Below are 40,567 nucleotides of genomic sequence, written 5' to 3' on the forward strand. Positions count from 1 at the left end.
ACGCGGTAGGCGTCTTCCACGCCCAGGCGCTTGGGTGCCGAGAACAGCTGGATGGTCACGCCATCGCCCCAGCCCTTGCGGATTTCCGACTGCACTTTCAGCAGGGTGTTCTTGCCCGCGCCGTGGGTCAGCTTGTCGGCTTTGGTCAGCAGAATATGCATGGGCATATGGCTGGCCTTGGCCCAGTCGAGCATCATTTTGTCGAAGTCGGTCATCGGGTGGCGCACGTCCATCATCAGGATCACGCCGCGCAGGCACTCACGGCTGCCCAGGTAGGCTTCCAGGTGTTTTTGCCAGTGTTGCTTGAGCGGGATCGGCACTTTTGCATAACCGTAGCCCGGCAGGTCGACCAAACGCCGTTCATCGTCCAGACTGAAGAAATTCAGCAGTTGGGTGCGCCCGGGGGTTTTCGAGGTGCGCGCCAGGCTGGCATGGGTCAGGGTGTTGAGGGCGCTGGATTTGCCGGCATTGGAGCGGCCGGCAAAAGCCACCTCGTAACCCTGGTCGTCCGGGCATTGTTCGACCTTGGCAGCGCTGAGGGCGAATGTGGCTTTCTGGCAGAGGCCGAGGATGGGGTTCTTGACTTGCATGGGATATCCGATGTGGGTGTTGCCTGACTCTGAAGGCCCGAGCCTGGCAAGCGGTGTCGTTTCCGTTTGGATGGCGGAAGTATATAATGCCCCAGTTTTTGTGTGCTCATTCTCCCAGCGAAGGAGAACGGGCATGGGGTGTCGAACAATAGCTCGCGCATCAGAACGCAGCGCGGCCCCCAACCCTGAAGGTCGTTCCGCATGGCGAAATGGCTGCTTGCTGTCGGTATGTTCCTGCCGGTTTTCAGCGCACAGGCTACACAGGATCCCGAGGTGTTGTACAACCGCACGTGTGCGGCCTGTCACACCGGGCAGTTGCCACAGGCACCCAGACAGGGTGACCGGGCAGCATGGGAGCCAAGGCTGGCGCAAGGCATGGATGTACTGGTGAAGCACGTGACCCAGGGTTTCAAGGCTATGCCGCCGCGTGGATTGTGCATGGACTGCAGTGCCGAGGACTACCGTTTGGTCATCCTTTGGATGAGCGGCAGTCCCGATACATAACATTTCACCCTTAGCCGTGTTGGATTAGCTGATGAACAAACTAGTCGTGAGTCTGCTGTTGACCCTGGGTGTCGCAGGTGCGGCCACTGCTGCGCAAACTGTCAAGGGCGATGCCGCCGCCGGTCAGGCCAAGACGGCCGTCTGTGGCGCCTGCCACAACCCCGACGGCAATAGCCTGGCACCGAACTTCCCTAAACTGGCCGGCCAAGGCCAGCGTTACCTTGAAAAACAACTGCACGATATCAAGTCGGGCAAGCGCACGGTGCTGGAGATGACCGGCATGCTGGCCGCGTTCAACGACCAGGACCTTGCCGACATCGCCGCCTATTTCTCCAGCCAGAAAGGCAGCGTGGGTGCCGCCGATCCCAAGCTGGTCGAACGTGGCCGTGCGCTGTTCAATGGCGGCGACCTGGAGAAAGGCATGCCTGCCTGCACCGGTTGCCACTCCCCCAACGGCGCAGGTATTGCTTTGGCCGGCTTCCCGCACCTGAGCGGCCAGCACTCGCAGTACGTGACCAAGCAGCTCACGGACTTCCGCGAAGGCAACCGCACCAACGATGGTGATGCCATGACCATGCGCACCATTGCCGGCAAGCTGAGCAACCACGACATCGAGGCGTTGGCCAGCTACATCCAGGGCCTGCATTAACTTTCGGTTAATGTTGTAGGCCAATGATGAAAGGGCGGCCGGGCCGCCCTTTTTTCAGTCCGCAGCCGTTACACTACAGAACTCGATCCCTTCCCGGCCTGTCTCAGTGCAGGTAGGGTCGTGGCGACCTATGACTGCTCAGGAGTAAAGCATGCGTAAACTGATTCTCAGCGCCGCGCTGGTCGCTGCCAGCGTATTTGGTATGACTGCCGTCCAGGCCGCCGAGCCTGTTGCTGGCAAGGAATACTTCGAGCTGAGCAACCCTGTTCAGGTTTCCGTGCCTGGCAAGATCGAAGTGGTCGAGCTGTTCTGGTACGGCTGCCCACATTGCTACCACTTCGAGCCGGTCATCAACCCCTGGGTTGAAAAACTGCCACAGGATGTCAACTTCAAGCGCGTACCGGCCATGTTTGGCGGCCCATGGGACGCTCATGGCCAGATGTTCCTGACCCTCGAAGCCATGGGCGTCGAGCACAAGGTGCACGCCGCGGTGTTCGACGCCATCCAGAACCAGAAAAAGCGCCTGACCGACCCGCAGGACATGGCTGACTTCCTCGCCACCCAAGGTGTGGACAAGGACAAGTTCCTGGCCACCTTCAACTCGTTCGCCATCAAGGGCCAGGTCAACCAGGCCAAGGAACTGGCGAAGAAGTATGAAATCACCGGCGTACCGAGCATGGTCGTCAACGGCAAGTACCGCTTCGACCTGGGTACCGCAGGCGGGCCGAAAGAGGTGCTGGACGTCGCCGACCAACTGATCGCCAAGGAGCGCGCCGCCAAGTAGGCGGCGTAACCCATGCCCCGCTTCAGAACCACGCGTGGCATTGGCCTGCACCAGCCGCAGGTCAACGAGCATCACCTGCAGGCCTCCGGCCTGCCCGAGGATGGTCGACTGCGGCTGCTCAGTTTCAACATTCAGGTCGGCATCAGCACCGAGCGCTACCGGCATTACCTGACCCGCAGCTGGCAGCACTTGCTGCCGCACAACGGGCGTGCCGGCAACCTGCAGAAGATTGGTGAATTGCTGGCCGACTTCGACCTGGTGGCCTTGCAGGAAGCCGACGGTGGCAGCATGCGCTCGGGCTACGTCAACCAGGTCGAACACCTTGCCCAACTGGGGGCCTTCCCTTATTGGTATCAGCAGCTCAACCGCAACTTTGGGCGTTTTGCCCAGCACAGCAATGGCGTTCTCAGCCGGCTGAAGCCGCAACTGCTCGAAGATCACCCGTTGCCCGGCCCGGCCGGCCGTGGGGCGATCCTGGTGCGTTTTGGTGAAGGTGAAGACGCCCTGATCGTGGTGATGATGCACTTGGCGCTAGGAGCCAAGACCCGCGCCCTGCAACTGGGTTACATCCGCGAGCTGATTGGCCGTTACCGCCACCAGGTGCTGATGGGCGACATGAATACCCATGCCGCCGACCTGCTGGAGCACTCGCCGTTGCGCGATCTGGGCCTGATTGCCCCGCAAGTCGAGGCAACCTTCCCCAGCTGGCGTCCGCAGCGTTGCCTGGACCATATCCTGCTCAGCCCAAGCCTCACGCTGGAGCGTGTCGAGGTGTTGGCGCGGCCAATTTCCGACCACCTTCCCGTTGCTGTCGAGATTCGATTGCCTGATGCATTGACTGTGGATACGCTGCCGGCCTTGAGCTAATTGCCATCACCGTTTGCGGACCCCGGCATGACTGAAGACGCTGAGCGCTGGAAAGAAAAATACCTTAAAAGCATCGAGCAGCAAGAAAAGCTCGAACGCCGCTGGGACGCCCGTCTCGACCTGCTGCGTCGTGGTCTGGTGCGCAGCACCCTGGCTGCCGAAGGCAGTGACAAGGTGGTGGACGCGTGCATGAAGGAGATGCGCGAGGTTATTCGCAGCGACAACATGGATGCTGGCCTCGCCGGGTTGATTCCGCGCCTGGAAAAAGCGGTGCTGGACTCCGAACAGCGCCGGGAAACCCGCATGAATCAGGTCAGCGATGCGTTGGCCGCGCTGGTCGGCCAGCTGCAAGGCTTACCGCTGCCCAGCGATATCTCGCGGCCGTTGAAAAAGCTGGCAAAAAAACTCGATGGTGGGGTTGCCCAGTCCCGCGATCTGCCGCCGCTGTTGGGCGAGCTGAGCGGCCTGCAGGGGCTTGCACTGTCGGCCCTTGGCAAACAGGCGGACGAAGCCCGGCCCGGCTTTTTGCAACGGTTGTTTGGCAGCCGTGAGGACGACCCACAAGGCGAGCCTGTGCCGGTGCCGGTGCCTGTAGCTGAGGCGCCCCAGGCTGTACAGGCCAGTACCGAAGCCCCGCAGCGTGACGATGTGGATGCGCTGCAACCGCTTTCCGCTTCGGCCGCCGAAGCGATCGGGTTGCCCGAACCGGATCGGGAGGTGTCTGGCCCGGCGCTGATTGAAACAATTGAAACATCAGCCGCCCAGCTGCCGCAGGATGATGCGCCCGACCTGGGGGCTGACGTCAGCGAACCTCTGGCAGAAGCACAGCCGGCACCCACGCTCGAAGAAACCTTCGGCGAAGACGGCCCCTATGCCCTGCCCTACGCGGTTGAACCGCCGTACAGCCAGGTTGCGGCGCACATCGAAAAGACCCTGATCGGCCTGCTCGATGACCTGAGCCTGCCCGAACGGCACAAGGCTCAGGCGCTGGAAATGCGCGAGCGAGTTGCCCGTGGCCTGAACTGGTACGAGCTGATCCCGGTGCTGGATGACCTTGCCGTGCTCATGCTGGCGATCACTGACAGTGGCCAGCACGAATTCGAAACTTATCTGCAACAGCTCAATGAGCGCCTGGAAGGGTTCCAGAGCCACCTGCACGAGGCCAGCGCCGGCCACGCCGACAACAGCTTTGCCGCTCGCGAGCTGGATACCCAGTTGCGTGAGCATGTCGATGGGTTGCAAACCAGTGTGCAGGGCGCCGCTGACGTCGATAGCCTCAAGCACATCCTGGAAAACCGCCTGGAAGGCCTGCTGGTCACCATGGACGAGCACAAGCACGAACGGGATCGCCGCGAGCAAGAGCTGGCGGGGCGCCTGCAAGGCCTGTCCGAGCGGGTGGCAAACATGGAGCACGAAGCGCTCGGTTACCGCGAGCACCTGGAAGAGCAGCGCCAGAAAGCCCTGCTTGACCCCCTGACCGGCCTGCCCAACCGCGCGGCCTGGAGTGAGCGGGTAGAGCGCGAAATGGTCGAATGGCAAGAGAACGGCGGCCATCTGGCCATGGCTATCCTCGACCTGGATCACTTCAAACGCATCAACGACAGTTATGGGCACCTGGCGGGTGACAAGGTACTGAAGATTGTTGCGGACCAGTTACGCAAGCGCCTGCAGGGTCGTGACTTCATCGCCCGTTTCGGTGGTGAGGAATTCGTCCTGCTGCTCCCTCAGAGGTCGCCGGCTGCCGCTGCCCAAGTGGCGGAAGTCATGCGGGCCACGGTGGAAGCCTGCCCGTTCCACTTCAAGGGCGAGCGGGTGGTCATTACCACCTCCATCGGCCTGGCTGCTTTTCGCTCCGGGGAGCGCGCCGACCAGGTACTCAAGCGCGCCGATGCGGCGCTGTACCGGGCCAAGGAGCAGGGCCGCAACCTGGTCGAACAGGGCTAGCCTGCAAACACTGACCCACGGTAAGCGCGGCCATGGGGAGCACGTTATACTGTAGCGCTGATTCGCTGAGGCCACTGACGTGCTTTCTACGCTAAAAAAAACGCTGATCCCCTTTCTGCTGTTGTCTATCGCCGGTTGCTCGACGGGCCTGCGCATTGACCGCAGCCACCCCTCGGCCAACCAGGACAACCGCATCCAGTTCGTTGTCCTGCATTACACCAATGCTTCGCTGGAGCGCTCCCTGGCGTTGCTTACCCATGGTGAGGTCAGCAGCCATTACCTGATCGGCGACGGCCCGGCGACGGTGTATCAACTGGTGGATGAGAACCGCCGTGCCTGGCATGCCGGTGACAGCCAGTGGCAGGGGCGCACCTGGCTGAACTCCTCGTCCATTGGGATCGAGATCGTCAATCCGGGGTTTACCGACACACCGAACGGCCGGGTCTGGCACCCTTACAGCGAAGCGCAGGTGCAATCGCTGATCGCGCTGCTCAAGGACATTGTCAAACGCAACAACATCGAGCCGCGGCACATCATCGGCCACAGCGATATTGCCCCGTTGCGCAAGCTGGACCCGGGGCCGCTGTTCCCGTGGAAGCGCCTGGCTGATGCCGGGCTGGGTATCTGGCCGGATGCCAACGCTGTGGCGCGGCAGCAGGCCTACTTCAGCGTCAACCCGCCAGGCATTGGCTGGTACCAGCAGGAGCTGGTGCGGTTTGGCTATCAAATCGAGCAGACCGGGGTGCTGGATGTGGCCACCCGGCATGTGATTGCCGCGTTCCAGATGCGCTTCCGCCCTCAGCGCTTCGACGGCATGCCGGATGCGCAGACGGCAGCGATGCTGCAGGTGCTTAACCGCATGCGCTGAGCCCTGCAGGAGCGGCCTTGTGTCGCGAACGGGCCCCAAAGCGGCCCCGGTGACCAGGCAAAAGCTGAGATCCCGGGGGCTTTGCAGCCCGTTCGCGACAAGGCCGCTCCTGCAAAGGCCTGCGTAAACTGCGGATAAGCGCCAAACGGTGAGGGTGATTCTCGATTCAGTTGCTATACCTTAGTTATCAACTGGATGCCTTTGATGTCAGCCATCATCACCCTGCTGCGCCAAATTTTTTACCGTCCCTGGATGCTGGCCTCCTTGGCAGCGCTGGCCAGCGCCGCCCTGTTGCTCTCTGCCAGCATTGGCATTGCCCTGCAACAGATGAAGCAAAGCGAGAGCGAGCAGATGAACGCCCAGGGCGAGCGATTTCTCGACCGCCTCGAACAAGTGTTTGGCCAGTTGCGTGAAGGGGTCGACCTGTTGCAGGCGCAGCCCTTGCGTGGCTGCAGCCCGGCGATGCTGGCGGCGTTGCAACAAGTGGGCCTGAGCTCGCGGTTCATTTATGAAGCGGCTTATGTGGACGGTGATGTCGCCTGCTCCAACCGTGGCGATGAGCGGGCGTTCGAACCTCTGCGGGCACCCGACATTCAGGGGCCGACCTACAGCTACTGGTTGAACACCACCACCGAACCCAACGAGAACCTGGCTGCACTCATGCTGGGCCGGGGCAAGTTCGTGGTCTCCACCTCGCGCGGGCACCTGACCGACGTGGTCGATCTGCCCCCGGGCGGCAGCCTGGTGGTGGTGCTGGACAACGGTGCCCGGGCCATTCCGGTACTCGGCCCGCCCCAGGTATGGCCACCGCCCTCCGCATGGTCGAACGGCCACAAGTCATTGCTGGAACTCAGTGATCGGCTGATCTACCGAATGCCGACCAAGTCGCCGGATTACCAGCTGGTGCTGATAGCCCCGAGGGCGAGCCTGCCGCTGAGGATGAACGGCATGCTCTGGTTGCTGTTCCCCGGTAGCGTGCTGGCGGCCTGCTGCATCGGTTGGCTGGTACTCCAGTTGATCCTGCAACGACGGTCGATGAGCTCGGAGTTGCAGAATGCCTTGCGCCGTGGCGAGCTGCAGGTGCTCTATCAGCCAATCATCGAGCTCGACAGCCGGCGTTGCGTGGGTGCCGAGGCGCTGGTGCGCTGGCGTCGACCGGACGGCACCCTGACCAGCCCGGACTTGTTTATTCCGCTGGCGGAGAACACCGGGCAGATTCGCCAGATCACCGATTTTGTCCTGCAACGGGTGCTTGAACAGCTTGGACAGCTACTGCGCTCGCACCCCAAACTGTACATATCGATAAACCTGGCGGCATGCGATGTGATGGTGCCGCGTATTGGTCGGGTGGCGGCCCGCCTGTTGGCCTTGCATCGAGTGGCGCCCAGCCAGATTGCCTTTGAGGTGACCGAGCGTGGCCTGATCGATGTGGTGGTAGCCCGTGACAACCTGCAGGCGCTGCGCGCCGTGGGGCATCAGGTGCTGATCGACGATTTTGGTACGGGTTATTGCAGCCTGGCCTACCTGCAGACCTTGCCGGTGGACTGCCTGAAAATCGACAAGGCGTTCATCGATGCCCTGGGCCATGATGCCGCCAGCAGCGGCGTTGCCCCCCATATCATCCGCATGGCCCATGACCTGCACCTGCGGGTGATCGCCGAAGGGATCGAGTTCGAGGACCAGGCGGTGCTGCTGAACAGCGAGGGGGTCAACTATGGCCAGGGCTGGCTGTTTGCCCGGCCTCTGAACGCCCGGCAATTTGCCGAGCTGGTGACCCGCGGGCACCTCCCGCGGCGGGTATAGGCGCGTTACCGCATTCAGACCGGCAACGCCATGTAGAACTGGGTCCCCTGCCCCGGTCGGGAAAATACACCCATGCGACCGCCGTGCAGCTGGACGATCTCCTTGCACAATGCCAGCCCCAGCCCAGCGCCGCCTTTCTTGCGACCTACCTGCACGAAGGGTTCGAAGATGCGCCCCTGCTGCCCATAGGCGATGCCCTCGCCGTTGTCCTCGACACTGATGATGACCCGTTCCGCATGCCGCCGGGCATGCAGGCGGATACGCCCGCCGTTGGCAGTATGGCGGACGGCGTTGTGCAGCAGGTTGTCCAGCACGCGGTCCAGCTGGGCGGCATCGGCCTGGATGCGCGGCAGCGGCGCTTCCAGTTCCATGGTCAATTCGATCTGCTTGTGCGCTGCCTGCTCCGCAAACCGCAGTCGCGCCCGCTCAAGCAGCTCGTCGAGGGAGCATGGGGCCAGGTCCAGCTTCTGCAGCCCGCTCTGGTAGCGCGAGAAGTTCAGCAGGTCGTTGATCAGCTGGGTCAGGCGCTGCATTTCTTCGCCGATGGTTTCCAACAGGTCGTTCTCGCGCGCCTCGGGCGGGAATTTTACCCGCTCGCGCAACAGGCCGAAGGCCATGTGCATGCCAGTCACCGGGGTACGCAGTTCGTGGGAGGCGCGCAGCACGAACTCGCTGCGCACCCGCTCGAAGGCCCTTTGCTCGGTCACATCGTGCAGCACCATCACCGCACCCAGGATTGGCCCCTGCGGGTGGCTGACCGGGGTCAGGCTGTAGGTGAGCAGGCGTGATTCTTCATCAACCTCCATGTTCAAATCGTCAGGTGGGCGGTCGAGGTTGCCCCCGCGTAGCACCTGGCGCAGCTGTTGCTCAAGCTCGGGGCGCTGCAAGGCTTCTGCGAGGCTGCTGCCGACGCGGCTGTCGTTCCAGCCCAGCTGGCGCTGCGCTACCGGGTTGAGGTGCTCGAGGCGGCCTTGGCGGTCGATGATCAGCAGACCGTCGTCAATGCTGTCGAGCACGGCCTGTAGACGTTGCTGACCAGCCAGCAGTTCGTCAACGTTGGTGGCCTGGTGCTTGCGCAAGGCATCGGCCATCAGGCCAAAGCGACGGGTCAGCTGGTTGAGCTCGGACGCCTGAGTGACCGGCAAGGTGACGTCGAAATTGCCTTTGCCCAGCTGGTCGGCCGCCTTGGCCAAGGCTTCGATCGGCTGGCCGAAACGCCGGGCGATGTTGTGCGCGGTGATAAAGCCCAGTACCAGCACCACCAGGCCCATCAGGCCCAGTACACCGCTGACCAGCAAGGCTCGGTCACGGGTGCGTTCCTCGCTACGGGTAATCAGGTCCAATGCCTGCCTGTGGGAATCGATCAGGTCGCTGCGGACCTGGTTGAATGCGGCCCCCAACGGCTGATCGAGACCCATGCTGCGAGCGGGTGCGGCGCTGTCGCGATAGGCCTGGAGGAAGGCCTGGTAATTGCTGCTGGCCTTGCTGAAACCGGTGCGTTCACCGCCTTGCTCCAGCCCTTGATTGAGCAGGGCCTGGAAGTTTTCCTGTAGCAGCCGCAGGCTTTCCGGGGCGGTGTCTTCATCCAGGATCAGGGTCAGCTGTTCGCCCAGGTTCTGGCGCAACTTCAGGCCCACTTCCAGGGCATGGGTGGTTTCACGCACCAGCTGCTGTTGCACTGTGGCCATCTGCAGCACGCTGACCAGGCCCAGCAGGAGCCCTAGCAATGCCACGGTCACCAGCGCCGAGATGCTGAGGAAAAGCCGCGTGCGCAGCTTCATGGGTGGCCACTTCATAGGTTGTACTGCTTGCGCTTGCGGTACAGGGTTGAAGCATCGATGCCCAAGGTCTTGGCGGCTTGGTCCAGGGTGTCGCTGGCGGCCAGCACGGCGCCGATATGGGCGCGCTCCAGCTCATCCAGGCTCAGGGCGGCGCCCACGCGCGGGGCATTGCTGGCGGGTTGTTCGCCCATGCCCAGATGGCTGATTTCCACGCGTTCCTGCGGGCAAATGATGCTGGCCCGTTCCACCACGTTGCGCAGTTCACGAATGTTGCCAGGCCATCGGTAGTTGAGCAGGGCCGAGCGTGCCTCGTCACTGAACCCGCGAGCGGGGCGGGAGTATTCCTTGACGAAGCGGGCAAGGAAGCGGTCCGCCAGGGTGAGGATGTCCTCACTGCGCTCGCGCAGCGGTGGCAGGTGCAGTGTGATGACGTTCAGGCGGTACAGCAGGTCTTCACGGAAGCGGCTTTCGCGCACCATCTCTTCGAGGTTCAGGTTGGTAGCGGCCAGAATACGCACATCTGCACGTCGGGTGACCGGGTCGCCTACGCGTTCGTATTCCTTGTCCTGGATGAAGCGCAGCAGTTTGGGCTGCAAGGTCAGCGGGAAATCGCCGATCTCGTCGAGGAACAGCGTGCCACCATCTGCCTGGCTGACCCGCCCCAAGGTGCTTTCGCTCGCGCCGGTGAAGGCGCCACGGGTATGGCCGAACAGCTCGCTTTCCATCAGCTCGGCGTTAAGCGACGGGCAGTTGATGGTCACGCAGGCTTTGCGTGCACGCTTGCTCCAGCCATGGATCGCCCGTGCCAGCTCGCCCTTACCGGTGCCGGACTCGCCCAGGATGAGGATGTTGGCGTCGGTGGTGGCGACCTGGCGGGCGGTTTCAAGCACCGCCATCATGGCCGGGCTATGGGAGTCGAGGCCGTCCTTGGGTTTGCGGACTTCACCTTCCAGGGCTTCCAGGCGCGCTGAAAGCTGGCGCACCTCCAGTTGCTTGGCCGTGGCCAGGCGCAACTGGTCGGGGCTGCACGGTTTGACCAGGTAGTCGGCAGCGCCGGCCTGAATCGCGTCTACCGCAGTGTCGATCGCCGAGTGCGCGGTAACGATCACCACGCGCATCCACGGGGCCTGGATACGCATCTGCGCCAGCACATCGAGGCCGTTGTCTTCACCGAGGCGTAAATCGAGGAAGCACAGGTCGAATACCTGTCGCTGCAGCAAGGTTTCGGCCTGGGCGGCGCTGTTGGCCGTGGCCACGCTGTATCCCTCGTCTTCCAGGCAGTAGCGGAAGGTGCGCAGGATCGCGGACTCGTCATCCACCAGCAGAATGCGGCCTTGGTTGTCCTGGGCTGATTCCATTTCCTGTGCTCCTTAGGGATAGATCTTTATTTAGTGTGGGAAAAATCGGGCAAGTTGCATGGTCAATTCTGAAGGATTCTGTCCTTTGCATGCTAGCCAACGGCCAAACGATACGTAAAAACCGCTATTTGCCAATGATTTACTTAGAGGCACGCACTGGCACATTGGTTGCGATGTTTTTCAGATTTTGCCTACGAAGGAGGAACAGCCATGCCCTTTTCCCTGCGTACTGCCGTTTTGGCAGCCACCCTGCTGCCAATTTTCACCCCGGCCGTGGCCGACCCGGTGCAGGACGCGCGCCTGGAAGGTGCCCTGCAAACCGCCCTGACACTGAACCGCATGCTCGACCCATTCCGTATAAAGGTTGAAGTGGACGGCAAGCAGGCGCGGCTTTCCGGTGAGGTGGAGAGCGAGGTCGAGCGGCAGCTGGCCGAAGATGTGGCCCGGGCCACCCGGGGCATCGAACACGTTGAGAACCAGTTGCAGGTCAATGCCCAACTGGTCGAGCGCCCGCTGGAGCAGCGTGCCTATGCCCAGCGCCTGGAGGACGCCACCCTGGCGGCGGTGATCCGCGCCCGGCTGTTGTGGAGCCGCACCACCGAAAAAGCACCTATAGAAGTACAGAGCAGCGACGGCGTGGTGACGTTGCGCGGCAGGGTCGACAGTGCCGAAGCCAAGGAGCTGGCAGGCGTGGTGGCGCGTACCACCGACGGCGTGCACTTGGTCAATAACCTGATCAGCCTCGATACCGCCGCCATGGCCAAGGCGCGGGAAACGCCGGTGGGGGCGCCAACCGGGCCGAAGCCCAGTGACAGCTGGATCATCGACAAGATCCAGAGCAGCTACCGCTTCAGCCGCAACCTCGATGGCCTGAACCTGAAGGTGGCCAGCGAATCGGGGATGGTCAGGCTGTCGGGTGAGGTGGTCAGCGCTGAGCAGAAAACCATCGCCGTGGAGATCGCCCGGCAGATCATCGGCGTACGCGGGGTAGATGCCGACCTGCTCAAGGTGGCGACCAAGGTTGAGGGATGATCGTGCAATTCGCACGACCCTGCAGGCGACATCGTGCAGGATACGTCCTCGCGGTTCACTTGATGATTATGTAAGTGATTGATTTATAAGCATTTTAATTAAATCAAAAGGCTGGCATGCAGGCTGCAATTACCTGTTCAGGTTTGAACAAAAATTACAGCAGGAGGAGCCGGCATGAACCGCCAATCCGTCAACCGCTCACAGATCGCCGCACTGCCTTTGCGCCAGATGCTCACGCTTGGCATGGCGCTGCTGCTGACCTTGGCTGCTGGCCTCTTCTATTACAGCTGGCAGACAGCGCGTCTGGCTGACCAGGTGGCAGCTCAAACTGCCCTGTTGACGCAAATTCAGGCAACCCGTGCCAACACCCTGGTCCAGGCGGCTGACCGCCTGCCAGCGGGCCAGGCCACTGCCTCACCGGCCACCCTGGAAAATGTCGTACCCCGGGACCGCTGGGTTTTCTGACCTGCCGACCCGATCGATTCCGCAAAAAGAAAGGAGAACTACCATGCTGAGCTGGGCTATCACTTTCCTCATCATCGCCATTGTCGCTGCCGTACTGGGCTTCGGTGGTATAGCGGGCGCTGCGACGGGTATCGCCAAGATCCTGTTCATTGTCTTCCTGGTGTTGTTCGTAGCCTCCTTCTTCTTTGGACGTGGACGAGGTTGAAGATGAGCAGGAAGCTTTGTTCGGCCCTTGCCGCCGCCCTGTTGCTGGGCGGCAGCGCGGCGGCCATGGCGGCCAATGACGGCCAGGTCCGGGTCGACCAGTTGCTCGGCTCGGACCCGGAGTATCGGGATACCTGGCAGGACACGATCAAGGGCGAGGAACGACTGCCCGATTGGGTAGTCAATCTGACCGGTAGTGCCCAGCAGCAGATGTCTGCCGTTACCGAAGACGGCGACAAATACTTGGTCGGCCCCCTGTGTGAAAAACAGGACAACTGCACCTACAAGCGGCTGATCGTGGCCTTCAGCTGGGACAAGGATGATGCCTACGGGATGCTCGTGGAGGTACCCGAGGGTTTGCCCAGCGACAAATCGCCCACTCGCCATGCGCAGTACCGCTGGCTGGGCAAACCCGATGACGGCATGAAGGCGATGCTGCAGGAGCAGCTCAAACGTGACCCTAACTGGTACTGAGCATTTTTTTGCCGGTATTGCGGTGAAAGGGTATCGACTGTCACGTAATAGAAGCTGAACCTTTCTATAGTTCAGCCTTCTATGATGCGCCGCCCCGAGGAGGGGCAGCACATGACCAAGGGGCCGGGCTGTTCTGGTTGCTAGAGAACCGGAGTGGCCTAGGGGTACAGGGAGTGCCTCCAGCAATGGGCCGGGTCAGGAAAGGCGGAATCGGAAGTATCAGGTCGGCGGTGTCACAGGGACACCTTGCAGACCTGACTTCCGAGGAGCCATGTAGGAAACGTCCCTCCCCTTGCGCGTTTTTTCCCTCAAGACACATTTTGTCTCGACCGTACATCAACTTTTTTTCGACCTCGATGGCGCTTCTTCAAGTGTCATTTCCGCCATTCGGATTGTCGAACAGGCCATCTTTCATGTGCTTTGCATACCGTCAAATCTGCCGAAATATGGCGGTTTGGACTTGTTCGGGATTCCGAACGTTATAAATCAAGCACTTGCCGACGCTCTGTTTTAGTGCAAATCGATATGCGTAAACGGCATGGGGTATGCGTTTCCGGCATTAGATTTCCCCCTTTGCCATCGCAATAGTTGCCGCCTTTTTCGCTGGCACGAGCGCCCTGTCGCTCGCCTGCGCTGTCCTTACATGAAGTCGCCGGAAGGAAGATTTGCTGCCCGTGACCTGGCCTATGGCTTTGTCACGGGCGTTTTCGTCCGGTGCCATGACCACTAGAACAAAGGGTAAAGACATGAAGAAGGCAAAACTGAGCCTCGCCTGGCAGATCGTCATCGGTCTGGTCCTGGGCGTTGCAATCGGCGCGCTGCTGAACCACTTCAGCGCGGAAAAGGCATGGTGGATCAGCAACGTTCTCCAGCCCGCCGGTGACATCTTCATTCGCCTGATCAAGATGATCGTCGTCCCGATCGTGATCTCGTCGCTGATCGTGGGTATCGCCGGGGTTGGCGACGCGAAGAAACTGGGCAGTATCGGCCTGAAGACCATCATCTACTTCGAAGTGGTGACCACCATCGCCATCGTCGTGGGTCTGGTGCTGGCCAACCTGTTCCACCCGGGCGCCGGCATCGACATGAGCACCCTGGGTACCGTGGACATCTCCAAGTACCAGGCCACTGCGGCTGAGGTGCAGCATGAGCACGCGTTCATCGAAACCCTGCTCAACCTGATTCCGTCGAACATCTTCGCAGCGCTGATGCGTGGCGAAATGCTGCCGATCATCTTCTTCTCGGTAATGTTCGGCCTGGGCCTTTCTAGCCTGCAGGCAGAACTGCGTGACCCGCTGGTACGCACCTTCCAGGCTGTATCGGAAACCATGTTCAAGGTCACCCACATGATCATGAACTACGCCCCGATCGGCGTGTTCGCCCTGATCGCCGTGACCGTGGCCAACTTCGGCTTCAGCTCGCTGCTGCCGCTGGCCAAGCTGGTGCTGCTGGTGTACTTCGCCATCGCCTTCTTCGCCTTCATGGTGCTGGGCCTGGTAGCCCGCGTGTTCGGCTTCTCGGTGATCAAGATCATGCGCATCATGAAAGATGAGCTGATCCTGGCCTACTCCACCTCCAGCTCCGAAACCGTGCTGCCGCGTGTGATCGAGAAGATGGAGAAGTACGGCGCACCGAAGTCGATCTGTTCGTTCGTGGTACCGACCGGCTACTCCTTCAACCTTGACGGTTCGACCCTGTACCAGAGCATTGCGGCCATCTTTATTGCCCAGCTGTACGGTATCGACCTGTCGTGGAGCCAGCAGCTGCTGCTGGTGCTGACCCTGATGGTCACCTCCAAAGGTATCGCCGGCGTGCCGGGCGTATCGTTCGTGGTCCTGCTGGCCACCCTGGGCAGCGTAGGCATCCCGCTGGAAGGCTTGGCCTTCATCGCAGGTGTCGACCGCATCATGGACATGGCCCGTACTGCACTGAACGTGGTGGGCAACGCCTTGGCTGCACTGGTCATCGCGCGCTGGGAAGGCATGTACGACGCGGCCAAAGGCGAGCAGTACTACGCCTCGCTGATGGCCGACAAAAAGGAAGCTGTAGTCGCTGGCGAAACCGCCAAGCGCTGAGCCTTACCGCTGTTTGATAAAGAGCCCCGACCTGTCGGGGCTTTTTGTTGTCTGTGAGATCTTGGGCCGCGTTGCGGCCCTATCGCGACGCAAGGCCGCTCCCACAAGGGCGGGCGTTCACCGATCTTTGTGGGAGCGGCCTTGTGTCGCGATACGAGGGCGCAGCCCTCGCCTGCGATCGCCAGTCAGGGGCTGCGATACGCTATCATTCGGGCATTTTTCAGGGGGTACACGCGGATGCTCAACGGCCTTTGGCTTGGCTTTTTCCTGGTGGCGGCGGTGTCCGCCCTGGCCCAATGGCTGGTAGGCGGGAACGCTGGCATCTTCGCGGCAATGGTCGAAAGCATCTTCGCCATGGCCAAGCTGTCGGTCGAGGTGATGGTGCTGCTGTTCGGCACACTGACCCTGTGGCTGGGCTTTCTGAAGATCGCCGAGAAGGCCGGTATCGTCGAATGGCTGGCCAAGGTGCTGGGCCCGCTGTTTGCCCGCCTGATGCCGGAGGTGCCGCCCGGCCACCCGGCTCTTGGCCTGATAACCATGAACTTCGCCGCCAACGGTCTGGGCCTGGACAACGCCGCCACGCCGATTGGGCTCAAGGCCATGCGCGCGCTGCAGGAGCTGAACCCCAGCAGCACCACCGCGAGTAACGCGCAGATCCTGTTCCTGGTGCTCAACGCCTCGTCGCTGACGCTGCTGCCAGTCACTATCTTCATGTACCGGGCCCAGCAGGGCGCGCCAGACCCGACCATGGTGTTTCTGCCCATCCTGCTGGCGACCAGCGTCTCGACCCTGGTCGGCCTGCTGTCGGTGGCAGTGATGCAGCGTTTGCGCCTGTGGGACCCGGTGGTACTTGCCTACTTCATCCCCGGCGCCTTGCTGCTGGGAGGGTTCATGGCCTTTCTCGGCACTTTGTCGGCGGCCGCGCTGGCCAGCCTGTCGTCTATCCTGGGCAACCTCACGCTGTTTGGCGTGATCATGCTGTTCCTGGTGATAGGTGCCCTGAAGCGGGTGAAGGTGTATGAAGCCTTTGTCGAAGGCGCGAAGGAAGGCTTCGATGTGGCCAAGAACCTGCTGCCCTACCTGGTGGCGATGCTGGTGGCGGTGGGTGTGCTGCGCGCCTCTGGTGCCCTGGAGCTGGCCCTGGACGGTATCCGTCATGCGGTGAACTGGATGGGCCTGGACACCCGCTTTGTCGAGGGCTTGCCCACCGCGCTAGTCAAGCCGTTCTCTGGCAGCGCAGCACGGGCCATGCTGATCGAGACCATGCAGACCCAAGGCGTGGACAGTTTCCCGGCCTTGGTGGCGGCAACGGTTCAGGGCAGCACCGAAACCACCTTCTACGTACTGGCCGTGTACTTTGGCGCCGTGGGCATCCAGCGCGTGCGCCATGCGGTAGGCTGCGCACTGCTGGCCGAGTTGTCCGGGGTGATCGCGGCGATCTTCGTCTGCTACTGGTTCTTCGCCTGAACCTTCAACTGATCCTGGTTGGCCTGGGCAATCGTCCAGTTCACCACCTGCCTCACCAGCTGGTCGCTGGCCTGACCAAAGCCGGCGACCACCGCTGACACCTGTTTGTCGGCAAGGGGCTGGCGAATCTCGAAGCGCTTGCTGGCCAGGATGCGCTGGTTGCGCCCCTGAACCAGACGGGCATCGTAGCGGATCACCACTTCCACCGCCCCGCCCGGGCGGTATTCACTCTGAAACGCCTGCAACTCGCCAGCCAGCTCGTAGTCGGCCTGCAGGTTGCTGTCGTCGGCACTCAAGCGCTGCACCTGGCCGTCACGCTGGAAACCATCGAGCAGGCGGTTGCGCAGCAGTACCGGGGCCGCATCGCTCCAGCGCGCGCCCTTGTAACTGCTGACCACATCGCCTTGGGGAATGACGGCAATGCGCGGGCCAGCCAACACCTCACTGGCCAGCGGTTTGTTCAGACGCAATGACCAGTCCAGCGGCGCCGCTGTGCGGCTGGGCTGGTTCACCGGCAGGCGGTAGAGGTCGACGGGCTCGGTCTGGGGCAGGATCGAGCAGGCACTGGCCAGGCTCAGCGAGGCCGCCAGGGCCAGCAGGCGCAACGACGGTTTCATGGCTGGAACTCCTTGTTGTTGTCGCGGCCGAGCAGGTAGCCGCTCGGGTCGGCCTCCAGTTGCCGGGAAATGCCTTTGAGCGCGTTGAGGGTTTCGCGCAGCTCGCGAATGGCTGGGGTTAGCTGGTTCAGGCCTTGTGCGCCGTCGCCGAGGGCCTCGCTGTTGTTCTTGAGCAGGTTGTTGATGGTTGCCGTACTTTCAGCCAGTGACTGCATGGCCTGCTCGGCGCTGCCGATCGCCTGTTTGCCTTGGCTGCCGAGCAGGCCGTTGGCGTTGTGCATCAGCGCCTGGGTTTCGGCCAGGGTCGCGCTGGCCTGCTTGCCCACCTGCACCAGCTGTTCGATGGCCTCGGCGATGCCACCGTGCTGCCCGGCAAAGGCGCCGGTGGTCTTGTCGAGGTTGGCCAGGGTGTTGCTGAGGTGGCCGATGTTGTCTTCCGAGAACATCTGGTTGGCGTTGTGCAGCAGCAGGTTGACGTTGGTGACGAGATCGCTGCTGTCATTGAGCAGGCGCGAGATCGGCGACGGCGAGGCAATGATCACTGGCAGCTTGCCGTCCTTGCCCTTCAGTTCAGGGCTGTGCGGAGTGCCGCCGCTCAGCTGGATGAACGAGTTGCCTGTCACGCCGGCCAGGGTCAGCTTGGCCTGGGTGTCTTCTTTCACTGGGGTGTCGCCGCTCAGGCGCACCCGGGCCAGTACCCGACGCGGGTCCTTCGGGTCCAGCCGCAGGGTAGATACATCACCCACCTTGATACCGTTGTACTGCACCGGGCTGCCGCGCGACAGGCCGGAAACGGCTTCGTTGAACACCACTTCGTAATCCTTGAAGGCGTCATCGACACTGGACTTGGTCAGCCATAGGCCGAACAGCATGGCACCAGCCACCACCAGGACGGTGACCAGGCCGATAAGGACATGATGGGCTCGGGTTTCCATTGCTCAGCGCTCCTGCCTGGCACGGGTGGCAGCCTGCTCGGCTGCGCGCCCGCGTGGGCCGTGAAAGTATTCTTGAATCCAGGCGTCGTTGGTCTGCTCGACCTCGGCCAGCGGGCCGGCCACCAGGACCTTTTTTTGCGACAGCACCGCGATGCGGTCGGTAATGGTGTACAGGGTGTCGAGGTCGTGGGTGATGAGGAACACCGACAGGCCCAGCGCATCACGCAGCGTCAGGATCAGCTGGTCGAATGCGGCGGCGCCGATCGGGTCCAGGCCGGCGGTGGGCTCGTCAAGGAACAGGATGTCCGGGTCCAGTGCCAAGGCGCGAGCCAGCGCTGCACGCTTGATCATGCCCCCTGACAGCGAGGACGGGTACTTGTCGGCGGCCGAGATTGGCAACCCGGCCAAGGCCAGCTTGACGCCGGCCAGGTGCTCGGCATCGGCGCGGGACAGCCCGGCGTGTTCGATCAACGGCAAGGCCACGTTTTCGGTGACGGTCAGCGAAGAGAACAGTGCGCCCTTCTGGAACAGCACGCCGAAGCGCCGTTCGACCAGTGAGCGCTGTTCTTCGCGCAGGCCCGCAAGGTCCTGGCCGAACACCTTGATCAGCCCTTCATTGGGCCGGCGCAGGCCAATGATGCTGCGCAGCAGTACCGACTTGCCGCTGCCCGAACCACCGACCACGGCCAGGATTTCGCCACGGTAAAGGTCCAGGTCGAGGTTTTCATGCACAACCTGGCGGCCGAAACGGTTGCAGATGCCGCGGGCTTCGATCACTTTTTCCCGAGCATTCACCAGCCCATCTCCATGAAGAACAGGGCGGCCACGGCGTCCAGGACGATGACCACAAAAATCGACTGCACCACCGCAGAGGTGGTGTGTGCGCCCACCGATTCGGCGCTGCCGCTGACCTTGAAGCCTTCGAGGCAGCCGATGGCGGCGATCAGGAAGGCGAAGAACGGCGCCTTGGCCAAGCCCACCAGGAAGTGCTGCACGCCTATATCGGTTTGCAGCAGCGAGAGGAACATCGCCGGCGAGATGCCCAGCGACAGGGCGCATACCACTGCACCGCCGACAATGCCGCAGATCATCGCGATGAAGGTGAGCAAGGGCAGTGAAATCAGCAGTGCCAGTACCCGTGGCACCACCAGCAGCTCCATCGGGTTCAGGCCCAGGGTACGGATGGCGTCGATTTCCTCGTTGGCCTTCATCGAGCCGATCTGCGCGGTGAAAGCGCTGGCGGTGCGGCCGGCCATGAGGATGGCGGTCAGCAGCACGGCGAACTCGCGCAGGAACGAGAACGCCACCAGGTCCACGGTGAAAATGGTCGCGCCGAATGCGGCCAGTACCGTGGCACCGAGGAAGGCCACCACCGCGCCCACCAGGAAGGTCAGCAAGGCGACGATGGGGGCCGCGTCCAGCCCGGTCTGTTCGATATGTGCCACAACCGGCGTGAGGCGCCAGCGGTGCGGTGTCAGGGCGCGGCGTAGCAGGGTCTCGAGGATGACACCGATGAAACCGAGCAACTGCATGGAGTCTTGCCACAGTGTGCCGACGGCACGGCCGATGCGTTCCAGCAGCATCAGCAGGACGTTGCGCTCGGGCTCCTTGACCGGGATGCAGTAGTCCTGGACCGAGCAGTAGACGTTCCTGAGCAGTGCGCGGCTGGCTTCGGGCAGGTCCTCGGCACAGTGTGACAGGCGTTCTGAGCCGAGCAGCTCGGCCAGCAGCGAGGCCCCGGCGGTGTCCAGGCGGCCCAGCTGGCTGAGGTCGGCGACGGTGTCAGCAGTGTAGTGCGCGCGTAGCTGCTCGCTCTCGCGCCTGAGGCTGGCGTAGTGCGCCAGTGTCCAGTCACCGGTTATGCGCAGGCAGGCCGGTTGGCTGCTGGCATCCAGGGTGGCGCTGGGTGGGGTCATAGGCTCCATGCAATTGACTCGGCGCTAAGGCTTAAGGGCTGATCATAGCGCAGCCGGCATGGGCTGTTAGGTGATTATGTGCTGTGTGTTGATGCCCCGGGGGCGCATAGCGCCCCTTTCATTTACTGCGCTGGCGTGTCGTCGACCACCTTGAAACGCAGTACGCCAATCACCTGGCCATCTTCGGTCAGCACCCTCACCTGCCACTTGCCCACCGGGTTTGGCGGGAAGTTCTGCTTGTGGGTCCAGGCCCGGTAGCCTTCCTTGCGCCCGCCATGGATGTCCAGGGCGATGCGGTCCACCTCTTTGCCGTCCTTTTGCCACACATGGTAGATCCGCTCGTTCAGGCCGCGTGGTGCGTTGATGGCGGTGTAGGCGTACAGGCCGCTGCTGCGTATGCGGCTGGCGGCAATTTCGTCCAGCGACTCGCCGGGCTGGCGGTTCAGCACTTCGGTACTCACCGCCACCTCGGTCATCCACAGGGTTGCTGGCGGTACCCAGGAGCGCAGCAGCCAGCCCCCGGCACCGACCGACAGGGTGACCAGCACCAGCGCCACGGCGCGGCGCCAGTTGTTGATCGGGAAGCTGCTGGCCAGGCTGGGGAAAGACAGCGCCATGGCCGCGATCAGGGCCAGCTTGAAACTCTGCGCGGTGGTCAGGTGCAGGATGATCGGCAGCGCGGTCAGCAGGGCGGCGAACAGCGTCAGGGTATGCAGCGCCAGGAACAGCCAGCGCCGTGGTGCCAGCCATTTGTAGTACAGCGGATCGATGATCGAAATCAGGCCTGCGGCACCGAGCAAACCGGTGAACACCAGCTGGCCGCTGTTCCAGGTGGTGGTGATGAAGAAGAACGGCAGCACGAAGAACAGCGTTTCCTGGTGGATCATCTGCGTCGCGTAGCGCAACAGCGGCTGCGGGATTTCGCGGTTGAAAGTACGCGCGAACAAGCCGGTGAGGGTGTTTTCCAGCATCAGCCAGACCCAACTGACCAGCATGAGCACGGCAACCCAGCTGGCCAGGCCGGCTTGCCTGTCGACCAGGATGAAGCTGCCTATACCGGAGAGAAAACCGCCGAGCGCGATGATGCCGGGGTAGCGTTTGAGCAGTTCGATGATGCGCTGGACGATATGGGGAATTTGGGGCATTAGGGGCTACAACAGAAAGGATGAGTTGGCTGTCCGGGCCCCTTCGCGGGCATGCCCGCTCCCACAGGGTTTGCCACTTGTGCAGTCCCTGTGGGAGCGGGCGTGCCCGCGAAGGAGGCGGTACTGGCAAAAGGATACCGCCGATTCACCGCTGCCGTGTAGCACCACTCGGCCGTTCAGGCCCATGCCGCCGCCAGCGCAGCAACCCTGCTGCCAGGACCACCCCCACAAGCAAGGCGATCAAGCCGTAAAGCTCGTCATAGCCAAGCAACGGCTTCTCGATGCGCACATAGCCATCTTCCTTGAGCAGTTCTTTCAGCGCCTCGTTGGCCTGTTCAAGGCTGACCTGGCGCAACTTGCGCACCGGGTTCGCAAAACGCCCGTCGGTATAGTCGTTCAGCGCTCCCCAGTAGTAGTCGGCCAGGGCACTGTTGCCCTGGGTGCTCCAGCTTTCCTTGGCCACGCTGGCGTCCTTGATGCGGGCGAAGGTGTCCGGGTCGAGGCCTTCCTTGCGAAGGTGTTCGAACAGGGCCTGCATCACCTTCACTGCCTTGTCGATGTCATCGCGCTCCAGGTCGGCGTTGAGGCTGAGCAGGCCGGTGTCGCCAAAGCTCTCACGCTGCACCGTGGGTCCGTAGGACAGCCCGTTGCGCAGGCGCAGCTGGTCGTACAGCGCCCAGTCCAGGTAGCGTGACAGCAGGTCGAGGGTGGCCTGGTGGTCGTTGTCCAGCACCGGTTCGATGAACAGCCAGTGCAGCTTGACGCCATCGCCCAGCCAGCCGCGGGTCAGGTCGCGACGCTGCTCCGCCTGTTGGTTGATGCTTTCAAGGTTGCGGCGCTCTTCCGGTTCAGTGGCGGGTAGCTCGCCAAAGGTGCGCTCTAGATAGGCCGGTAAGAGGCGGTCAAGGCCACCGACCATGATCAGGGTCATGTTGTTGGCGGCGTACCAGCGATCACGCAAGGCTTGCACCTGCTCCAGGGTCATGTCGTCGATATTGGAGCGCTCCGGGCATTTCAGGCCCAGCTCGGTGGCCAGCTGGTCGCTGGCAGGGTGGCCGATGTCCTGGCGGTCGAGCCAGCGCTGCAGGTGGCCATAATGGCCGCCATCTTCGCGCTCGATGATGCGCTTGGCAGTGGTCAGGGCTTTGGCGTCGATGCGGGTTTCGCGGATAACCGCCAGCAGCAGGTCGAGGACCTTGCGCTGGTTGCGCGCCGGGGCTTCGATGACAAAGGTGGTGTCGGCGCTGCTGGTGTAGGCGTTCCACTCGCCACCCAGCGCTTGCAGGCGCTCTTCCAGGCCGCCCTCGCCCGTTTCGTCAATGCCGCTGAACAGCAGGTGCTCAAGCAGGTGAGGCAGTTCTTTCTGCTCGCAATCGAAGTCGTCCAGGCCCACCCCGACCACCAGGCGGATTGCCACGTGGTCACGTTCGTAGCCGTTTTTCAGGATGATCTGCAGGCCATTGGGCAGCAGGTAGCCCTCGACTCGCGAGCGGTCGAGGGCCAATGAGGGCAGGCTGCAGATCAGCAGGCAAACGAACATCAGGCAACGCATGGGCGAGCGAGGGTCCTTTTGTAGGCAGAATCAGGGCAGACGGGCTTCGTCCGGTACGCTGTCGAGCATCAGGCCGCCGGTGTCCGAGCCGCCTAGTACCACATAGGCACTGCTGCAGAACAAAGAGTTCAACCGTTTCATGTCGGCAATCAGTTCCAAGTGTAGCGAACTGGTCTCGATGCTTTGCACCACCTTACGCTGCAAGCGGCTGACATGGGCGTGCGCCAAGCGCCGTTCCTGGGCGCGAAAACGGCGTTTTTCCCGCAGCAGCAAGCGGGCGCTTTCCGGGTCGGCGCTGAGAAACACCGACAGGCCCAGGCGCAGGTTGGCCAGTAATTGCTCCTGCAGGCCGGTCAGCTCCTCCAGGCCTGTTTGGGAAAACTCCCGGCGCTGGCTGGTTTTTTGCTGCTGGACCTTGCGCAACATGCGCTCGATCAGGTCGCAGGCCAGCTTGAGGTTGATTGCCAGTTCGATGATCTCCGCCCAGCGGCGGTTGTCCTGCTCGCTAAGGTCTTCGCGGGACATCTGCGCCAGGTACAGTTTGATCGCGCTGTACAGGGCTTCGGCGTCTTCGGCCAAGGCGCGAACCTGCTGTGGCAGGGCGGTCTGGGTTCCGCGCAGGGCGCCGAGCATGGCTTCGAGCAGGCTGTCGACGATATCGCCCAGGCGCAGGGTTTCGCGGGCGGCGTTGGCCAAGGCCAGGCTGGGCGTTTCCAGTGCCGAAGCGTCCAGATGGCGTGGGCGCACTTGCCCGTTACCGGTTTCGCGCTCAGGCAGCAGTGTATTGCACAGCCGGCCCATGAGTTTGACTGTGGGTAGCATCAGCAGGCAGCGCAGCGTGTTGTAGAGCAGGTGAAAGCCGATGACCAGCTCTTGTGGGCTGAAGCTGAGCGAGTCCATCCACTCCACCAGTGGGTGCAGCACCGGGATGATCAGCACCAGGCCAAACAGCTTGTACAGCAGGCTGCCCAAAGCTACCCGGCGCCCGGCGGTGTTCTGCATGCTGGTGCTGATGAAGGCCAGCAAGCCACTGCCGATGTTTGCGCCGACCACCAGGCCGATGGCCACCGGCAGGCTGATGACTTCGGCGCCGGCCAATGTCGCAGTGAGCAGCACGGCGGCCAGGCTGGAATAGGAAATCATGGCGAACATGGCGCCTACCAAGGCGTCCAGCATGATGTCGCCGGTCAGCGAAGCAAACAGCACTTTTACGCCTTGTGCATGGGTGATAGGCGCAGCTGCCTGCACGATCAGCTCCAGTGCCAGAATGATCAGGCCAAGGCCGATACCTACCCGACCTAATTGGCCAGCGCGCGTCTGCTTGCGCGAGAGGAAGAAAATAACGCCCAGGAAGATCAGCAGCGGTGACAGCCACGACAGGTCGAAGGTCAATACCCGGGCCATCAACGCGGTACCCACATCGGCACCCAGCATGATCGCCAGGGCCGGGGTCATGGCCATCAGGCCCTGGCCGACGAAAGACGTGACCAACATGGCGGTGGCGTTACTGCTTTGCACCATGGCGGTGACCAGAATACCGGCTATGAAAGCCAACGGACGCTTGTCCATGTTCTGGCTGATGATGCGCCGCAGGTTCGAACCGAATACCCGAAGGATGCCGGTACGCACGATGTGGGTGCCCCAGACCAGCAGCGTCACGGCCGAAAGCAGGTTGAGCAGGGTCAACATGGCGAAGGCCCCCTGTTGCACTGGCCCATAGGGCCCAGAAAAAGAAACGTGAGCGTTTGAAGAATTTTCGGTGCTCACTCAAAGCTTTAGTTGTTTTGCGCAGCTGTCGCCAGCTTCGCATGGCAGTCATTTATTTGAAACACATGGAAATGAATGATTGCCTGTGCGCGCTTTTTTGCGGGGTGAACCCGCTCCCACAGGGATCGTGTTCAGAAAGCGGGCATGAAAAAGGGCCCCGAACGAAGGGCCCTTTGGTTTTCCTGCACTCCCTGGTTTTATTGACCCGGGATGTCCTTGCGCAGTTTCACCGGCTCCTGTTCTGTGCCTTTCTTGCGGGCCGAGGCAGTGCGCATGCGGATGTTGATAGCTTCCACTGCCAGCGAGAAGGCCATGGCGAAGTAGACATAACCCTTCGGTACGTGCACCTCGAAAGCCTCGGCGATCAGCACGGTACCGACCACGATCAGGAACGACAGTGCGAGCATTTTCAGCGACGGGTGTTTGTCGATGAAATTGCTGATCGCACCGGCGCACAGCATCATCACCAGCACGGCTACGACGATGGCGGCGATCATCACCGGTACGTGGGAAACCATGCCCACTGCGGTGATTACCGAGTCCAGCGAGAACACGATGTCGATGATGGCGATCTGGATAATGGTGTAGAAGAACTTGCCACCTGCGCCTTTTGGCTCATCCGGGCTTTCGTCCTCGCCTTCCAGGCCGTGGTAAATCTCTTGCGAGCTTTTCCACAGCAGGAACAGGCCACCGAAGAACAGGATCAGATCACGTCCGGAGATGCCCTGGCCGAACACCACGAACAGGTCGGCAGTAAGGCGCATGACCCAGGTAATCGACAGCAGCAGCATGATGCGGGTAACCATGGCCAGGGCCAGGCCAAAGATCCGGGTGCGCGGCTGCATGTGCTTGGGCATGCGGCTGACCAGGATCGAGATCATGATGATGTTGTCGATACCGAGGACGATCTCAAGCGCGGTAAGGGTAAAAAAGGCAACCCAGATTTCCGGGCTGGTCAGCCATTCCATGTAATTTCCTTCGAGCGGTAATGGCGACGCGCCCCGGTGGGACGCGTCGCGTAGGTGATACGTCAGTATTAAAGACTACTGAACAGCGGGAAAATCCCCATCAGCAGTGCGGCGAGCATTATGCATAGGCATACCAGCACTGCCCACTTGAGCGTGAAGCGCTGATGATCGCCGAACTCGATACCGGCCAGGGCCACCAGCAGGTACGTGGAGGGTACCAGCGGGCTGAGCAGGTGTACCGGCTGCCCGACGATCGACGCACGGGCCATTTCCACCGGGGTGATGCCGTAGTGGCTGGCGGCTTCGGCCAGCACGGGCAGTACGCCGTAGTAGAAGGCATCGTTGGACATGAAGAAGGTGAACGGCATGCTCACGATCGCGGTGATTACCGCCAGGTATGGGCCCAGCGCTTCTGGGATGACTGCCAGCAGGCTCTTGGACATGGCGTCGACCATGCCGGTACCCGACAGGATGCCGGTGAAGATGCCGGCGGCGAAGATCAGCCCGGTCACGGCCAGCACGCTGCCAGCGTGGGCGGCTATACGGTCCTTCTGCTGTTGCAGGCACGGGTAGTTGACGATCATGGCGATGCTGAAGGCGATCATGAACAGCACTGGCAGCGGCAGCACACCGGCGATCAGCGCGACCATCAGGGCGGCGGTCAGCGCACCGTTGAAGTACAGCAGTTTGGGCCGACGTGCTTCCGGAAATTGCGAAACGGTGATTTCGCTGTGGTCGATGTCATCGGTCGGCAGGTGCAGCTCGCCCAGGCGGGCACGTTCCCGTTTGCCGTACATGTAGGCAATGGCCAGGATCGCCAGCACGCCGAACAGCATGGCCGGGATCATTGGCACGAAGATGTCCGACGGGTCGACGTGCAGGGCGCTGGCGGCGCGGGCAGTGGGGCCACCCCACGGGGTCATGTTCATGACCCCGCCGGCGAGAATGATGAGGCCGGCCATGATCCGCGGGCTCATCCCCAGACGGCTGTACATGGGCAGCATGGCGGCGCAGCAGATCATGTAGGTCGTGGCGCCGTCACCGTCGAGGGAGACCACCAAGGCCAGCACGGCAGTGCCGACAGAGACTTTGAGCGGGTCGCCCTTCACCAGCTTCAGGATCTTGCGCACGGCCGGGTCGAACAGGCCAGAGTCGATCATCAGGGCGAAGTACAGGATGGCGAACATCAGCATCACGCCGGTAGGTGCGAGCTTGCTGATGCCTTCGAGCATCATGGGGCCGATCTTGGCAGAAAAGCCCCCGAACAGGGCAAACAGGATGGGTACCAGAATCAACGCGATCAAGGCCGACAGGCGCTTGGTCATGATCAGGTACATGAAGGTGATGACCATGGCAAAGCCGAGGAAGGTCAGCATGGCAATACTCCAGGCGTGGCGCGGCGAAAGGAAAGTCGATTCGGGCGGATCAGCGCGTCAGGCGCTGCGCGGGGAGCATACGGAGAGGTACTGCAGGAAGGCGGGCACAGGAATACATCAGAATCACCATTGTTGTTGTTGATTGGGCCGGGCGCGGTATTTACCGGTGCCCTGGCTGACCGGTCTTGTGCCGGTAGTGGGGGCTATCCTATGAGGGCAAGCTTTCAGCCAGCTTTCGCTGAAGCAAAGGCGACGAGAGGTAGGTGATGCAGAATGTGACCGAAGGGGGCTGTCATTGCGGCGCCTTGCGTTACCGATTGGAGGGTGACCTGACAGACGTTGCCCACTGCCATTGTACGATCTGCCGCCGGGTAAGCGGCGGGCTGGTGGTCACCTGGCTCACCCTGCCCGGTTCGGGGTTCAAGTGGCTGGCGGGCGAACCCAACTGCTATGTGGCGCCGGCCAGTTGCAACCGGTACTTCTGCGGGCATTGCGGGGCGCATGTGGCGCTGGTGACTACGCACAGCCCTGAGACGGTTGACGTGACGGTGGCAACGCTGGATCACCCGGAGCGGGTGCGGGCCACCCGGCATATCTGGGTGGGTAGCCGGCTGCCCTGGTTGCATCTGGATGAAGCTTTGCCAGAAGAGGATGGCGAAAGCCAGTAAGCAATTGTGCTGGTGCTGCAGGCCCTATCGCCGGCAAGCCAGCCTCTACAGGTACTGCGCAGTACTCAAGGCCTGTGCAGAATGTGTGGGAGCTGGCTTACCGGCGATAGGGCCGGTACAGCCTTCCTTACAATTGCAGGCCACCCGCAGCTTTATGCAGCGCCCGCAAATGCTCACCGATCTGTTTCACATTGGCCTCGACGGCGGCAATTTCCTTGGCGCGCGATGGCTCCAGCAATGCCCTCACCTCTTTGTCCAGGCTGGTACTCAAGCGCAACAGCTGTGCCTGGCGTTCGCTGCTCACCTGCTCAAGGTGCTTACGCTCCTCGGGTTGTGGCAGCCCGTAGCCTTTGGCATCGAGCAATTCTGCAGGGCGGCTGAGGAAACCGCTGTTCGCGAGCATCTGCTTGAGGGTGGCGTCAGCTTTGTTGATGCTGCCATCTTTCAGCGCCGCGGCATTCAGGTAGCGCTGCTTGACCTCGTCCTGGGCCAGCAGCAACTGCCGGCGCAGGCTGGCCTGTTCCAGCAGCAGCAACGCAGCGCTGGTGCGCAGGTCGGCTTTGGCGAACCAGGGGCGGCGTTGCTCGGCATCCAGGGCCAGCCAGTCTTCCACCAGGGCCTGCTTGATCGGCAGCTGCTTCCTCAGTACCTCGAACATCGCCTGGTAGCGGTCTCGGTAGGAATCGAAGCGGTAGCCAAGGCGTAATGCCTCGCGCGGGTTGTCCAGCACGCTGGTATCGGCCAGCCCCCTGCCCTTGAGCACGGCCAGCAAACCGTTGGGCATGATGCTGTCGAGGTCGTTCAGGCGTGGGTTGGCGGTGCCGCTGCGCAGCAGTTTCAACGACTCCACCGCACAGTTGTTGGACAGGAACCAATAGTTGCCGTCATAGCTCCAGTGCATCTCGGCTGCCTGACGCACCAGGCTCTCGACTTCTTCGCGGCTGAGCCTCAAGGGTACCGAGGCCAGGCTACGCAGTTCGGTCTTGGTGTACTCATCGATCACCTGCCCCAGCGGCAGTACGAACAATCGCGAGGGGTAGACACCGACCAGGCCGTCCCAGCTGGACAGCTGCACATCGTTGACGAAGGCGCGGTACGACAGCACCAGGCTCTGGTCGAGGTCAAGGCGGCAGTCCGGCCCGCGTGGGCGGCCGGGCTTGCAGATCACCAGGCGCAGCATGCTGTGGCCCCAACGGCTGACCAGGTTCTGGTTGGCTTCGGCCAGCAGGTAGTCCACTTCATAGACCCGCTCGGGATCGATTTCACCCAACGGCTGGCGAGCGAAGTCGCTGCCAGCGTTGATGAACGGCAGGCCCTTGGCGCAAGTGTCCTGTTGGGGGGCCCAACCGAAGTGCTCGCGCAGATACTGGTTCAGCGCCGGGCGGCGACAACCGTAGCTCGGGTCGAGGAGAAAATACTCCATGTTGACCGCGATGTACTCCTTGGGGCTGCTCAGTTCATAACTGTCGGGGCTGCGCACGAACTGGCCGTTGTGCTGTTCGCGCTCGCCGCGTCGGCCCACGTACTGCTGCCAGCCAGCCAGGTCGAGCAGGCGCGGGTCGTCGCTAAGGGTGAAGCGGCGCTCGGCTTGGCCGCGGCACGCTTCTGGCAGGCCGATCTTGCCCAGCGTGCCTTGCTGGCGCTTGCAGCGGGCAATCAGCGAATTCTCGGCAGCGGGCCACAGGCGGGCACGGTCGTAGATATGGGTGAGCTCGTGCAACACGGTGGCCAGCAGTTCTTCACGCACTGTGCCGTGTGGGCGATTGGTACGCTCGGTTGCGGCGCTGCCGTCGGTGAGGCTGGGCAGCAGGCGACGGTTGAGCTCAAGGGTGGACACCAGCGATGCCTGGCCGTAGGCATCGGCCGGCATGGTGTCGCTCCAGCTCACCCGCACGCGGCGGTCCAGCTGCTGCTTGAAGCGAGGGGGCAGTTTGCCCATGGCCTCGTCAAGCAATGCCTGGGTGGCTTGGGTTTGTTGTGGGTCGAGGCCCGATGCCTGCAGCTGGAGCTGCAGGTCGGCCAATGCGGGCGTACCGAGCAGCGTCAGGGCGCAGCCGAGCAGCCAGGTACGCATGCGGTTCACAGCGCGAGGATGGCTTCAGCCAGTACCTGGTCGCTGGCGCCACGTGCTTCTGGCACACGCTCGCGCAGAGTGTTGAAGGCGGCCTCAAGCTGGACACCGCGAATGTCGCCATTGCTGGCGACGAAGCTGGCGGCGTCATCGTGCGCTTCGCGGACTACTTTGGAGTCGCGAATCGAGGTGGTGGTGTCTGAGGTGAAGTCGATCGAGCGGCCAAAGGCACGCACGATGATGTTGCTGGTGGCCACCAAGGTCTGTGCATGGGCCAGGTCGGCCAGCAGCAACATGCCGAGGCTAGCGGCAATCAGCGGTTTACGCATGGAGCATCTCCGAAAAAATACAGGGAGTCAGATGTAGCTATTGGACGAGAATTGCCTGCGCCAGTTCCAGGTCGCCGACGGCGTGCTGTGAACAATTGTGGCGTAATGATTCCAGCGCGGCTTCCAGCCGAACACCGCGGATCTGGCCGTCGCTGGCAACGAAGGCAGCAGCATCATCGCGCGCCTGGCGAACCAGCTTGCGATCGAACGGTGCGCTGGTGACCTGGCTGGTGACATAGCCAGTGATGACCATGCCTTGCGTGGTGGTATCCATGGCATGGGCACTGGCCATACCTGCAACAGAGAACAGCAGTGGCAACAGATAACGCATGGGCTCTACAACGGCTGGGAACGTGGGTGACAGAAGCGCGTGTAACTGGGCAGGTGCTGAGCAGCGCAGTTGCACGGCTTATTCGGGGTCAGAGCGCCAGGATAGCCTGGGCCAATTGCGCGTCGCTGGCTTGCAGGTCAGGCATCTGCGAACGGATGTGCAAAAAAGCGCTTTCCAGCTTGGCCCCACGGATGTCGCCCTGGCTGCCAACGAAGCTGGCGGCGTCGTCACGGGCGGCCTGCACGATCTTGTCGTCTTTGAACGAAGAGGTGACGTCGGAAGTGGCATCGGTGGATGCGGCCACTGCGCCAACAACGGCGTCGGTGGTGACAACGAAGCTGGTGGCGTTTGCGGTGCCGGCCAGGCTCAGCATCAGGGCGGCGCCAATCAGGTATTTACGGGACATGATGGTGGACTCCTGGACTAGGGTCGGGTGGTGGTGCTTATCGGACGCTGACACAGCTCGTCACGGTACGTTTAACAGCGGCTTTCAACAGACTGTTAAGCCAAGCGTATCACGCGCCGTTGTTTGTGGAAGTTAATGAACGGCACGCCAGTAAACTGTGCTGGCTTGTTTTGTGTTTATAAAAACTGTACCTATTGACCTTGAAGCGCTCTGCCGCGCGGCCTGGACATAAAAAAACCCGTCGCAGTCACCTGCAACGGGTTTGGGAATTCGCGGTGCCGGCCTAAGCCGGCAAGCCGGTGCTTAGCGCCAGAAAGGCTTGCTCAGCTCTTCGTAACGCTGCGACTCGCTGATACCGGCGTCGGCCAGCAGACGGCTGTCCAGGCGAGCCAGTTGACGGCGGCTGGCCATACGGCGCTGCCACAGCAGCAGGGTAGACAGCGCGCGCAGCGGCATCGAGGTGTTGGATTGCTGAGCGTTGCTTTCAAAAACCAGACCGGAACTGAGGGTACGTTCCATGATGCTTCATCCTTCCGCTTATGGCGGGATTAGGTAGTGATTTAACTGATGCCAATGATCCTCCTCTGCTGTCCATAACAGTAGATACAGTTCTGTAGTAAGACGATGGCTCAGTTAACTGTGTAACCCTACTGTTGCACTCGAAAATGGCGTAACTGTACCGGTCCGCACTTTGTTGGTGCGTTTTAACGTTGGATAGCGGCGTTTACAGGTATAGCGAGGCAAGGCAACCAGTACAGTAGTACAGTTTTATTTGGTCGCAGTGAATGGGTGTACGAGTAGAAGGATTTGACTGTCATGGCCCTTTTGCGGGTTTGCCCGCGAAGAGGCCGGAACAGCAGAAGCAGGGCTGCTGTTCCGTCCGGTATTTGGGTCAGCTAGCCAGCATACGACCAGTTTCTTCCAGATTTTCGTGCCAGCTCAGCGCTTCGCGCAGGATGTGCGGGGTATGGCCGCCACGCTGGCACGCACGCTCGAAGTAATCGTTCAGCGCAGCGCGGTAGTCCGGGTGCACACAGTTGTCGATGATCGCCCGTGCCCGCTCGCGAGGCGCCAGGCCACGCAGGTCGGCCAGGCCTTGCTCGGTGACCAGGATGTCTACGTCATGCTCGGTGTGGTCGACATGGCTGACCATCGGCACCACGCTGGAAATCGCGCCGCCCTTGGCAATCGACTTGGTGACGAATACGGCCAGGTGGGCGTTGCGGGCGAAGTCACCCGAGCCGCCGATGCCGTTCATCATCCGGGTGCCGCACACGTGGGTGGAGTTAACGTTGCCGTAGATATCGAACTCCAGTGCGGTGTTGATCCCAATGATCCCCAGACGACGTACCACTTCCGGGTGGTTGGAGATTTCTTGCGGGCGCAGCACCAGCTTGTCCTTGTATCGCTCCAGGTTGCCGAAAACGTCGGCATTGCGGCGGCCGGACAAGGTGATCGAGCTGCCCGACGCGAAGCTCAGCTTGCCGGCGTCGATCAGGTCGAAGGTGGAGTCCTGCAGTACTTCGGAGTACATGGTCAGGTCTTCGAACGGCGACTCGATCAGGCCGCACATCACCGCGTTGGCGATGCTGCCAATACCGGCTTGCAGTGGGCCGAGCTTGTTAGTCATGCGGCCAGCTTCAACTTCTTGCTTGAGGAAGTTGATCAGGTGGTCGGCGATGCCTTGGGTTTCGTCATCCGGCGGCAGTACGGTGGACGGGGAGTCCGGCTGGTTGCTGATGACAATGCCGACAATCTTGGCCGGGTCGATCGGGATGGCGGTGCTGCCGATGCGGTCGTCGACCTTGACCAGTGGGATTGGCGTGCGGGTCGGGCGGTAGGTCGGGATATAGATATCGTGCAGGCCTTCGAGGTTGGGGTTGTGCGAGAGGTTGATCTCGACAATCACCTGCTTGGCAAAGATTGCGAAACTGGCCGAGTTGCCTACCGAAGTGGTTGGCACGATGTGGCCTTGCTCGGTGATGGCCACGGCCTCGATCACCGCAATGTCCGGAAGCTTCAGCTGCTGGTTGCGCAGTTGTTCGACAGTTTCCGACAGGTGCTGGTCGATGAACATCACCTGGCCGTCGTTGATGGCCTTGCGCAGGGTGCTGTCAACCTGGAACGGCATGCGGCGAGCCAGCACACCGGCCTCGGTCAGCTGCTTGTCCAGGTCGTTGCCCAGGCTGGCGCCGGTCATCAGGCTGATTTTCAGTGGCGACTGCTTGGCACGTTCGGCCAGGGCATGCGGTACGGCCTTGGCTTCGCCGGCGCGGGTGAAACCGCTCATGCCGACGGTCATGCCGTCCTCGATCAGACCAGCGGCATCAGCCGCACTCATTACCTTGCTGTGCAGGGAGGACAAGCGGATACGATCACGGTACATGGATTGTTATCTCGGGCTACTGAAACTACTGCAGCGCAGTCTAGAGATTTCGCCCATTGCCGTCCCACGACCATGGTCGTATGAGAAGCCTTGAAGTCGAGCCGTTGATCCGGATCAATAAAAGGAAAGCCCCGGCAGAATCTGACCGGGGCTTCCTTTATATCAGTTGGTTTGCAGCCGTGGTTTTCACTCCACGGCCTTCACCATGTCCTCGATGACTTTCTTGGCGTCACCAAACACCATCATGGTCTTGTCCAGGTAGAACAGTTCGTTGTCCAGGCCGGCATAGCCGCTGGCCATGGAGCGCTTGTTGACGATGATGGTCTTGGCTTTGAACGCTTCGAGGATTGGCATACCGGCAATTGGCGATTTGGGGTCGTTCTTCGCCGCCGGGTTGACCACATCGTTGGCGCCCAGCACCAGCACCACGTCGGCCTGGCCGAATTCGGCGTTGATGTCGTCCATCTCGAACACCTGATCGTACGGTACTTCGGCCTCGGCCAGCAGCACGTTCATGTGCCCGGGCATGCGGCCCGCCACGGGGTGGATGGCGTACTTCACGGTCACGCCGTTGTGGGTCAGCTTCTCGGTCAGCTCCTTCAGCGCGTGCTGGGCACGGGCCACCGCCAAGCCGTAACCCGGGACGATGATCACGCTGTCGGCGTTGCTGAGCAAGAAGGTGGCATCGTCGGCCGAACCGGACTTCACGGGGCGCTGCTCTTTCGAGCCTTGCGCCGCACCGGCATCGGTATCGCCGCCAAAGCCCCCAAGGATGACGTTGAAGAACGACCGGTTCATCGCCTTGCACATGATGTACGAGAGGATGGCACCGGACGAACCCACCAGGGAGCCTGCGATGATCAGCATCGAATTGTTCAGGGAGAAGCCGATACCGGCCGCCGCCCAGCCCGAATAGCTGTTGAGCATCGACACCACCACGGGCATGTCGGCGCCGCCGATCGGGATGATGATCAGCACGCCCATGACGAAGGCCAGGGCCAGCATCAGGGTGAAGGCGCTGTAATGACCAGTGAAGGTGAACAGCAGGCCCAGGGCGATGGTGGTCAGGCCCAGGATCAGGTTCAGCTTGTGCTGGCCGGGGAACTGTACCGGTGCGCCCTGGAACAGGCGGAACTTGTACTTGCCCGACAATTTGCCGAAGGCGATAACCGAGCCGGAGAAGGTAATGGCGCCGATGGCTGCGCCCAGGAACAGCTCCAGGCGGTTACCGGTGGGGATCGGGTCGCTGATCGCGGCAACGATGCCCATCGACTGCGGCTCCAGCACGGCAGCGATGGCAATGAACACCGCAGCCAGGCCGATCATGCTGTGCATGAAGGCGACCAGTTCCGGCATCTTGGTCATCTCGACGCGCTTGGCCATGATCGAACCCGCGGTACCACCGACCAGCAGGCCGACGATGACATAGCCAATACCGGCGGTGGCCAGCTCAGCGCCCAGCTTATAGATGAGGCCAACCGTGGTGAGCATGGCGATGCCCATGCCGATCATGCCGAACAGGTTGCCGCGCCGTGAGGTGGTTGGGTGCGACAGGCCCTTGAGCGCCTGGATGAAGCACACCGAAGCGACCAGGTACAGAAGTGTTACCAGATTCATGCTCATGCTTACTTCTGCCCCTCGTTCTTGGCTTTCTTCTTGAACATCTCAAGCATGCGGCGGGTGACCAGGAAGCCACCGAACACATTGACCGCAGCCAGGGCTACGGCGAGAGTGCCCATGAGCTTGCCGGCTGGGGTCACAGTCAGCGCGGCAGCAAGCATGGCGCCGACGATTACGATGGCAGAGATGGCATTGGTCACGGCCATCAGCGGCGTGTGCAACGCCGGGGTGACGTTCCACACCACGTGGTAGCCCACATAGATGGCCAGCACGAAGATGATCAGGTTGTAGATGCCATGGGAAATCAGCATGTCTTCCATTGTCGTGCTCCTTAGCCGTTCTTGCGGACGACTTGACCATCACGGCACATGAGGCAGGCCGCGACGATGTCGTCTTCGAGGTTGATGACCAGTGCGCCGTCCTTGTCGAACAGCAGTTTCATGAAGTCCAGCAGGTTGCGCGCATACAGCGCCGAGGCATCGGCACCCAGCTGGGCCGGCAGGTTGGTCGGGCCGACGATGGTCACGCCATTCTCCCGTACTACCTGATCAGCAACGGTGAGTGGGCAGTTGCCACCCTGGGCTGCGGCGAGGTCGATGACCACCGAGCCGGGCTTCATCTGCGCCACGGTCTCGGCACTGAGCAGGGTTGGAGCCTTGCGGCCGGGGATCAGTGCGGTGGTAATGACGATGTCCGCCTGCCTGGCTCGCTCGTGCACGGCTTGGGCCTGGCGTTGCATCCAGCTGGCTGGCATCGGTCTGGCGTAACCGCCGACGCCTTCGGCGCACTCGCGCTCCTCATCGGTTTCGTAAGGCACGTCGATGAACTTGGCACCCAGCGACTCGATTTGCTCCTTCACTGCCGGGCGTACGTCGGACGCTTCGATCACCGCACCCAGGCGCTTGGCGGTGGCGATGGCCTGCAGGCCGGCAACGCCCGCCCCCAGGATCAGCACGCGCGCGGCCTTCACGGTGCCTGCAGCGGTCATCAGCATGGGCATGAAGCGTGGGTAGTGATGGGCCGCCAGCAACACAGCTTTGTAACCCGCGATGTTGGCCTGTGACGACAGCACGTCGAGGCTCTGCGCCCGCGAGGTGCGGGGAGCGGCTTCCAGGGCGAAAGCGGTGATGCCGCGTTCGGCCATCTTGGCGATCAGTTCGCTGTTGAAGGGGTTGAGCATGCCCGCCAGGAGGCTGCCACTGTTGATCAGGGCCAGCTCCTGGTCGTTGGGTGCGACCACTTTGAGTACCAATTGGGCGCCGTATGCATCGGCTGCGCTCCCTAGGGAAGCGCCTGCGGCCTCATAGGCACTGTCCGGAATGCTGGCGTTGAGCCCTGCCCCCCGTTGGACGGTGACCTGATGGCCTTGGCCAATCAGTTTCTTGATGGTTTCCGGGGTCGCAGCGACCCTTGTCTCACCGGTCTGCGTCTCGAGAGGAACACCAATGTGCACGACTATTTCTCCTGCGGTGACCTTTTGTCTTTGTATGAGCCAGCACACTTCGGATGGTGCGCTGGGGCGGCTGTGGAGCGCCGACCCGCCGATTCCCGGGCGGGCGAAGCATTTTGCAGACGAACCCGGGGGCCTTCAACCGGTTATGGAGCGAAACGAAGTCAAAACTACAAGTCACCCTGTGACCGCTTGTCGCAGCGGTAAGGCTCCAGCCCGTCAAGCATGGGCTATTGGCAGATTAGGAGAAAAAATCAAAAATATTTGGGTTGATACGCTTACGGCACGGTGAATGTCGCAAAATCACCCGCAAAGCCGCGTGGTTAGCAGGGTTAAAGGGTATTTCCAGGCGGGCATAACAGTTTATGGATATGCGACAAATACATATATCTGTAGGTGTTTAAAATAATTGACTACAGGGTCAATTTGTCGCACTTCATCAAGCTGTTGCGGTGTAGGCCCAGGCCTGGCTCACCAGCCAGTCTCGGAAGGCGCGCAGCGAAGCTGACTCTACCTTGCGATCCGGAATCATCAGATAGTAGGCCTTGTCGCTGATCAGGGCATGCCTGTTAGCGACCACCAGCCTACCCTCCCCCAACTCGCGCTGGATCAGGAACGGTGGGATCAGTGCGACCCCCATTTCATGTATGGCCGCCTGGGCGAGCATCGAGAATAGTTCATAACGCGGGCCTGTCATGTCGCGTGGCACATTCATCCCTAGGCTGCCGAACCACTGCCGCCAGGCGTAGGGGCGCGTGCTTTGCTGCAGCAGTGGCAGTTGGGCGATGCGCTGTGCTTCGAGTATGCCCTGCCCGGCCAGCAATGCCGGGCTGCAGACGGGGACCGGGTTCTCCCCCATCAGCCGGTGCGACTGGGTGCCGGACCAGTCGGCATCACCGAAATAGATTGCGGCATCGAAGGGGGTGTCGGCGAACAGGAATGGCCGGGTGCGGTTGGTGAGGTTTACCGTCACCTCTGGGTGGCGTTGCTGGAAGTCCTTGAGGCGCGGAAGCAGCCATTGGGTACCAAAGGTAGGCACTACGGCCAGCTCGATCACGCTGGCGCCCTGCTGGCCCATCACCGACAGAGTGTCGCGCTCTACGGCGTCCAGTTGAGCGGCAACCTGACGACTGTAGGACAGGCCGGCCTCGGTCAGCTTCACGCCGCGGCGGGAACGGCGGAACAGTTCCACATTCAGAAAAGCCTCGAGGCCGCCGATCTGCCGGCAAACGGCACCCTGGGTCAGGGCGAGTTCCTGGGCGGCCTTGGTAAAGCTCTCGTTGCGTGCCGCCGCCTCGAAGCAAATCAGAGCGGTGGTACTGGGGATCTTGCGGCGCATGTACGTCAACCTCACTCGTAAGGCTGTCTTTGTGGTGTTTTGCCGATTTACGAAGTGACAAATTATCACTAATTGGTGCGCAATCCTCGTTTGTCCCGGCGGCCGATCAGGCCTAGGCTCAAACGCACAAGAAACTGCCCCCTATTACGAGGATTTCGCTCATGGCCGGTAAAGCAAGCTTCCACTGGATCGACCCACTGCTGCTGGATCAACAGCTCACTGAAGAAGAGCGCATGGTGCGTGACAGCGCTTATCAGTTCGCCCAGGACAAGCTTGCCCCGCGTGTGCTCGAGGCTTTCCGCCACGAGCAGACCGACCCGGCGATCTTCCGGGAGATGGGTGAAGTCGGCCTGCTGGGTGCCACCATTCCCGAACAGTACGGTGGCAGTGGCCTGAACTACGTGTGCTATGGGCTGATTGCCCGAGAGGTCGAGCGTATCGACTCGGGCTACCGTTCGATGATGAGCGTGCAGTCGTCGCTGGTGATGGTGCCCATCAATGAATTTGGTACCGAGGCCCAAAAGCAGAAGTACTTGCCCAAGCTGGCCAGTGGCGAGTGGATCGGTTGTTTTGGTCTGACCGAGCCCAACCACGGCTCCGACCCTGGCTCGATGATCACCCGTGCCAGGAAGGTCGACGGCGGCTACCGTCTGACCGGCAGCAAGATGTGGATCACCAACAGCCCGATCGCTGATGTGTTCGTGGTGTGGGCCAAGGACGATGCAGGGGATATCCGCGGCTTTGTCCTGGAAAAGGGCTGGCAGGGCCTCAGTGCCCCGGCCATTCATGGCAAGGTCGGCCTGCGTGCCTCGATCACCGGTGAAGTTGTCATGGACAATGTGTTCGTGCCAGAAGAGAACATCTTCCCGGATGTGCGCGGCCTCAAAGGCCCGTTCACCTGTCTCAACTCTGCCCGTTACGGCATCTCGTGGGGGGCGTTGGGTGCGGCCGAGGCGTGCTGGCACACCGCGCGTCAGTACACCTTGGACCGTCAGCAGTTCGGCCGCCCCCTGGCTGCCAACCAGCTGATCCAGAAAAAGCTGGCCGACATGCAGACCGAAATCACCCTGGCGCTGCAAGGCTGCCTGCGCCTGGGGCGCATGAAGGATGAAGGTACCGCTGCTGTGGAAATTACCTCGATCATGAAGCGCAATTCCTGCGGCAAGGCGCTGGATATCGCTCGCATGGCGCGCGACATGCTGGGTGGCAATGGCATTTCCGATGAGTTTGGCGTGGCCCGTCATCTGGTAAACCTGGAGGTGGTCAACACCTATGAAGGTACTCACGACGTGCATGCACTGATCCTGGGGCGTGCGCAGACCGGTATCCAGGCCTTCTATTAATAAGGAGCCAGCCCATGGGCGCGCTATCACATCTGCGGGTGCTGGACCTTTCGCGCGTGTTGGCCGGCCCATGGTCTGGCCAGATTCTCGCTGACCTGGGCGCTGACGTTATAAAGGTGGAGCGCCCGGGCATTGGTGACGATACCCGCGCGTGGGGGCCGCCTTTCCTCAAGGATGCCGAGGGTGAAAACACCAGCGAGGCGGCTTACTACCTGTCGGCCAACCGTAACAAGCGTTCGGTGACCATCGACTTCACCCGGCCTGAAGGGCAGCGCCTGGTGCGTGAGTTGGCGGCGAAGTCCGATATTGTCATCGAGAACTTCAAGGTGGGTGGTTTGGCGGTCTATGGGCTGGACTACCAGAGCCTGAAGGCGATCAACCCGCAGCTTATCTATTGTTCCATTACCGGTTTCGGCCAGACCGGCCCGTATGCCAAGCGTGCGGGTTATGACTTCATGATCCAGGGGCTGGGTGGGCTGATGAGCCTGACCGGCCGCCCGGAGGGTGAGGAAGGCGCGGGGCCGGTCAAAGTGGGTGTGGCGCTTACCGACATCCTTACCGGGCTGTACTCAACGGTGGCCATGCTTGCCGCCCTTGCCCATCGGGCGCAGACCGGGGTGGGCCAGCATGTCGACATGGCGTTGCTCGATGTACAGGTAGCCTGCCTGGCGAACCAGGCCATGAATTACCTGACCACGGGCAACCCGCCTCGGCGCCTGGGCAATGCGCATCCCAATATAGTGCCCTACCAGGACTTCCCGACGGCGGATGGCGACTTCATTCTTACCGTGGGCAACGACAGCCAGTTCCGCAAATTCGCAGAAGTGGCCGGGCAGCCACAATGGGCGGACGATCCACGCTTCCTGACCAATAAGCAGCGGGTGGCCAACAGGGCCGAGCTGATTCCACTGATCCGCCAGGCCACAGTATTCAAGACAACCGCCGAATGGGTTGCCCAGCTGGAGGCTGCTGGGGTGCCGTGCGGGCCTATCAATGACCTGGCGCAGATGTTTCAGGACCCACAGGTGCTGGCGCGTGGGTTGGCGGTGAACATTCCGCATCCATTGGCGGGTAGCGTGCCGCAGGTAGCCAGCCCTATACGGTTGTCGGAGACGCCGGTGGAGTACCGACGGGCGCCGCCGCTGCTGGGTGAGCATACCGAGGCGGTACTGGGGGAAGTGCTGGGGCTGGAGGCAGGTGAGGTGCAGCGCTTGCGGGAGGCCGGCGTGCTGTAGAAGCGGCGGGTGCTATATAAAAGCAGGAAGGCCGCCAGGCCTCCCTGCTTTGCTTTTCAGCGATATTACGGTTTCTTGAAATTAATGGTTGACGCCCTTTCGAATCCCCTTATAATGCGCCCCACTTCCAGCGACATCGGAACGACAAACTCCTTGAGATTCAATGAGTTAGGTAGTTAAGGTGGCGTTGAAAGGGCTACGATCGAAAGATCGCAAGCGGTTGAAATGGTGGTTGACAGCGCTTCTAA

General features: G+C 61.7%; 37 protein-coding genes and 1 pseudogene. 16 read left to right on the top strand and 22 right to left on the bottom strand.

Features of this window, described 5'->3' with window-relative positions:
- Positions 1 to 590, bottom strand: a 590-nt coding sequence (gene yihA / locus ACK1VC_RS26270; protein ID WP_449118147.1) for a ribosome biogenesis GTP-binding protein YihA/YsxC, incomplete at its 3' end; no start/stop codon positions are given.
- Between the two features lie 201 nt (positions 591 to 791).
- Between yihA and ACK1VC_RS26275 the strand changes: the two genes are divergently transcribed.
- The 7 genes and pseudogenes from ACK1VC_RS26275 (at position 792) to ACK1VC_RS26305 (ending at position 8,009) form a co-directional block, all read left to right on the top strand.
- Positions 792 to 1,094, top strand: a complete 303-nt coding sequence (locus tag ACK1VC_RS26275) for a c-type cytochrome (RefSeq protein ID WP_016484276.1) — start codon at positions 792 to 794, stop codon at positions 1,092 to 1,094.
- Between the two features lie 31 nt (positions 1,095 to 1,125).
- Complete coding sequence (locus ACK1VC_RS26280; RefSeq protein WP_016484277.1) at positions 1,126 to 1,743, top strand: c-type cytochrome; 618 nt, start codon at positions 1,126 to 1,128, stop codon at positions 1,741 to 1,743.
- 151 nt (positions 1,744 to 1,894) lie between these two features.
- Positions 1,895 to 2,527, top strand: coding sequence for a thiol:disulfide interchange protein DsbA (gene dsbA, locus ACK1VC_RS26285; RefSeq protein ID WP_016484278.1), 633 nt, complete (start codon positions 1,895 to 1,897; stop codon positions 2,525 to 2,527).
- 34 nt (positions 2,528 to 2,561) lie between these two features.
- A pseudogene (locus tag ACK1VC_RS26290) lies at positions 2,562 to 3,394 on the top strand (endonuclease/exonuclease/phosphatase family protein).
- Between the two features lie 27 nt (positions 3,395 to 3,421).
- Entirely contained in the window at positions 3,422 to 5,338 is a 1,917-nt protein-coding gene (locus tag ACK1VC_RS26295) for a GGDEF domain-containing protein (RefSeq protein ID WP_197884360.1), read from the top strand.
- Positions 5,339 to 5,417: 79 nt separating this feature from the next.
- A complete protein-coding gene (locus tag ACK1VC_RS26300; protein ID WP_191087137.1) occupies positions 5,418 to 6,206 on the top strand; it encodes an N-acetylmuramoyl-L-alanine amidase in 789 nt (262 codons plus the stop codon).
- A 204-nt stretch (positions 6,207 to 6,410) separates the two neighbouring features.
- Positions 6,411 to 8,009 (top strand): EAL domain-containing protein, encoded by a 1,599-nt coding sequence (locus ACK1VC_RS26305; protein WP_016484282.1) that lies wholly within the window; start codon positions 6,411 to 6,413, stop codon positions 8,007 to 8,009.
- Positions 8,010 to 8,023: 14 nt separating this feature from the next.
- On the opposite strand, the gene ACK1VC_RS26310 is transcribed toward ACK1VC_RS26305, so the two are convergent.
- Both ACK1VC_RS26310 and algB read right to left on the bottom strand, forming a co-directional pair.
- Positions 8,024 to 9,805, bottom strand: a complete 1,782-nt coding sequence (locus tag ACK1VC_RS26310; RefSeq protein WP_191087138.1) for a KinB sensor domain-containing domain — start codon at positions 9,803 to 9,805, stop codon at positions 8,024 to 8,026.
- Positions 9,802 to 11,148 (bottom strand): sigma-54-dependent response regulator transcription factor AlgB, encoded by a 1,347-nt coding sequence (gene algB / locus ACK1VC_RS26315; protein WP_016484284.1) that lies wholly within the window; start codon positions 11,146 to 11,148, stop codon positions 9,802 to 9,804. Before algB ends, ACK1VC_RS26310 begins: the two co-directional genes overlap by 4 nt.
- A gap of 210 nt (positions 11,149 to 11,358) precedes the next feature.
- Here algB and ACK1VC_RS26320 point away from each other — a divergent pair, with 210 nt between their 5' ends.
- The 6 genes from ACK1VC_RS26320 to ACK1VC_RS26345 all read left to right on the top strand — a co-directional run bounded on the left by ACK1VC_RS26320 (position 11,359) and on the right by ACK1VC_RS26345 (position 16,865).
- The gene (locus ACK1VC_RS26320; RefSeq protein ID WP_191087139.1) at positions 11,359 to 12,180 is read left to right on the top strand and encodes a BON domain-containing protein; all 822 of its coding nucleotides are present in this window, start codon (positions 11,359 to 11,361) and stop codon (positions 12,178 to 12,180) included.
- Between the two features lie 174 nt (positions 12,181 to 12,354).
- The gene (locus ACK1VC_RS26325; protein ID WP_016484286.1) at positions 12,355 to 12,645 is read left to right on the top strand and encodes a hypothetical protein; all 291 of its coding nucleotides are present in this window, start codon (positions 12,355 to 12,357) and stop codon (positions 12,643 to 12,645) included.
- A 43-nt stretch (positions 12,646 to 12,688) separates the two neighbouring features.
- Positions 12,689 to 12,850, top strand: coding sequence for a DUF1328 domain-containing protein (locus ACK1VC_RS26330; protein WP_003252966.1), 162 nt, complete (start codon positions 12,689 to 12,691; stop codon positions 12,848 to 12,850).
- Between the two features lie 2 nt (positions 12,851 to 12,852).
- On the top strand, positions 12,853 to 13,323 hold the full coding sequence (locus ACK1VC_RS26335) for an inhibitor of vertebrate lysozyme family protein (RefSeq protein WP_016484287.1): 471 nt from the start codon (positions 12,853 to 12,855) through the stop codon (positions 13,321 to 13,323).
- Between the two features lie 746 nt (positions 13,324 to 14,069).
- Complete coding sequence (gltP, locus tag ACK1VC_RS26340; RefSeq protein ID WP_016484289.1) at positions 14,070 to 15,398, top strand: glutamate/aspartate:proton symporter GltP; 1,329 nt, start codon at positions 14,070 to 14,072, stop codon at positions 15,396 to 15,398.
- Between the two features lie 237 nt (positions 15,399 to 15,635).
- On the top strand, positions 15,636 to 16,865 hold the full coding sequence (locus tag ACK1VC_RS26345) for a nucleoside recognition domain-containing protein (protein ID WP_060519857.1): 1,230 nt from the start codon (positions 15,636 to 15,638) through the stop codon (positions 16,863 to 16,865).
- Here ACK1VC_RS26345 and ACK1VC_RS26350 read toward each other — a convergent pair.
- From ACK1VC_RS26350 to ACK1VC_RS26390, 9 genes are all read right to left on the bottom strand, one after another.
- Positions 16,847 to 17,482 carry an ABC-type transport auxiliary lipoprotein family protein gene (locus tag ACK1VC_RS26350; protein ID WP_191087140.1) on the bottom strand — a complete coding sequence of 212 codons (636 nt, stop codon included), beginning with the start codon at positions 17,480 to 17,482 and terminating at the stop codon, positions 16,847 to 16,849. The two genes, ACK1VC_RS26345 and ACK1VC_RS26350, sit on opposite strands and share 19 nt — an antisense overlap.
- Positions 17,479 to 18,417 (bottom strand): MlaD family protein, encoded by a 939-nt coding sequence (locus ACK1VC_RS26355; protein ID WP_191087141.1) that lies wholly within the window; start codon positions 18,415 to 18,417, stop codon positions 17,479 to 17,481. Before ACK1VC_RS26355 ends, ACK1VC_RS26350 begins: the two co-directional genes overlap by 4 nt.
- A 3-nt stretch (positions 18,418 to 18,420) precedes the next feature.
- Positions 18,421 to 19,212, bottom strand: coding sequence for an ABC transporter ATP-binding protein (locus ACK1VC_RS26360; protein ID WP_016484293.1), 792 nt, complete (start codon positions 19,210 to 19,212; stop codon positions 18,421 to 18,423).
- The gene (locus tag ACK1VC_RS26365) at positions 19,209 to 20,342 is read right to left on the bottom strand and encodes an ABC transporter permease (RefSeq protein ID WP_145913503.1); all 1,134 of its coding nucleotides are present in this window, start codon (positions 20,340 to 20,342) and stop codon (positions 19,209 to 19,211) included. The genes ACK1VC_RS26360 and ACK1VC_RS26365 overlap by 4 nt, the downstream gene beginning before the upstream one ends.
- Before the next feature lie 113 nt (positions 20,343 to 20,455).
- Positions 20,456 to 21,478 (bottom strand): DUF5924 family protein, encoded by a 1,023-nt coding sequence (locus ACK1VC_RS26370; protein ID WP_016484295.1) that lies wholly within the window; start codon positions 21,476 to 21,478, stop codon positions 20,456 to 20,458.
- A 145-nt stretch (positions 21,479 to 21,623) separates the two neighbouring features.
- Positions 21,624 to 23,030 carry a M16 family metallopeptidase gene (locus ACK1VC_RS26375; protein ID WP_191087142.1) on the bottom strand — a complete coding sequence of 469 codons (1,407 nt, stop codon included), beginning with the start codon at positions 23,028 to 23,030 and terminating at the stop codon, positions 21,624 to 21,626.
- Positions 23,031 to 23,060: 30 nt separating this feature from the next.
- Positions 23,061 to 24,719 carry a Na/Pi cotransporter family protein gene (locus ACK1VC_RS26380; protein WP_016484297.1) on the bottom strand — a complete coding sequence of 553 codons (1,659 nt, stop codon included), beginning with the start codon at positions 24,717 to 24,719 and terminating at the stop codon, positions 23,061 to 23,063.
- A 275-nt stretch (positions 24,720 to 24,994) separates the two neighbouring features.
- A complete protein-coding gene (locus ACK1VC_RS26385) occupies positions 24,995 to 25,765 on the bottom strand; it encodes a TerC family protein (protein ID WP_016484298.1) in 771 nt (256 codons plus the stop codon).
- A gap of 68 nt (positions 25,766 to 25,833) precedes the next feature.
- Positions 25,834 to 27,141 carry a CitMHS family transporter gene (locus ACK1VC_RS26390; protein WP_023047261.1) on the bottom strand — a complete coding sequence of 436 codons (1,308 nt, stop codon included), beginning with the start codon at positions 27,139 to 27,141 and terminating at the stop codon, positions 25,834 to 25,836.
- 266 nt (positions 27,142 to 27,407) lie between these two features.
- Between ACK1VC_RS26390 and ACK1VC_RS26395 the strand changes: the two genes are divergently transcribed.
- A complete protein-coding gene (locus ACK1VC_RS26395) occupies positions 27,408 to 27,809 on the top strand; it encodes a GFA family protein (RefSeq protein ID WP_016484300.1) in 402 nt (133 codons plus the stop codon).
- Between the two features lie 127 nt (positions 27,810 to 27,936).
- Here ACK1VC_RS26395 and ACK1VC_RS26400 read toward each other — a convergent pair whose 3' ends face one another.
- From ACK1VC_RS26400 to ACK1VC_RS26445, 10 genes are all read right to left on the bottom strand, one after another.
- Positions 27,937 to 29,892 carry a DUF7844 domain-containing protein gene (locus tag ACK1VC_RS26400; protein WP_060519863.1) on the bottom strand — a complete coding sequence of 652 codons (1,956 nt, stop codon included), beginning with the start codon at positions 29,890 to 29,892 and terminating at the stop codon, positions 27,937 to 27,939.
- Positions 29,889 to 30,209, bottom strand: coding sequence for a DUF2388 domain-containing protein (locus ACK1VC_RS26405; RefSeq protein ID WP_016484302.1), 321 nt, complete (start codon positions 30,207 to 30,209; stop codon positions 29,889 to 29,891). Before ACK1VC_RS26405 ends, ACK1VC_RS26400 begins: the two co-directional genes overlap by 4 nt.
- A gap of 37 nt (positions 30,210 to 30,246) precedes the next feature.
- Positions 30,247 to 30,540, bottom strand: a complete 294-nt coding sequence (locus ACK1VC_RS26410) for a DUF2388 domain-containing protein (RefSeq protein ID WP_016484303.1) — start codon at positions 30,538 to 30,540, stop codon at positions 30,247 to 30,249.
- Positions 30,541 to 30,628: 88 nt separating this feature from the next.
- The gene (locus ACK1VC_RS26415) at positions 30,629 to 30,946 is read right to left on the bottom strand and encodes a DUF2388 domain-containing protein (protein WP_016484304.1); all 318 of its coding nucleotides are present in this window, start codon (positions 30,944 to 30,946) and stop codon (positions 30,629 to 30,631) included.
- A gap of 303 nt (positions 30,947 to 31,249) precedes the next feature.
- A complete protein-coding gene (locus tag ACK1VC_RS26420) occupies positions 31,250 to 31,465 on the bottom strand; it encodes a DUF1127 domain-containing protein (protein WP_016484305.1) in 216 nt (71 codons plus the stop codon).
- Positions 31,466 to 31,838: 373 nt separating this feature from the next.
- Complete coding sequence (locus ACK1VC_RS26425) at positions 31,839 to 33,332, bottom strand: acetyl-CoA hydrolase/transferase family protein (RefSeq protein ID WP_016484306.1); 1,494 nt, start codon at positions 33,330 to 33,332, stop codon at positions 31,839 to 31,841.
- Positions 33,333 to 33,518: 186 nt separating this feature from the next.
- Entirely contained in the window at positions 33,519 to 34,955 is a 1,437-nt protein-coding gene (locus ACK1VC_RS26430) for an NAD(P)(+) transhydrogenase (Re/Si-specific) subunit beta (protein ID WP_016497448.1), read from the bottom strand.
- Between the two features lie 2 nt (positions 34,956 to 34,957).
- Complete coding sequence (locus ACK1VC_RS26435) at positions 34,958 to 35,272, bottom strand: NAD(P) transhydrogenase subunit alpha (RefSeq protein ID WP_016484308.1); 315 nt, start codon at positions 35,270 to 35,272, stop codon at positions 34,958 to 34,960.
- Between the two features lie 11 nt (positions 35,273 to 35,283).
- The gene (locus ACK1VC_RS26440) at positions 35,284 to 36,405 is read right to left on the bottom strand and encodes a Re/Si-specific NAD(P)(+) transhydrogenase subunit alpha (RefSeq protein ID WP_095116383.1); all 1,122 of its coding nucleotides are present in this window, start codon (positions 36,403 to 36,405) and stop codon (positions 35,284 to 35,286) included.
- A gap of 436 nt (positions 36,406 to 36,841) precedes the next feature.
- Positions 36,842 to 37,741 (bottom strand): LysR family transcriptional regulator, encoded by a 900-nt coding sequence (locus ACK1VC_RS26445; RefSeq protein ID WP_023047263.1) that lies wholly within the window; start codon positions 37,739 to 37,741, stop codon positions 36,842 to 36,844.
- A 161-nt stretch (positions 37,742 to 37,902) separates the two neighbouring features.
- Here ACK1VC_RS26445 and ACK1VC_RS26450 point away from each other — a divergent pair, with 161 nt between their 5' ends.
- Positions 37,903 to 39,084: an acyl-CoA dehydrogenase gene (locus tag ACK1VC_RS26450; RefSeq protein WP_016484311.1), complete on the top strand. Its 1,182-nt coding sequence runs from the start codon at positions 37,903 to 37,905 to the stop codon at positions 39,082 to 39,084.
- Between the two features lie 14 nt (positions 39,085 to 39,098).
- Positions 39,099 to 40,319, top strand: coding sequence for a CaiB/BaiF CoA transferase family protein (locus ACK1VC_RS26455; protein WP_197884361.1), 1,221 nt, complete (start codon positions 39,099 to 39,101; stop codon positions 40,317 to 40,319).
- The last annotated feature ends 248 nt before the right edge of the window (positions 40,320 to 40,567 follow it).

The organism is Pseudomonas sp. XP2, assembly GCF_053557975.1.

Coding starts and splice junctions, on each gene's coding strand:
- ACK1VC_RS26275 (WP_016484276.1), top strand. CDS start 792: ATGGCGAAATGGCTGCTTGCTGTCGGTATGTTCCTGCCGGTTTTCAGC.
- ACK1VC_RS26280 (WP_016484277.1), top strand. CDS start 1,126: ATGAACAAACTAGTCGTGAGTCTGCTGTTGACCCTGGGTGTCGCAGGT.
- dsbA (WP_016484278.1), top strand. CDS start 1,895: ATGCGTAAACTGATTCTCAGCGCCGCGCTGGTCGCTGCCAGCGTATTT.
- ACK1VC_RS26295 (WP_197884360.1), top strand. CDS start 3,422: ATGACTGAAGACGCTGAGCGCTGGAAAGAAAAATACCTTAAAAGCATC.
- ACK1VC_RS26305 (WP_016484282.1), top strand. CDS start 6,411: ATGTCAGCCATCATCACCCTGCTGCGCCAAATTTTTTACCGTCCCTGG.
- ACK1VC_RS26310 (WP_191087138.1), bottom strand. CDS start 9,805: ATGAAGTGGCCACCCATGAAGCTGCGCACGCGGCTTTTCCTCAGCATC.
- algB (WP_016484284.1), bottom strand. CDS start 11,148: ATGGAATCAGCCCAGGACAACCAAGGCCGCATTCTGCTGGTGGATGAC.
- ACK1VC_RS26320 (WP_191087139.1), top strand. CDS start 11,359: ATGCCCTTTTCCCTGCGTACTGCCGTTTTGGCAGCCACCCTGCTGCCA.
- ACK1VC_RS26325 (WP_016484286.1), top strand. CDS start 12,355: ATGAACCGCCAATCCGTCAACCGCTCACAGATCGCCGCACTGCCTTTG.
- ACK1VC_RS26330 (WP_003252966.1), top strand. CDS start 12,689: ATGCTGAGCTGGGCTATCACTTTCCTCATCATCGCCATTGTCGCTGCC.
- ACK1VC_RS26335 (WP_016484287.1), top strand. CDS start 12,853: ATGAGCAGGAAGCTTTGTTCGGCCCTTGCCGCCGCCCTGTTGCTGGGC.
- gltP (WP_016484289.1), top strand. CDS start 14,070: ATGAAGAAGGCAAAACTGAGCCTCGCCTGGCAGATCGTCATCGGTCTG.
- ACK1VC_RS26345 (WP_060519857.1), top strand. CDS start 15,636: ATGCTCAACGGCCTTTGGCTTGGCTTTTTCCTGGTGGCGGCGGTGTCC.
- ACK1VC_RS26350 (WP_191087140.1), bottom strand. CDS start 17,482: ATGAAACCGTCGTTGCGCCTGCTGGCCCTGGCGGCCTCGCTGAGCCTG.
- ACK1VC_RS26355 (WP_191087141.1), bottom strand. CDS start 18,417: ATGGAAACCCGAGCCCATCATGTCCTTATCGGCCTGGTCACCGTCCTG.
- ACK1VC_RS26365 (WP_145913503.1), bottom strand. CDS start 20,342: ATGGAGCCTATGACCCCACCCAGCGCCACCCTGGATGCCAGCAGCCAA.
- ACK1VC_RS26370 (WP_016484295.1), bottom strand. CDS start 21,478: ATGCCCCAAATTCCCCATATCGTCCAGCGCATCATCGAACTGCTCAAA.
- ACK1VC_RS26375 (WP_191087142.1), bottom strand. CDS start 23,030: ATGCGTTGCCTGATGTTCGTTTGCCTGCTGATCTGCAGCCTGCCCTCA.
- ACK1VC_RS26380 (WP_016484297.1), bottom strand. CDS start 24,719: ATGTTGACCCTGCTCAACCTGCTTTCGGCCGTGACGCTGCTGGTCTGG.
- ACK1VC_RS26385 (WP_016484298.1), bottom strand. CDS start 25,765: ATGGAATGGCTGACCAGCCCGGAAATCTGGGTTGCCTTTTTTACCCTT.
- ACK1VC_RS26390 (WP_023047261.1), bottom strand. CDS start 27,141: ATGCTGACCTTCCTCGGCTTTGCCATGGTCATCACCTTCATGTACCTG.
- ACK1VC_RS26395 (WP_016484300.1), top strand. CDS start 27,408: ATGCAGAATGTGACCGAAGGGGGCTGTCATTGCGGCGCCTTGCGTTAC.
- ACK1VC_RS26405 (WP_016484302.1), bottom strand. CDS start 30,209: ATGCGTAAACCGCTGATTGCCGCTAGCCTCGGCATGTTGCTGCTGGCC.
- ACK1VC_RS26410 (WP_016484303.1), bottom strand. CDS start 30,540: ATGCGTTATCTGTTGCCACTGCTGTTCTCTGTTGCAGGTATGGCCAGT.
- ACK1VC_RS26415 (WP_016484304.1), bottom strand. CDS start 30,946: ATGTCCCGTAAATACCTGATTGGCGCCGCCCTGATGCTGAGCCTGGCC.
- ACK1VC_RS26420 (WP_016484305.1), bottom strand. CDS start 31,465: ATGGAACGTACCCTCAGTTCCGGTCTGGTTTTTGAAAGCAACGCTCAG.
- ACK1VC_RS26425 (WP_016484306.1), bottom strand. CDS start 33,332: ATGTACCGTGATCGTATCCGCTTGTCCTCCCTGCACAGCAAGGTAATG.
- ACK1VC_RS26430 (WP_016497448.1), bottom strand. CDS start 34,955: ATGAGCATGAATCTGGTAACACTTCTGTACCTGGTCGCTTCGGTGTGC.
- ACK1VC_RS26435 (WP_016484308.1), bottom strand. CDS start 35,272: ATGGAAGACATGCTGATTTCCCATGGCATCTACAACCTGATCATCTTC.
- ACK1VC_RS26445 (WP_023047263.1), bottom strand. CDS start 37,741: ATGCGCCGCAAGATCCCCAGTACCACCGCTCTGATTTGCTTCGAGGCG.
- ACK1VC_RS26450 (WP_016484311.1), top strand. CDS start 37,903: ATGGCCGGTAAAGCAAGCTTCCACTGGATCGACCCACTGCTGCTGGAT.
- ACK1VC_RS26455 (WP_197884361.1), top strand. CDS start 39,099: ATGGGCGCGCTATCACATCTGCGGGTGCTGGACCTTTCGCGCGTGTTG.